The organism is Streptomyces sp. NPDC092370 (assembly GCF_044755265.1).
GTDB lineage: Bacteria > Actinomycetota > Actinomycetes > Streptomycetales > Streptomycetaceae > Streptomyces.
Genome location: NZ_JBIVQO010000001.1, coordinates 892,199 through 948,857 on the forward strand (window position 1 = coordinate 892,199; position 56,659 = coordinate 948,857).

At 70.7% G+C, this 56,659-nt stretch carries 46 protein-coding genes and 7 pseudogenes (2 of these 53 cut by a window edge); 18 read left to right on the forward strand and 35 right to left on the reverse strand.

Annotated elements, in window-relative coordinates; translation table 11 throughout:
- Positions 1-5: the final stretch of an MFS transporter gene (locus ACIQHQ_RS04005; RefSeq protein ID WP_402609821.1), read on the forward strand. Its footprint begins 1,213 nt before the window's first position; 5 of the gene's 1,218 nt are visible here — the last part of the coding sequence; its start codon lies beyond the left edge, outside the window; its stop codon occupies positions 3-5.
- 249 nt (positions 6-254) lie between these two features.
- Here the strand turns inward: ACIQHQ_RS04005 and ACIQHQ_RS04010 are convergent, their stop codons facing one another.
- The 4 genes and pseudogenes from ACIQHQ_RS04010 to ACIQHQ_RS04025 form a co-directional block, all read right to left on the reverse strand.
- Positions 255-2,009 (reverse strand): NAD+ synthase, encoded by a 1,755-nt coding sequence (locus ACIQHQ_RS04010; protein ID WP_402609823.1) that lies wholly within the window; start codon positions 2,007-2,009, stop codon positions 255-257.
- A 78-nt stretch (positions 2,010-2,087) separates the two neighbouring features.
- Positions 2,088-2,579: pseudogene (locus tag ACIQHQ_RS04015) on the reverse strand (serine protease); the annotation flags it as partial.
- 138 nt (positions 2,580-2,717) lie between these two features.
- Positions 2,718-3,338, reverse strand: coding sequence for a DUF305 domain-containing protein (locus ACIQHQ_RS04020; protein ID WP_402609825.1), 621 nt, complete (start codon positions 3,336-3,338; stop codon positions 2,718-2,720).
- Positions 3,335-4,003 carry a DUF3105 domain-containing protein gene (locus ACIQHQ_RS04025; RefSeq protein WP_402609827.1) on the reverse strand — a complete coding sequence of 223 codons (669 nt, stop codon included), beginning with the start codon at positions 4,001-4,003 and terminating at the stop codon, positions 3,335-3,337. The genes ACIQHQ_RS04020 and ACIQHQ_RS04025 overlap by 4 nt, the downstream gene beginning before the upstream one ends.
- A 198-nt stretch (positions 4,004-4,201) precedes the next feature.
- Between ACIQHQ_RS04025 and ACIQHQ_RS04030 the strand changes: the two are divergent.
- Positions 4,202-4,635, forward strand: a pseudogene (locus tag ACIQHQ_RS04030) (Rrf2 family transcriptional regulator); the annotation flags it as partial.
- 91 nt (positions 4,636-4,726) lie between these two features.
- On the opposite strand, the pseudogene ACIQHQ_RS04035 reads toward ACIQHQ_RS04030, so the two are convergent.
- A pseudogene (locus tag ACIQHQ_RS04035) lies at positions 4,727-5,094 on the reverse strand (hemin transporter); the annotation flags it as partial.
- A 283-nt stretch (positions 5,095-5,377) separates the two neighbouring features.
- Between ACIQHQ_RS04035 and glnA (ACIQHQ_RS04040) the strand changes: the two are divergent.
- Entirely contained in the window at positions 5,378-6,739 is a 1,362-nt protein-coding gene (glnA, locus tag ACIQHQ_RS04040) for a type I glutamate--ammonia ligase (RefSeq protein WP_033312643.1), read from the forward strand.
- Positions 6,740-7,008: 269 nt separating this feature from the next.
- On the opposite strand, the gene ACIQHQ_RS04045 is transcribed toward glnA (ACIQHQ_RS04040), so the two are convergent.
- Positions 7,009-7,893, reverse strand: coding sequence for a hypothetical protein (locus ACIQHQ_RS04045; protein ID WP_402609830.1), 885 nt, complete (start codon positions 7,891-7,893; stop codon positions 7,009-7,011).
- Positions 7,894-8,274: 381 nt separating this feature from the next.
- On the opposite strand from ACIQHQ_RS04045, the pseudogene ACIQHQ_RS04050 reads away from it, so the two are divergent.
- Together ACIQHQ_RS04050 and ACIQHQ_RS04055 are read left to right on the forward strand one after the other, a co-directional pair.
- A pseudogene (locus ACIQHQ_RS04050) lies at positions 8,275-8,763 on the forward strand (UTRA domain-containing protein); the annotation flags it as partial.
- Positions 8,760-9,005: pseudogene (locus ACIQHQ_RS04055) on the forward strand (YdcF family protein); the annotation flags it as partial. The pseudogenes ACIQHQ_RS04050 and ACIQHQ_RS04055, both read left to right, overlap by 4 nt.
- A 27-nt stretch (positions 9,006-9,032) precedes the next feature.
- Here the strand turns inward: ACIQHQ_RS04055 and ACIQHQ_RS04060 are convergent.
- The 3 genes from ACIQHQ_RS04060 to ACIQHQ_RS04070 form a co-directional block, all read right to left on the reverse strand.
- The gene (locus ACIQHQ_RS04060; protein WP_402609832.1) at positions 9,033-9,740 is read right to left on the reverse strand and encodes a hypothetical protein; all 708 of its coding nucleotides are present in this window, start codon (positions 9,738-9,740) and stop codon (positions 9,033-9,035) included.
- A gap of 156 nt (positions 9,741-9,896) precedes the next feature.
- Positions 9,897-10,523 carry a glyoxalase gene (locus ACIQHQ_RS04065; protein WP_402609834.1) on the reverse strand — a complete coding sequence of 209 codons (627 nt, stop codon included), beginning with the start codon at positions 10,521-10,523 and terminating at the stop codon, positions 9,897-9,899.
- A gap of 64 nt (positions 10,524-10,587) precedes the next feature.
- Positions 10,588-11,034: a VOC family protein gene (locus ACIQHQ_RS04070; RefSeq protein ID WP_402609836.1), complete on the reverse strand. Its 447-nt coding sequence runs from the start codon at positions 11,032-11,034 to the stop codon at positions 10,588-10,590.
- A 349-nt stretch (positions 11,035-11,383) separates the two neighbouring features.
- Between ACIQHQ_RS04070 and ACIQHQ_RS04075 the strand changes: the two genes are divergently transcribed.
- Positions 11,384-14,392, forward strand: coding sequence for a bifunctional [glutamine synthetase] adenylyltransferase/[glutamine synthetase]-adenylyl-L-tyrosine phosphorylase (locus ACIQHQ_RS04075; RefSeq protein ID WP_402609838.1), 3,009 nt, complete (start codon positions 11,384-11,386; stop codon positions 14,390-14,392).
- On the opposite strand, the gene ACIQHQ_RS04080 is transcribed toward ACIQHQ_RS04075, so the two are convergent.
- Complete coding sequence (locus ACIQHQ_RS04080) at positions 14,389-15,261, reverse strand: phosphatase PAP2 family protein (RefSeq protein ID WP_402609840.1); 873 nt, start codon at positions 15,259-15,261, stop codon at positions 14,389-14,391. The two genes, ACIQHQ_RS04075 and ACIQHQ_RS04080, sit on opposite strands and share 4 nt — an antisense overlap.
- Positions 15,262-15,354: 93 nt before the next feature.
- Positions 15,355-16,389: a LacI family DNA-binding transcriptional regulator gene (locus ACIQHQ_RS04085; protein ID WP_402609842.1), complete on the reverse strand. Its 1,035-nt coding sequence runs from the start codon at positions 16,387-16,389 to the stop codon at positions 15,355-15,357.
- 389 nt (positions 16,390-16,778) lie between these two features.
- Here ACIQHQ_RS04085 and ACIQHQ_RS04090 point away from each other — a divergent pair, with 389 nt between their 5' ends.
- The 8 genes from ACIQHQ_RS04090 (at position 16,779) to ACIQHQ_RS04125 (ending at position 31,161) form a co-directional block, all read left to right on the forward strand.
- Positions 16,779-18,047: an extracellular solute-binding protein gene (locus tag ACIQHQ_RS04090; RefSeq protein WP_402609844.1), complete on the forward strand. Its 1,269-nt coding sequence runs from the start codon at positions 16,779-16,781 to the stop codon at positions 18,045-18,047.
- A 119-nt stretch (positions 18,048-18,166) separates the two neighbouring features.
- Positions 18,167-19,171 carry a carbohydrate ABC transporter permease gene (locus ACIQHQ_RS04095; RefSeq protein ID WP_402609846.1) on the forward strand — a complete coding sequence of 335 codons (1,005 nt, stop codon included), beginning with the start codon at positions 18,167-18,169 and terminating at the stop codon, positions 19,169-19,171.
- 13 nt (positions 19,172-19,184) lie between these two features.
- A complete protein-coding gene (locus ACIQHQ_RS04100; protein ID WP_402609848.1) occupies positions 19,185-20,096 on the forward strand; it encodes a sugar ABC transporter permease in 912 nt (303 codons plus the stop codon).
- Between the two features lie 146 nt (positions 20,097-20,242).
- The gene (locus tag ACIQHQ_RS04105; protein ID WP_402609850.1) at positions 20,243-21,994 is read left to right on the forward strand and encodes a glycoside hydrolase family 13 protein; all 1,752 of its coding nucleotides are present in this window, start codon (positions 20,243-20,245) and stop codon (positions 21,992-21,994) included.
- A 120-nt stretch (positions 21,995-22,114) separates the two neighbouring features.
- Positions 22,115-23,485 (forward strand): alpha-amylase family protein, encoded by a 1,371-nt coding sequence (locus ACIQHQ_RS04110; protein ID WP_402609852.1) that lies wholly within the window; start codon positions 22,115-22,117, stop codon positions 23,483-23,485.
- 196 nt (positions 23,486-23,681) lie between these two features.
- Positions 23,682-29,075 (forward strand): pullulanase-type alpha-1,6-glucosidase, encoded by a 5,394-nt coding sequence (gene pulA, locus ACIQHQ_RS04115; protein WP_402609854.1) that lies wholly within the window; start codon positions 23,682-23,684, stop codon positions 29,073-29,075.
- A gap of 71 nt (positions 29,076-29,146) precedes the next feature.
- Positions 29,147-30,772, forward strand: a complete 1,626-nt coding sequence (locus ACIQHQ_RS04120; protein WP_402609856.1) for a SpoIIE family protein phosphatase — start codon at positions 29,147-29,149, stop codon at positions 30,770-30,772.
- Positions 30,773-30,804: 32 nt separating this feature from the next.
- Positions 30,805-31,161, forward strand: coding sequence for a 5-carboxymethyl-2-hydroxymuconate Delta-isomerase (locus ACIQHQ_RS04125; protein WP_402609858.1), 357 nt, complete (start codon positions 30,805-30,807; stop codon positions 31,159-31,161).
- 6 nt (positions 31,162-31,167) lie between these two features.
- On the opposite strand, the gene ACIQHQ_RS04130 is transcribed toward ACIQHQ_RS04125, so the two are convergent.
- The 3 genes from ACIQHQ_RS04130 to ACIQHQ_RS04140 all read right to left on the reverse strand — a co-directional run bounded on the left by ACIQHQ_RS04130 (position 31,168) and on the right by ACIQHQ_RS04140 (position 34,475).
- Entirely contained in the window at positions 31,168-31,884 is a 717-nt protein-coding gene (locus ACIQHQ_RS04130; RefSeq protein WP_402609860.1) for a TetR/AcrR family transcriptional regulator, read from the reverse strand.
- A 92-nt stretch (positions 31,885-31,976) separates the two neighbouring features.
- Positions 31,977-33,899 (reverse strand): hypothetical protein, encoded by a 1,923-nt coding sequence (locus ACIQHQ_RS04135; RefSeq protein WP_402609862.1) that lies wholly within the window; start codon positions 33,897-33,899, stop codon positions 31,977-31,979.
- Between the two features lie 48 nt (positions 33,900-33,947).
- Entirely contained in the window at positions 33,948-34,475 is a 528-nt protein-coding gene (locus ACIQHQ_RS04140; RefSeq protein ID WP_402609864.1) for a tetratricopeptide repeat protein, read from the reverse strand.
- A gap of 146 nt (positions 34,476-34,621) precedes the next feature.
- Between ACIQHQ_RS04140 and ACIQHQ_RS04145 the strand changes: the two genes are divergently transcribed.
- Positions 34,622-35,074, forward strand: a complete 453-nt coding sequence (locus ACIQHQ_RS04145; protein ID WP_402609866.1) for a hypothetical protein — start codon at positions 34,622-34,624, stop codon at positions 35,072-35,074.
- 77 nt (positions 35,075-35,151) lie between these two features.
- Here the strand turns inward: ACIQHQ_RS04145 and ACIQHQ_RS04150 are convergent, their stop codons facing one another.
- From ACIQHQ_RS04150 to ACIQHQ_RS04200, 11 genes and pseudogenes are all read right to left on the reverse strand, one after another.
- Positions 35,152-36,711 (reverse strand): DUF1996 domain-containing protein, encoded by a 1,560-nt coding sequence (locus ACIQHQ_RS04150; RefSeq protein ID WP_402609868.1) that lies wholly within the window; start codon positions 36,709-36,711, stop codon positions 35,152-35,154.
- Between the two features lie 202 nt (positions 36,712-36,913).
- Positions 36,914-37,567 carry a LuxR C-terminal-related transcriptional regulator gene (locus ACIQHQ_RS04155; RefSeq protein ID WP_390980459.1) on the reverse strand — a complete coding sequence of 218 codons (654 nt, stop codon included), beginning with the start codon at positions 37,565-37,567 and terminating at the stop codon, positions 36,914-36,916.
- Entirely contained in the window at positions 37,558-38,823 is a 1,266-nt protein-coding gene (locus ACIQHQ_RS04160) for a sensor histidine kinase (RefSeq protein ID WP_402609871.1), read from the reverse strand. Before ACIQHQ_RS04160 ends, ACIQHQ_RS04155 begins: the two co-directional genes overlap by 10 nt.
- 271 nt (positions 38,824-39,094) lie before the next feature.
- Complete coding sequence (locus ACIQHQ_RS04165; RefSeq protein ID WP_402609873.1) at positions 39,095-40,105, reverse strand: SDR family oxidoreductase; 1,011 nt, start codon at positions 40,103-40,105, stop codon at positions 39,095-39,097.
- A gap of 83 nt (positions 40,106-40,188) precedes the next feature.
- Complete coding sequence (locus tag ACIQHQ_RS04170) at positions 40,189-40,776, reverse strand: winged helix-turn-helix domain-containing protein (protein ID WP_402609875.1); 588 nt, start codon at positions 40,774-40,776, stop codon at positions 40,189-40,191.
- A 118-nt stretch (positions 40,777-40,894) separates the two neighbouring features.
- Complete coding sequence (locus ACIQHQ_RS04175) at positions 40,895-41,017, reverse strand: hypothetical protein (RefSeq protein ID WP_267960807.1); 123 nt, start codon at positions 41,015-41,017, stop codon at positions 40,895-40,897.
- Positions 41,018-41,106: 89 nt separating this feature from the next.
- Positions 41,107-41,220 (reverse strand): annotated as a pseudogene (locus ACIQHQ_RS04180) (hypothetical protein); the annotation flags it as partial.
- Positions 41,199-41,637 (reverse strand): annotated as a pseudogene (locus ACIQHQ_RS04185) (DUF6891 domain-containing protein). The pseudogenes ACIQHQ_RS04180 and ACIQHQ_RS04185, both read right to left, overlap by 22 nt.
- A 567-nt stretch (positions 41,638-42,204) precedes the next feature.
- Positions 42,205-43,236 (reverse strand): glutamine synthetase, encoded by a 1,032-nt coding sequence (gene glnII, locus ACIQHQ_RS04190; protein ID WP_402609877.1) that lies wholly within the window; start codon positions 43,234-43,236, stop codon positions 42,205-42,207.
- A gap of 353 nt (positions 43,237-43,589) precedes the next feature.
- Positions 43,590-44,264: a hypothetical protein gene (locus ACIQHQ_RS04195; protein ID WP_402609879.1), complete on the reverse strand. Its 675-nt coding sequence runs from the start codon at positions 44,262-44,264 to the stop codon at positions 43,590-43,592.
- 119 nt (positions 44,265-44,383) lie between these two features.
- Positions 44,384-44,743 (reverse strand): arsenate reductase family protein, encoded by a 360-nt coding sequence (locus ACIQHQ_RS04200; RefSeq protein ID WP_402609881.1) that lies wholly within the window; start codon positions 44,741-44,743, stop codon positions 44,384-44,386.
- A 228-nt stretch (positions 44,744-44,971) separates the two neighbouring features.
- On the opposite strand from ACIQHQ_RS04200, the gene ACIQHQ_RS04205 reads away from it, so the two are divergent.
- Positions 44,972-45,286 carry a hypothetical protein gene (locus tag ACIQHQ_RS04205; protein WP_402609883.1) on the forward strand — a complete coding sequence of 105 codons (315 nt, stop codon included), beginning with the start codon at positions 44,972-44,974 and terminating at the stop codon, positions 45,284-45,286.
- A 58-nt stretch (positions 45,287-45,344) separates the two neighbouring features.
- Here the strand turns inward: ACIQHQ_RS04205 and ACIQHQ_RS04210 are convergent, their stop codons facing one another.
- Positions 45,345-46,400: an aldo/keto reductase gene (locus tag ACIQHQ_RS04210; protein WP_402609885.1), complete on the reverse strand. Its 1,056-nt coding sequence runs from the start codon at positions 46,398-46,400 to the stop codon at positions 45,345-45,347.
- A gap of 104 nt (positions 46,401-46,504) precedes the next feature.
- Between ACIQHQ_RS04210 and ACIQHQ_RS04215 the strand changes: the two genes are divergently transcribed.
- Positions 46,505-47,161 carry a TetR/AcrR family transcriptional regulator C-terminal ligand-binding domain-containing protein gene (locus ACIQHQ_RS04215; RefSeq protein WP_402609887.1) on the forward strand — a complete coding sequence of 219 codons (657 nt, stop codon included), beginning with the start codon at positions 46,505-46,507 and terminating at the stop codon, positions 47,159-47,161.
- Positions 47,162-47,218: 57 nt separating this feature from the next.
- Here the strand turns inward: ACIQHQ_RS04215 and ACIQHQ_RS04220 are convergent, their stop codons facing one another.
- The 8 genes from ACIQHQ_RS04220 to glnA (ACIQHQ_RS04255) all read right to left on the reverse strand — a co-directional run bounded on the left by ACIQHQ_RS04220 (position 47,219) and on the right by glnA (ACIQHQ_RS04255) (position 55,325).
- A complete protein-coding gene (locus ACIQHQ_RS04220; protein ID WP_402609889.1) occupies positions 47,219-48,403 on the reverse strand; it encodes a winged helix DNA-binding domain-containing protein in 1,185 nt (394 codons plus the stop codon).
- A 73-nt stretch (positions 48,404-48,476) separates the two neighbouring features.
- Positions 48,477-50,099, reverse strand: coding sequence for an alpha/beta fold hydrolase (locus ACIQHQ_RS04225; RefSeq protein ID WP_402609891.1), 1,623 nt, complete (start codon positions 50,097-50,099; stop codon positions 48,477-48,479).
- 41 nt (positions 50,100-50,140) lie between these two features.
- A complete protein-coding gene (locus ACIQHQ_RS04230; protein ID WP_402609893.1) occupies positions 50,141-50,725 on the reverse strand; it encodes a hypothetical protein in 585 nt (194 codons plus the stop codon).
- Positions 50,726-50,732: 7 nt separating this feature from the next.
- Complete coding sequence (htpX, locus tag ACIQHQ_RS04235; protein WP_402609895.1) at positions 50,733-51,647, reverse strand: zinc metalloprotease HtpX; 915 nt, start codon at positions 51,645-51,647, stop codon at positions 50,733-50,735.
- 98 nt (positions 51,648-51,745) lie between these two features.
- The gene (locus tag ACIQHQ_RS04240) at positions 51,746-52,117 is read right to left on the reverse strand and encodes a signal peptidase I (protein ID WP_402609897.1); all 372 of its coding nucleotides are present in this window, start codon (positions 52,115-52,117) and stop codon (positions 51,746-51,748) included.
- On the reverse strand, positions 52,110-53,453 hold the full coding sequence (locus tag ACIQHQ_RS04245; RefSeq protein ID WP_402609899.1) for a hypothetical protein: 1,344 nt from the start codon (positions 53,451-53,453) through the stop codon (positions 52,110-52,112). Before ACIQHQ_RS04245 ends, ACIQHQ_RS04240 begins: the two co-directional genes overlap by 8 nt.
- A gap of 85 nt (positions 53,454-53,538) precedes the next feature.
- Positions 53,539-53,805, reverse strand: a complete 267-nt coding sequence (locus ACIQHQ_RS04250) for a hypothetical protein (RefSeq protein WP_402609901.1) — start codon at positions 53,803-53,805, stop codon at positions 53,539-53,541.
- Between the two features lie 110 nt (positions 53,806-53,915).
- Positions 53,916-55,325, reverse strand: a complete 1,410-nt coding sequence (glnA, locus tag ACIQHQ_RS04255) for a type I glutamate--ammonia ligase (protein ID WP_363120828.1) — start codon at positions 55,323-55,325, stop codon at positions 53,916-53,918.
- 210 nt (positions 55,326-55,535) lie between these two features.
- Here glnA (ACIQHQ_RS04255) and ACIQHQ_RS04260 point away from each other — a divergent pair, with 210 nt between their 5' ends.
- Positions 55,536-56,003, forward strand: coding sequence for an RDD family protein (locus ACIQHQ_RS04260; RefSeq protein ID WP_402609903.1), 468 nt, complete (start codon positions 55,536-55,538; stop codon positions 56,001-56,003).
- Between the two features lie 125 nt (positions 56,004-56,128).
- Here ACIQHQ_RS04260 and ACIQHQ_RS04265 read toward each other — a convergent pair whose 3' ends face one another.
- A protein-coding gene (locus ACIQHQ_RS04265; RefSeq protein WP_390980422.1) for a DUF4191 family protein crosses the window boundary here: on the reverse strand, positions 56,129-56,659 show its 3' portion. Its footprint extends 171 nt past the window's final position; only the last 531 of its 702 coding nucleotides appear in the window; the start codon falls outside the window, past its right edge — the gene reads right to left on this strand; its stop codon occupies positions 56,129-56,131.

Here is a 56,659-nt window from a genome sequence, read left to right on the forward strand (position 1 = left end):
GCTGACGGCTTTCGGCGTGCGGCGGCCCGGGGGACGAGATCCCGCGGGCCGCCGCCGTCCAGAGCCCGTCCGGGACGGTGCGACGCGTGGGGTCGGTCAGGGCTTCGAAGAGGCCGTCGGCCACGACCTCACCATGGGCACGTATTCACCTGCCCATCAAGTCCTTCCTTCCCAGCCCGTCGGAGCGACTCCCGGCCCAGCCCGTCGGAGCGACTCCCGGCCCGGCCCGTCGGAGCGACTCCCGGCCCGGCCCGTCAGAGCGACTCCCGCCACCCGTTCGTGATCGGCAGCCGCCTGTCCTTCCCGAACCCCTTCGCCGAGATCTTCGTACCCGGCGGGTACTGCCGCCGCTTGTACTCCGCCGTGTCGACCATGCGCAGCGTCTTCGCGACCAGCGCCGGGTCGTACCCGGCCGCCACGATCTCGTCCGCGCCCCGGTCCCGGTCGACGTACAGCTCAAGGATGGCGTCCAGCACCGGGTAGTCGGGCAGCGAGTCCGTGTCCACCTGGCCCGGGCGCAGCTCCGCGCTCGGGGGCTTGGTGATGGAGTTCTCCGGGATCGGCGGCGTCTGGCCGCGCTCCCGGGCGGCCCGGTTGCGCCACTCCGAGAGACGGAAGATCGACGTCTTGTAGACGTCCTTGATGGGGCCGTACGCCCCGACCGAGTCGCCGTAGAGCGTGGAGTAGCCGACCGCCAGTTCCGACTTGTTGCCCGGGGCGAGAACGATGTGGCCCTCCTGGTTGGAGAGCGCCATGAGCAGCGTGCCGCGCAGACGCGACTGGAGGTTCTCCTCCGCCAGGCCCGTCAGGCCCAGCGAGCCCATGTACGCGTCGAACATCGGCTCGATCGCGACCGTGCGGTAGTTCAGCCCCGTACGGCGGGCCAGTTCGGCCGCGTCGTCCTTGGAGTGGTCCGAGGAGTACTTCGACGGCATCGACACCCCGTACACGTTCTGCGGGCCCACCGCGTCGCACGCGATCGCTGCCACCAGCGACGAGTCGATACCGCCCGACAGGCCGATCAGGACCGACGTGAAGCCGTTCTTCGCGACGTACGCCCGCAGACCCACGACGAGCGCCGAGTAGACCTCCTCGTCGTCGTCCAGGCGGTCCGCGTAGCCGCCCGTGAGCTCGGGCTCGTAGGGGGCCAGCGGTTCCTCCGAGAGCACCACGCGGTCGATACGCAGGCCGTCGTCCACCACGCCCGTCGGGGCGTCGGCCGACGCCGCCGGCAGATCCAGGTCCAGGACCACACAGCCCTCGGCGAACTGCGGCGCCCGGGCCACGACCGCGCCGTCCTTGTCGACCACGATCGAGTCGCCGTCGAACACCAGCTCGTCCTGGCCGCCGATCATGGCCAGGTACGCCGTGGTGCAGCCGGCCTCCTGGGCCCGCTTGCGGACCAGCTCCAGGCGCGTGTCGTCCTTGTCGCGCTCGTAGGGGGAGGCGTTGATCGAGACCAGCAGGCCCGCCTGCGCCGAACGGGCGGCGGGGACGCGGCCGCCGTCCTGCCAGAGGTCCTCGCAGATGGCCAGGGCGACATCCACGCCGTGCACCCGCAGGACCGGCATGCTGTCGCCGGGCACGAAGTAGCGGAACTCGTCGAACACGCCGTAGTTGGGCAGGTGGTGCTTGGCGAAGTTCAGGACCACCTCACCGCCGTACAGCACCGCGCCCGCGTTCTGCGGCGCGCCGGCCGGCTGGCCGTACTTCGGCTGGGCGGTCGCGCTGCGGTCGAGGTAGCCGACGATCACCGGCAGCTCTCCGAAGCCCTCCTCGGCCAGGCGCGCGGCGAGAGTGCGCAGCGCCGCGCGTGAGGCCTCCACGAAGGACGACCTGAGCGCCAGGTCCTCGACGGGATACCCGGTCAGCACCATCTCCGGGAACGCCACGAGATGCGCTCCCTGCTCGGCGGAGTGCCGGGTCCAGCGGACGATCGACTCGGAGTTGCCGGCGAGGTCGCCCACGCGGGCGTCGATCTGGTTCAGGGCGAGACGTAGTTGAGGCACGCCGTCCAGTGTAATCGTCAGAGCGACACAATGGGGTGGTGTGGGTCACCCCACACCACCCCGGTCCCCTCGCGGAGGTCAGTGGCGCCGGTAGGACTCGACGTAGCCGGGGGCGGGCGAGCCCACGCCGGTGACGTCGTCGTAGCCCTTCACGGCCGCGAGGAAGCCGTCCTTGCCGAGACTGCGCACGGACGTGGCCAGACCGCCGGTGGCGTCGTAGCCGTTCACGAAGTCGACCCGGGCCACGGCGAGGCCGGAGCCCGTCGGGTCGTCGGTGACGTCGTGGTAGACCTCCGAGCCGGACTTCGCGTAGATCGCCGGGCTGGCGAAGCCGATCACCTTGCCGCCGCGGGCCTCCTGGGCCAGGGCCTGGATGGCCGCGATGGTCGGCGCGGCGAGCGAGGTCCCGCCGATGCGGTACTCGCTGTAGGCCTGCTTCCCGCCGTCGGGGAGGGTGTGCGTCTGCCCCACCAGGAAGCCGGTGTTGGGGTCGGCGATCGCCGCGATGTCCGGGACGACCCGGTTGCCGTCCGCGCTGTCGGCCTTCGCCGGCGCGTCCGGTACGACACCCATCACTCGACGGACGTCACTCTCGCGATGAACCGCTCATGCCAGAAAATGGTCCAGCCCAAGAAGCGCTCTACGGAGGCCGAGAAGAGCCAGGAAGCCGCGCTGAAGGGCGATTCGAGGCTTACGCGCAGGCTGCCTCTAGGACCGCGGCGCCGCGCCACGCTCCTTGAGCATGTCCGCCATCAGGGAGATCTCCGACTGCTGTGCCTCCACCATGCCCTGGGCGAGCCGCTTCTCCACCCCCACCGCGCACCGGTCCGCACAGCCCTCGGCCATGTGGACGCCCCCTTGGTGATGGTCCGTCATCAGCTGGAGGTAGAAGACCTCCGCCCGCTTCCCGCTGAGCTCGCCGAGCTTCTTCATCTCGGAGTTGGTCGCCATGCCCGGCATCAGCGCACCGTCCTCGCCGGAGGCCATGCCGCCCATGTCCATCCAGGTCATGGGCGGTTTTGAGGACACCTTGGGCAGACCCCACAGATCGAGCCAGCCGAGCATCATGCCGCGCTGGTTGGCCTGCGTCTGCGCGATGTCGTACGCGAGGCGCCGGACCTCCTCGTCGTCGGTGCGGTCGCGCACGATGTACGACATCTCCACGGCCTGCTGGTGGTGCACCGCCATGTCCCGCGCGAACCCGGCGTCCGCGGACTCGGCGGAGGGGGTCACACTGCCGCCGTCGTCCCCGGCGACCGCGTAGGTGATCGCGCCGGCCGCGACCAGCGCCGCCGCCGCGGCCCCGGCGATCAGTCCGAGGTGCCTCACTTGGAGAGCCCGTTCGTGCAGGCGGCCCCCGGCTCGGGGGTCTGCTCGCCCTGGACGAACTTCTCGAAGAACGCGTCCACGTCCGGGTCGTTCGCGCCCGTCACCGTGCGCTGGTGGCCCCACGCCGAGAGCATGATCGGGTCCTTCTGGTCGTCCACCGGGCTCATCAGCGTGTACGGCGTCTTCTTCACCTTCGCCGCGAGCGCGTCGACGTCGGCCTTCTTCGCGGCGGCGTTGTACGTCACCCACACCGCGCCGTGCTCCAGCGAGTGCACGGCGTTGGTGTTGTTCAGCCGCTCGGTGTAGACGTCGCCGTTGCAGTTCATCCAGACCGGGTTGTGGTCACCGCCGACCGGCGGCTCGGAGGCGTACTTCACGGCCTTGGTGACGTGGTTGCGGGCCAGCTTCCCCTCCCAGGACTTCACGCCGTCCTTGCCCGTCACGAACCTGCCCTTGCCCGAGGAGTCACTCGCCACGGCACCACTGCCCTTGTCGTCGTCCTGGGACCGCACGAGCACGACGCCGCCGACGACGAGACCGGCGACGACCACCACGCCGGCAGCGATGGTGAGGATCCGGTTGCGGCGCTCACGGGACTGCTCGGCGCGCCGCATCTCCTCTATGCGCGCCTTGCGGTCCGTGCCGGTCTTGTTGGCGGAGCCCATGAGGTGTCCTTCGGGGGAAAGTGACGGTCGGGTCGGCTGATCGTAGTGGGGGAGACGGGGCGCCTCGTAGAGCGGCCGCGGGAATGGGCCGAATCGATACGGCACCGACAGCCGCACGACAGGTTCACCGACCCCGGCGCCCCGCACTCCCGCCGGATCATCTGAACCGCGGAATCGTTCGTCACCTACGCCGCCTGCGTGCGGCTGCTGCGCTCCACCGACCTCGCCCTGCGGGTCCTGATGCGGCTCGCCCTCGCGGGCGGGTCCCGCCCGACGACCCGGGAGGTCACGGGCGGCATGGACGTGCCCTGCGCCCATCTCGCGAAGGTCGTCGCCGAGCTCCAGCACATGCATCTGCTCGCGGCCCGCCGCGGGCGCGGCGGCGGCCTCACCCTCACCGAGCAGGGGCGTACCGCCTCGGTCGGTGCGGTCGTCCGCGCCTTCGAGGGCAGCGGCGACGTCGTCGACTGCGAGGGCCCCACCCCCTGTCCCCTCAAAAACGCCGCCTGCCGGCTGCGCACCGCCCTGCGCCGGGCCGAGGAGGCGTTCTTCACCTCACCGGACCGGTCACGGCGGAGGACATCGTGGCGGAACCGACCGGGGTTCTGCTGCTAAGGATCTCGCGGGAGCCCTCGGGCTCTGTCCGACGCCGGGGGCCTGTCCGACCCTCGGGGCTTGCCCGGCCCTCAGGGTCCGTCCGGCAGATCCCCGCTGCGCCTGCCCCGCGGGCCACGGGTCCGGCCCGAACACCTCGTGGTGGATGTCGGCCGGTGCCACGCCCTTGCCGATCGGCTGGGCCCGTACCGCCTGCATGAAGCGCAGTGGCCCGCACGGGTACGCGCCGCGTGCCCGGCGCGACCGGGACGCCGGTGAGGTCGACCAGGCCGGAGCGGGTGCCCGCCGGGGCGTCCTGCTCGTACCAGAAGGGGACGGACGCGTCGGGCAAGCTCGGCGGCGTAGGCCTCGTGGCCGGTGCGCAGGGCGTGGGTGGCGGGCGAGCGGTCGCCGTGCACGACGGTGACCGGAGCGGGCTGCCCCGAGCCGGCGAGGTGGGCCGGCATCGCGGCCCCGGGGGTCCCGCCGATGCCGGCGAGGCCGGCAGCAGGGGCACGCCAATTAAAGTTGCCTACGAGACGCACATGAAGTGGACGCGCAGCGAGAGGAACCGGCCGTTACGGATGTCGGCGCGAGCAGGCACTATGGGCGCAAGAGCAGTTCACCTGCCGTAGGCGAGGCGTTCGGCCCCGGGCCGCCCGGGCGATCATGGTCCGCAACGCGTTCGAAATGGTGGTGTGGTGGGATGCTCAGGTGCCCGACCGCCTCCCGTGGTACGGAAGACAGGCGGCCTGACCAGCAAGGATGGGGAAGCGGAAGATGGACAAGCAGCAGGAGTTCGTGCTCCGGACGTTGGAGGAGCGCGACATCCGGTTCGTACGCCTGTGGTTCACGGACGTGCTGGGCTTCCTCAAGTCCGTCGCCGTGGCCCCGGCCGAACTGGAACAGGCCTTCGACGAGGGCATCGGCTTCGACGGCTCCGCGATCGAGGGCTTCGCCCGGGTCTACGAGTCCGACATGATCGCCAAGCCGGACCCGTCGACCTTCCAGATCCTGCCCTGGCGTGCGGAGGCCCCGGGCACGGCCCGCATGTTCTGCGACATCCTCATGCCGGACGGCTCCCCGTCCTTCGCCGACCCGCGCTACGTGCTCAAGCGGGCCCTCGCCCGCACCTCCGACCTGGGCTTCACGTTCTACACCCACCCGGAGATCGAGTTCTTCCTGCTGAAGGACCGGCCGCTGGACGGCAGCCGCCCGACGCCCGCCGACAACTCCGGCTACTTCGACCACACCCCCACCAACGTCGGCATGGACTTCCGCCGTCAGGCGATCACCATGCTGGAGTCGATGGGCATCTCGGTGGAGTTCTCCCACCACGAGGGCGCGCCGGGCCAGCAGGAGATCGACCTGCGCTACGCCGACGCGCTCTCCACCGCCGACAACGTCATGACGTTCCGCCTCGTCATGAAGCAGGTGGCACTGGAGCAGGGCGTGCACGCCACGTTCATGCCGAAGCCGTTCTCCGAGCACCCCGGCAGCGGCATGCACACGCACCTGTCGCTCTTCGAGGGCGACCGCAACGCCTTCTACGAGTCGGGCTCGGAGTACCAGCTCTCCAAGGTGGGCCGCTCCTTCATCGCGGGCCTGCTGCGGCACGCGGCGGAGATCTCCGCGGTCACCAACCAGTGGGTCAACTCCTACAAGCGCATCTGGGGCGGCGCGGAGCGCACGGCGGGCGCGGGCGGCGAGGCCCCGTCGTACATCTGCTGGGGCCACAACAACCGCTCGGCGCTCGTCCGCGTCCCGATGTACAAGCCCGGCAAGACCGGCTCGGCGCGCGTGGAGGTCCGCTCCCTCGACTCCGGCGCGAACCCGTACCTGGCCTACGCCCTGCTGCTGGCCGCCGGCCTCAAGGGCATCGAGGAGGGCTACGAACTCCCGCCGGGCGCCGAGGACGACGTCTGGGCCCTCTCCGACGCGGAGCGCCGCGCGATGGGCATCGAGCCGCTCCCCCAGAACCTGGGCGAGGCCCTGACCCTCATGGAACGCAGCGACCTGGTCGCCGAGACCCTCGGCGAGCACGTCTTCGACTTCTTCCTGCGCAACAAGCGGCAGGAGTGGGAGGAGTACCGGTCCGAGGTCACGGCGTTCGAGCTGCGGAAGAACCTGCCGGCGCTGTAAGGGCAGGTCAGGGCGGAATCTGCGGTGGATTCGACTAATGGGGCTGACGGCCCATGACCGTCGGCCCCCTTGTCGCTTCACCACCCATGGGCCGTCTCTGGGCCGTCTGGCTCCGCCTGGTCGTACCTGAGGTGAACAACAGCGAGGGCGAAACCTGCGTCAGGGATGAGTGAGACGGCGCAGGGCCTCCTCTCTGTGCCGCACATAGCCTGAACCGGTTCGGGAGCCGGCACCTGCATCGCCCTCGCTCCCACGGCTCCCCGGGTCAGCTACGGTTGAGGCGCTCCCGTTTGGGCGGGGTCAGTAGCCGCCCCTGGCGGTGCCTGGCCAGGGGCAGCAACCATTGCCTGCAGCACCGTCACGAGTACTTCGGCGCGTTGGTCGCCGTTCAACTCGGAGTCCGCAATCAGGCGTTCTGCTGCGAGGTAGCGCGACAACTCCAAGGGTTGATCAAAGTAGCGTTGCAGGTGGGCGGCTGATGCTTCTTGAGATCGGATGAAAGTCCGTCCAACAAATCCAGCCAAGGCTGCTGACACAGTTCCGAGTGTCGCCGCCGCGATGCTCGCGGCAGTGCTTTCCGCTCGAATCGCCATTACTGTGAAAGTGACCAGCAGTCCGAACCCCAGAAGCATGGCAAATTGCGCGTTTCGGAAGGATTTCCTAGCCTGCTTCAAGGCGATTCCATGGTATTGACTCAGACGTGCGTGGGTCACCGACCACAGGTTAGCGAGTGCGAGTGAGGATCTGGCGCGCTCCTGGACAGTGATGTCTTCCGAAGTTACCTCGGTCCTCGCCAGCGAAGCTTCCAATTGCTGTTCTGCCGCTTGTACCCGTACCTGGTCACGCGAATCTGATTTGATGCCTGCCGTCCTGGTTAGACGGAATGCAAAGATGTGAAGGCAAATTCCAAGCAAGATCCAAAGGCCTCCCTGGAAATCTGACCAAGTTGGAGGAAAGCCGGGTCCTCCATCGTCAATGTGAGGTCCGGCTTTACTGAAGGCTGCACTTCCGAATAACCACAAAAGGAAAATGGCCGCGATCTCGCCGCCTGTGATTCCTGTGCCAGTGCTTTCAGTCTGCGTCTGCGGTGTGTTCGGCGGCGACTCAGTCACCTCGTCTGAGGGTGCCGACTGCGACGGAATGTCGGTTGACACGTTTGCCTACTCCCTGCGTACTCAGTGAGTGCGAGCCCTGCGAGCGTAGCGGATTTGGTAGTGCCTGGTGATTCCTTCGCTCGAAGTCAGCGGGATGGAGGAGGATAACCGCCCTTGAGCCTGTCAGGCGGCGCGCCAAGTTTGGTGAGCTACGAGACGAACTGGCGGCACTCGAACTGCATGTTCTGTCGTGGAGGTTCCTCAGCTTCCAAGACCTGCGGCACGACCTGGGCCAGCTGGCCCAGGTCGACTGAGGCGGGCTCACCTTGGGGCAGACAATGAAACAGCGCCTTTGTACAGGCCGTCCACGGCCTTCCGGGCCCGCGGGTCGCTCCTCGGCATCAGGTGCGTGTAGACCCTGAGCGTGAACCCCGGATCGTTGGGTCCGAGGTAGCTGCTCAGCGCCTTCACGTTCTCGCCGGCGTCCAGGAGAACAGACGCATAGAAATGCCTGAGCGCCTGCATACCGTGTTCGCGAGCAGCCTGGTGACGCTCTCCCGGCTTCGGCGCGGGGATGACCCCAGCAGCCGCGAGAGCAGGTACTACCGCCCGGAACACGTCGAGGGCACGCGCATCGTCGACCCGACTCCGGGCCCGGCCGGCAGGGGCGGGGGGTTCCGCGTGCTGTACGCGGGGTACGAGATCGACCACATGCGAGAGACGCTGTTCGCCCGAGTCCCCACCAATGACGAAGTCCAGCTCCTGCAGCTCGCCCCCGGTGAGTGGGTCGTAGAGCTGCACCGAACGACGTTCACGGCTGACGGCACGGTGGTCGAATTCGCGCTGGGCGTGCACGCGGCCACGCGCTTCTCATGGACGTACGACTTCAAGGTGCCCGACTCGGCAGTGGAAGGCGGAGGCAAGAAGTGATCTCGCAGCAGTCATGGGCGGATGCGCGACGACTCTGGGACTTCCAGCAGATGGGTCACGAGGTACGCCCGTGCTCGGTCGCCATCGGCCTGGGGAGCCATGACCTCGGGGTCGCCGACACCACGGCGGCCCTGTACCGGGACGGCATGGCTCCCCTGATCGTCTTTACGGGAGCGACCAGCCGAACCACCCGTGACCGGATGCCGCGCGGCGAAGCAGAGCACTACCGGGAGCCTAAGGTGAGACCTGTCATCGCTGGTAGTGCTGGTCTACCAGGCATCCATTTCTTTCAGCCGCCGTTCCTCCTGCTCGTATGTGCGTGAACTCGCAATACCCGAAACGAGACTTTGGACGATTATGGTGTTGGCTTCGCGAAGCGCCTTAATTCCGTTCCTGAAGAACACGGCCGAGATAGGCAGGCCCATCAGTGCCCAAGGAGACCAGTATATCGAGAGAAGGATCCACAGACTGAGTGAATACACGCCGATATTGACTCGGAACTCCGCCTCTGAGTCGAAACGATCGTGCTCCATATACACGTCCAAGTGGTTCGCAATAAGACGCATCCTAACGTCGGGGAACTCGGCTATAACGGCAAGCATTAGATTGTCTATATTGCTTCGCTGGTCGTCGTCATGATCAAGCCTTTCTAGGTAAGTGCGCAGCGCGTGATAGGACTCCAAAGTGATGATTGTGTGGCGAGCGTCCGGCTCTTTCCCGTAGTTGATCCTCGCTGCCAGCCGCGTCGAAATCTTGAGAACGTCGCCCATCAGGTAGATAACGACTGTGATAAGAGATGCAACCACTGGCCGTCCGGCCACCTCTCCGAGCACGTAAAGCCGTTCTATGAACCCATGCGCTTTGTCTCGCGCTGGCACCCACTGTCCGAAGACTATCCAGGCCTGGAACGCGCAGATAGTGCCAACGGCGAATGGGGTTCTGAAATGGCGCAACCCTGGCAGCAGACTCGTAAGCATGACGTGATGATGCACCGTCAGCATGTTCCCGTACACCTTCTCGCTGCCGCGTCAGCCGGGGCCGGTGGTCACGGACCGTCGGCCCCTCTCCGCTTCGCGCGCCCGGCGCGCCCGGGTCCCCTTCGCCGGGGCCGGCGGGCGTCCCCCCCGGCGCGCTCACACCGACGCGTTCTCCGACGCCGTCGTCCAGGCGAAGCCGTCCGGGTCGGTGAACGGTTCTGCGTCGCTGCCGATGGTGAGGCGGTGCGAGCCCGTGCCGTCGGGGGAGACACCGGCCACCTTGGCGAGGCCGCGGCGCTTGTACAGGGCCAGCTTGACCGGGCCCGTACCGGTGTCGAACTCGACGTACTTGCCGCCGAAGCTCTTCGCCACGGCCAGGCCGTGCTCCACGTAGAACTGCTTGCTGGCCTTCACGTCCTCCACGCCGAGCAGCAGGACGACCTCGTCGACCTGCCGGGTCGCCGGGCCGGTGTTCTTCTTCGACGACGTCGCGATCTGCCAGATCGTCCCGTCGGGGGCCTGCACGACGCCCCCGTAGCCCCACAGCGACTTGGCGGCGGGCTTCAGCGTCGTCGCGCCGGCCTGCACGGCCGCCTCGGCGAGGGCGTCCACATCGGCCGGCTGGGCGACCACGAGCGACAGCGTGAACCCGCGGAAGCCGGAGGTCGGTGCCTGCGACGCCCGCAGGCGCAGCCGGTCGTCCAGGCCGAAGGCGGTGGAGTAGAAACGGCCAGCGGCGGCGGGGTCGGCCACCTCGAGGGTGACGGATGCGATGGAAGTCATGACCACGACGCTAATCGCGCTCCGGCACCCGTGCTTCTCGATTCCTGACCGGGTTCCCGGGCCCTCAGGCCTGCTGCCGCTTCAGATCCGCCAGCAGCTGGTGCAGCGGCTCCGTGGCCCTGCGCCGGTACTCCTGCACCGCCCACCCGTTGCCGTCCGGGTCCTGGAAGTGCATGAACGTGGCGCCGTCGTCCGGGGAGTACTGGACGGGTTCCGAGACGTCGAGACCGCGCGCGACCAGCTCCGCGTGGGCCGCCTTGATGTCGGCCACGCACAGTTGCAGCCCCTGGTAGGAGCCCGGGGCCGGGGTGGGGCCGGGAGTCATCTGCCAGATCGACTCGCCCAGGGCGATCGAACAGCCGGAACCCGGAGGGGTCAGCTGCACGATCCGCATCCCGGGCATGACCTCCTGGTCGATGTCCACGTGGAAGCCGACCTTGTCCCGGTAGAAGTCCCGGGCGCGGTCGATGTCGGTCACGGGCAGCGGGATGACTTCGAGAGTGATGTCCATGGCGTGACTCCTTCGTCCGGCCTCATGAGAAGCCGCCTCGTCCGGCTGGAGCCGGCTGAACGGCTCCCCTCACCGAAGCCGAAAACGGCGCACCGCGCCACCGAGTGGACGGCCGCACGACCCGCGCCGTACCGGAAATGGCCCTCGCGTACCCGCTGTGGCCGGAAACCGCCGTACCGTCGCTCACACGCCGCGGCCGGTCCCCCGTAGCCGCGCCCCGCCCCGGTCGCCGCGCGCGCCCGTCCGCCTGCCGAACTCACCGGCGCTTCCCCCGGCCCGTGCGGTTAGGCTCAAAGCCGTACGACCTTGATCCGATGGACGTCCGAGGAACAGTGCGAGGGAGGTCCGGATGACGGCGGCGCCGGGGCGCAGGAGCAGTACCTTCACACGACTGCTGCGGCACGGCTTCACCGACGCCTCCGCCGCCGAGCGGCTCCTGGACAGCCCCGAGCTCGCGGCCCTGCGCGACGACCCGGTGCTGCTGGAGGCGCTGGGCGCCACCGCCGACCCCGATCTCGCGCTGCTCGGCCTCGTCCGGCTGCTGGAGGCCCAGCAGAGCCCCGGCGCCCGCCGGGAACTGCTCGACACCCTGATCGCGGCCAAGCCCCTGCGCGACCGCCTCCTCGGCGTGCTCGGTGCCTCCACCGCCCTCGCCGACCACCTCGCCCGGCACCCGGACGACTGGCAGGCGCTCGTCATGTACGAGGCGTACGACCTGCACCCCGGGGTGGAGGAGTTCGAAGCCGGTCTCGCCGAAGCCACCGACCCGGTCTCCCTGCGCGTCGCCTACCGGCGCTGCCTGCTGTCCATCGCGGCCCGGGACGTCTGCGGCACCACCGGCGTCGCCGAGTCCGCCGCCGAGCTCGCCGACCTCGCCACCGCCACCCTGCGCGCCGCCCTCGGAATCGCCGAGGCGGCCGCGCCCGAGGACGCCGCCCTGTGCCGGCTCGCGGTCATCGCGATGGGCAAGTGCGGCGGCCACGAGCTGAACTACGTCTCGGACGTGGACGTCATCTTCGTCGGGGAGGCCACCGAGGGCACTGATGAGACCAAGGCCGTGCGCGCCGCCACCCGGCTCGCCTCGCACATGATGCGGGTCTGCTCCGAGACCACCGTCGAGGGCTCCATCTGGCCCGTCGACGCCAACCTCCGGCCCGAGGGCCGCAACGGCCCCCTCGTGCGGACCCTGTCCAGTCACCTCGCCTACTACCAGCGCTGGGCCAAGACCTGGGAGTTCCAGGCGCTCCTCAAGGCCCGTCCGGTGGCCGGCGACCTCGACCTCGGCGCGGAGTACGTCGCCGCCGTCCAGCCCTTGGTGTGGAAGGCCGCCGAGCGCGAGAACTTCGTGCCCGACGTGCAGAAGATGCGCCGCCGGGTCGTGGAGAACATCCCCGTCGCCGAGGTGGACCGCCAGCTGAAACTGGGCCCCGGTGGCCTCAGGGACGTCGAGTTCGCCGTGCAGCTGCTCCAGCTGGTGCACGGCCGGGCCGACACCTCCCTGCGCAGTGGTACGACCCTGGACGCCCTCGAGGCCCTCGCGGCGGGCGGCTACGTCGGCCGTTCCGACGCGGCCCAGCTCGACGAGGCCTATCGCTTCCTGCGTTCCATGGAGCACCGCATCCAGCTGTTCCGGCTGCGCCGCACCCACCTCGTCCCGGAGGACGAGGCCGAGCTGCGCCGCATCGGACGCTCCCTCGGGCTGCGCAAGGACCCGGTGGCCGACCTGCACCGCGAGTGGCGGCGGCACGCGGGCGTCGTGCGCCGGCTGCACGAGAAGCTCTTCTACCGGCCGCTGCTCGACGCGGTCGCCCAACTCGCCACCGGCGAGGCCCGGCTGAGCACCGAGGCGGCCCGGGAACGCATGGTCGCTCTCGGCTACGCCGACCCGGCCTCCGCCCTGCGGCACCTGGAGGCCCTCGCCTCCGGCGTCACCCGCAAAGCCGCCATCCAGCGCACCCTGCTGCCCGTGCTGCTCGGCTGGTTCGCCGACTCGGCCGACCCGGACGCGGGCCTGCTCAACTTCCGCAAGGTCTCCGACGCCCTCGGCAAGACACCCTGGTACCTGCGGCTGCTCCGCGACGAGGGCGCCGCCGCGCAGAACCTCGCCCGCGTGCTGTCCGCCGGCCGCCTCGCGCCCGACCTGCTGATGCGCGCCCCGGAGGCGGTCGCCCTGCTCGGCGACGGGGACGGCGGCGGCCTGGAACCCCGTCCGCGCGCCCATCTGGAGCAGGAGATACTCGCCGCGGTGCGACGCGCCGACGGCGGCGCCCAGGCGGTCACCGCGGCCAGGGGTGTGCGCCGCCGCGAGCTGTTCCGTACGGCCGCCGCCGACATCGTCGGCTCCTACGGCACCGAGGAGCAGGCCGCCGAGGCCGACCAGGGCGCCCTGGTGGACCGGGTCGGCGGCGCGGTGTCGGACCTGACCGCCGCGACGCTGGCCGGCACGCTCCGCGCGGTCGTGCACGACGGCTGGAAGGACGGCCTGCCCATCCGCTTCGCCATCATCGGCATGGGCCGGTTCGGCGGTCACGAGCTGGGCTACGGCTCCGACGCGGACGTGCTGTTCGTGCACGAGCCGTGCGACGGCGTCGACGAGCGGGAGGCCTCCCAGGCGGCCAACAAGGTCGTCTCCGAGATGCGCAGACTGCTCCAGATCCCCAGCGCCGACCCGCCCCTGCTGATCGACGCCGACCTGCGCCCGGAGGGCAAGTCCGGCCCGATGGTCCGCACCCTCAAGTCGTACGAGGCGTACTACCGCCGGTGGGCCCTGACGTGGGAGTCGCACGCGCTGCTGCGGGCGGAGCCCGTCGCCGGCGACGAGGAGCTGGGGCGCCGCTTCATCGAGCTGATCGACCCGCTGCGCTACCCGGCGGACGGGCTCGCCGACGAGGCCGTACGTGAGATCCGGCGGCTGAAGGCCCGTATGGAGTCCGAGCGGCTGCCGCGCGGCGCCGACCCCAAGCTGCACGCCAAGCTCGGGCCGGGCGGCCTGTCCGACGTGGAGTGGACCGTGCAGCTCATGCAGTTGCGGCACGGCTCGGCGGAGCCTGGCCTGCGCACCACGCGCACCCGGGAGGCCCTGGCCGCCGCCCGCGAGGCCGGGCTCATGACGGGCGAGGACGCGGCGATCCTCGACGAGGCCTGGGTCCTCGCGACGCGGGTCCGCAACGCGGTGATGCTGGTGCGCGGCCGGGCCGGGGACACCTTTCCGACGGAGCCGAGGGAACTGGCCGCCGTGGGCAGGTACCTGGGGTACGGCCCGGGCCACGCGGGTGACATGCTCGACGCGTACCGGCGGACGGCACGCCGGGCGCGCGGTGTCGTGGAGGAACTGTTCTACGGCATCGCCGAACGCTAGGGAGTGTCCGACAGCTCGGCCGCGGGCCGGGTCCCGCCCGGCCTGGGCGTCGGCACCACCTTCGGCAGCACGTAGGGCTGCCTGCCGTACCAGAGCGTCGCCACCCCGAACCCGAAGGCCAGGCACAGCAAGCCACCGACCGCGTCCAGCCAGAAGTGGTTGGCCGTGGCCACGATGACCACCAGGGTCAGCGCCGGGTACAGCAGGCCGAGCACCCGCAGCCAGGGGACGCTCGCCAGTGCGAAGATCGTCAGCCCGCACCACACGGACCAGCCGATGTGCATCGACGGCATCGCGGCGTACTGGTTGGACATGTGCTTCAGGTCGCCGGACGCCATCGAACCCCAGGTCTGGTGGACCATGACCGTGTCGATGAAGCCGCCGCCGTTCATCAGCCGCGGGGGCGCAAGCGGATACAGGTAGTAGCCGACCAGGGCGACGGCCGTCGTCGCGAACAGCGACAGGCGGGTTGCCGCGTAACGGCCGGGATGGCGACGGTACAGCCACACCAGGACGCCCAGGGTGACGATGAAGTGGAGTGTCGCGTAGTAGTAGTTCATCCCGACGATGAGCCAATGCGCCGAGTTCACGGCGTGGTTGACCGACTCCTCGACGGCGATGCCCAGTTGCCGCTCGACCTGCCAGATCCAGTCGGCGTTGCGCAGCGCCTCGGCCTTCTGCTCGGGCACGGCGTTGCGGATGAGCGAGTACGTCCAGTAACTCACCGCGATCAGCAGGATCTCGAACCAGAACCGGGGCCGGCGGGGGGTGCGCAGCCGGCGCAGCGGACCATGCCCCGTACCGGCCGCAACGGGGTCCGGGAGGGCCGCTTCCCGGCCCTCCGGCTTCGTTACGGTCGTTTCACTCATAGGCGCAAAGTCTGCCAGAAAGGGACTTCTCCACCGATCATCCCGCGGCCCGGGCCGGGCCGCATGTCCTACGGCGACATCAGGCCACAGGTCTCAGGAGCGACCGCGTTCCCCGGGCGCCGAGGCGGTCGAACCGCGCACCACCAGTTCCGGCATGAACACGAACTCGCTGTGGGGCGCGGGTGTCCCGCCGATCTCCTCCAGCAGCGTGCGCACGGCCGCCTGCCCCATCGCCGGGACCGGCTTGCGGATGGTGGTGAGGGGCGGGTCGGTGAAGGCGATCAGCGGGGAGTCGTCGAAGCCGACCACGGAGATGTCCTTCGGTACGTCCAGACCGAGCTGCCGGGCTGCCCGGATCGCGCCCAGCGCCATCATGTCGCTGGCGCACACCACGGCCGTGCAGTTGCGCCCGATCAATGCCGTGGCCGCCGCCTGGCCGCCCTCCAGCGTGTACAGCGAGTGCTGGACCAGTTCCGTCTCGACGGTCTCGGCACCGAGGCCCAACTGGTCCTGCATGCAGCGCACGAACCCCTCGATCTTGCGCTGCACCGGCACGAACCGCTTGGGCCCGAGGGCCAGGCCGATCCGCGTGTGCCCCAGGGACACCAGGTGCGTGACCGCGAGGCTCATCGCCGCACGGTCGTCGGGGGAGATGAACGGCGCCTGCACCTTCGGCGAGAAACCGTCGACCAGCACGTAGGGCACGCCCTGGGCCCGCAGCCGGTCGTAGCGCTGCATGTCGGCGGTGGTGTCCGCGTGCAGTCCCGAGACGTAGATGATGCCGGCGACCCCGCGGTCCACGAGCATCTCGGTCAGCTCGTCCTCGGTCGAGCCGCCCGGGGTCTGGGTGGCCAGCACCGGCGTGTAGCCCTGCCGCGTCAGCGCCTGGCCGATGACCTGTGCCAGGGCCGGGAAGATCGGGTTCTCCAGCTCCGGGGTGATCAGTCCGACCAGCCCCTCGCTGCGCTGGCGCAGGCGCACCGGGCGTTCGTAGCCCAGCACGTCGAGAGCGGCCAGCACGGACTGGCGGGTGGTGGCGGCGACGCCCGGCTTCCCGTTGAGGACGCGGCTGACGGTCGCTTCGCTCACCCCCGCCTGCACAGCGATGTCGGCAAGCCGTGTGGTCACAGCACTGGACTGTAGCGGCCGGGGATCTCCTTGCACACCGACGGGACGCCGGGTGCGCGCCGTCGCACGGCTCGCTGCGGGTTGCTGGGTCATTGCGATCCCTCGAAGTCGTGGTCGGCGTCCGATCCGCAACGGATGATTCCCCCGGCGGATACGTATGGCAAGTGCTTGCAGAGTCTTGCACAGCTGTCCGACTCCCCGCCGAACAGCCGTAAGTCCCGGCGTCAGGCAGCCGGGGGGAGGTCACGGCGGGATAACCATCCGCACCTCTTGCAACTTTTTGCTGCAAGGTCTTTCGCAATGCGTTGCAGCGCGGCTAATCTCACCGACGCCCGGCGGCCAACGGCGCAGTCGGCAGCACGAACGGGCTTCACCCTCAAGGAGAACTCATGCGGCGTGGCATAGCGGCCACCGCGCTGGTGGCGTCCCTCGCCCTGGCGGCGACGGCCTGCGGCGGAAGCGACAGCGGCGACGAGGCCGGCGGCCCGGTCACCATCACCTGGTGGGACACCTCCAACGCGACCAATGAGGCGCCGACCTACAAGGCCCTCGTCAAGGAGTTCGAGGCCGCCAACAAGGGCATCAAGGTCAAGTACGTCAACGTCCCCTTCGACCAGGCGCAGAACAAGTTCGACACCGCCGCCGGTTCCAAGGGTGCTCCCGACGTGCTGCGCTCCGAGGTCGGCTGGACCCCCGCCTTCGCCAAGAAGGGCTTCTTCCTGCCGCTGGACGGCACCGAGGCCCTCGCCGAGCAGGACAAGTTCAAGCCCAACCTGATCAAGCAGGCCCAGTACGAGGGCAAGACCTACGGCGCGCCGTTCACCACGGACACCCTCGCCCTGGTCTACAACAAGGCCCTGTTCGAGAAGGCCGGCGTCGAGGCACCCAAGACCTGGGACGACCTGAAGAAGGCCGCCGCCACGATCAAGGGCAAGACCGGCGTCGACGGTTACTGGGGCTCGACCCAGTCCTACTACGCCCATTCCTTCCTCTACGGCGAGGGCGCCGACACCGTCGACGTCGACGCCAAGAAGATCACGGTCACCTCGCCCGAGGCCAAGAAGGCCTACGGCACCTGGCAGAGCCTGTTCAAGGGCAAGGGCCTGCACAAGGCCGACACCACCGCCGACGCCTACGCCCACATCCAGGAGGCGTTCGTCAGCGGCAAGGTCGCCTCGATCATCCAGGGCCCGTGGGAGATCACGAACTTCTACAAGGGCTCGGCCTTCAAGGACAAGAACAACCTCGGCATCGCCACCGTCCCGGCCGGCTCCACCGGCAAGGCGGGCGCCCCGACCGGCGGACACAACCTCTCGGTGTACGCGGGCTCGGACAAGGGCCACCAGGAGGCCTCGCTGAAGTTCGTGAAGTTCATGACCTCGGCGAAGGCCCAGGAGGCCATCGCGCTCAAGAACAACACGCTGCCGACGCGCGACGACGCCTACACCGCCGAGGTCAAGGCCGACCCGGGCATCGCCGGTTACCAGGGCGTGCTCACCGCCGCCCAGCCGCGTCCGGAGCTCCCCGAGTACAGCTCGCTGTGGACGCCGCTGGACGACGAGCTGCTCGCGATCGCCGGTGGCAAGAAGTCCCTGGACCAGGGGCTGAGCAGCGCCGAGACCGCCATCGCCAAGCTGCTCCCGGACTACAGCAAGTAGGCCGTGCGGCCGCCGGATCCTCCGCGACACAGAGGGGGGAAGGATCCGGCGGCCACCGTCCTGCGTGCCGTACCCCTGATCTCCAGCTGATCTCCAGTTCGCGAAGAAGGTTGTCGAACATGACAGTCGCCATCGACCGAGCGACCGGCAAGCGGAGCGGTGACCGCGGTCCCCGGTCCGGGCTGGGCCGGCGCCTCAAGCACAGCTATCAGAAGCACTGGTACGCCTACGCGATGATCGCGCCCGTGGCCGTCGTGCTCGGCGTCCTCGTGCTGTATCCCCTGGCCTACGGCTTCTACCTGACGCTGACCGACGCCACCAGCCTCAACACGGCCCGGACGATCGGCGTCAACGAGATCGAGGCCACCTACAAGTACATCGGCTTCGACAACTACGCCGACATCCTGTGGGGGGAGACCGCCTACGAGCGTTTCTGGTCCCACTTCATCTGGACGATCGTGTGGACGGCCCTGTGTGTCGCCCTGCACTACTCCATCGGGCTGGGCCTCGCCCTGCTGCTCAACCAGAAGCTGCGCGGACGCACCTTCTACCGGCTGATGCTCATCCTGCCGTGGGCCGTGCCGACCTTCGTCACCGTTTTCGGCTGGCGCTTCATGCTCGCCGACTCCGGCATCATCAACTCCGCCCTGGAGACGCTGCACCTGCCGAGTCCGGCGTGGCTGGAGGACACCTTCTGGCAGCGCTTCGCCGCGATCATGGTCAACACCTGGTGCGGCGTGCCGCTCATGATGGTCTCCCTGCTCGGCGGCCTGCAGTCCATCGACTCCTCCCTGTACGAGGCCGCCGAGATGGACGGCGCCAGCCACTGGCAGCAGTTCCGCTACGTCACCCTGCCCGGCCTCAGGTCGGTCAGCTCCACCGTGGTGCTGCTCGGCGTGATCTGGACGTTCAACCAGTTCGCCATCATCTTCCTGCTGTTCGGCAACACCGCCCCGGACGCGCAGATCCTCGTCACCTGGGCCTACCAGCTCGGCTTCGGACAGCAACCGCGCGACTTCGCGCAGTCTGCCGCATACGGCATCCTGCTGCTCGGCATCCTGATCGTCTTCACCTCCTTCTACCGCCGCTGGCTGAACCGCGATGAGCAGCAGCTCGCGATCTGAGGCAGGAGTCCCCATGAGCACCACGACCGTCCAGCAGTCCGCGGGGGAGGCCCCGGCGCCCGCCGTCGCCCCCGGACTCGCCCGCGTGCGCCGGCGCGGCGAGCGCAGCGTGGCCGGGAGCCTGCTGTCCCACGGCCTGCTGATCCTCGCGAGCCTGATCGCGCTCTTCCCGATCGCCTGGCTGATCTTCCTGTCCCTCGGCCCGGACAAGGACGACTACCTGCACCCTGGCCGCATCTGGTCGAAGATGACCCTGGACAACTACACCTTCGTGCTCCAGGAGACCAATTTCTTCCACTGGCTCCAGAGCACGCTGATCGTGTCGCTGGGAACCACGGTCATCGGAGTGGTCATCGCCGCCACGACCGGGTACGCGGTGTCCCGCATGCGCTTCCCGGGCTACAAGAAGTTCATGTGGGTGCTCCTGTGCACGCAGATGTTCCCGATCGCCGTACTGATCGTGCCGATGTACCAGATCCTGTCGGATCTCCAGCTCGTCGACACCTACCTGGGTCTGGTCCTGGTCTACTGCTCGACCGCGGTGCCCTACTGCGCCTGGCTGCTGAAGGGCTACTTCGACACCATCCCGTTCGAGATCGACGAGGCCGGCCGCGTCGACGGCCTCTCGCCCTTCGGCACGTTCTTCCGGCTGATCCTGCCCCTCGCCCGGCCGGGCCTGGCGGTGGCCGCCTTCTACAGCTTCATCACCGCCTTCGGTGAGGTCGCCTTCGCCACCGTGTTCATGCTGGACGACGAGAGGTACACGTTCGCCGTCGGCCTGCAGAGCTTCGTCAGCGAGCACGACGCCCAGCGCAATCTGATGGCCGCCACCGCGGTCCTGATCGCGATACCCGTCTCCGCGTTCTTCTACCTCGTGCAGAAGAACCTGGTGACCGGGCTCACCGCCGGTGGCACGAAGGGGTGAGCGCGCGCCCCTCGGGGCACCGCCGAACCGCACTTCACAAGCCCGGGGCGGCCGCGGCGCCCATCCGACCCCGCTGTGCCGCGGCCGCCTCGTCACCCCACCCCACGCCTTCCATGACCGACCTCCTGTTACGCATCAAGGACGACATGAGCCAGCACTCAGCCGCACCTGCCCCCACCCCCACGTCCGCAGTGGCCGTCGCCAAGTGCCGCGACTGGTGGCGGGACGCGGTGATCTACCAGGTGTACCCGCGCAGCTTCGCCGACAGCAACGGCGACGGCATGGGCGACCTGGAGGGTGTCCGCACCCGTCTGCCGTACCTGCGCGACCTCGGCGTGGACGCCGTGTGGCTCAGCCCCTTCTACGCCTCGCCACAGGCCGACGCCGGCTACGACGTCGCCGACTACCGCGCTGTCGACCCCATGTTCGGCAACCTCCTGGACGCCGACGCACTGATCCGCGACGCCCACCGGCTGAGCCTCAGGATCATCGTCGACCTGGTCCCGAACCACTCCTCCGACCAGCACGAGTGGTTCAAGCGGGCCGTCGCCGAGGGCCCCGGCTCCCCCCTGCGGGAGCGCTACCACTTCCGCCCCGGCAAGGGGAAGAACGGCGAACTGCCGCCCAACGACTGGGAGTCGATCTTCGGCGGCCCGGCCTGGACCCGTGTCACCGAGCCCGACGGCACGCCCGGCGAGTGGTACCTGCACCTCTTCGCCCCGGAGCAGCCCGACTTCAACTGGAATCACCCGGCCGTCGGCGACGAGTTCCGCTCCATCCTGCGGTTCTGGCTCGACATGGGCGTCGACGGCTTCCGGATCGACGTCGCCCACGGCCTGGTGAAGGCGGAAGGGCTGCCCGACCTCGGATCCCACGATCAGGTGAAGCTGCTGGGGAACGAGGTCATGCCGTTCTTCGACCAGGACGGTGTGCACGAGATCTACCGGCAGTGGCGGCTGATCCTCGACGAGTACGCGGAAAGGGAGGGGCCTGAAGGGCCTTCGTCAGAAGGGCGGCAGCCGGAGAGGGGCGGGCGGATCTTCGTCGCGGAGGCGTGGACGCCGACCATCGAGCGGACCGCGAACTACGTCCGCCCGGACGAGCTGCACCAGGCCTTCAACTTCCAGTACCTGAGCACCCACTGGGACGCCGCACAAATGCGCGAGGTCATCGACCGCACCCTGGAGGCCATGCGCCCGGTCGGCGCCCCCGCCACCTGGGTGCTGTCCAACCACGACGTGACCCGGCACGCCACCCGCTTCGCCAACCCGCCCGGCCTCGGCACCCAGATCCGCCTGGCCGGCGACCGCGAACTGGGGCTGCGCAGGGCCCGGGCGGCGAGCCTGCTGATGCTGGCGCTGCCCGGCTCGGCCTACGTCTACCAGGGCGAGGAACTCGGCCTGCCCGACGTCGTCGACCTGCCGGACGAGGTGCGCCAGGACCCGGCGTACTTCCGGGGCGCGGGTCAGGACGGTTTCCGTGACGGCTGCCGGGTGCCGATCCCGTGGACCCGGACGGGTTCGTCGTACGGCTTCGGCGCCGGGGGCAGCTGGCTGCCGCAGCCGGAGGGCTGGGGCGAGCTGAGTGTCGAGGCGCAGACCGGGGAGCCCGGTTCGACCCTGGAGCTGTACCGCGCCGCCCTCGCGGTGCGCCGTGAGCAGGCCGACCTCGGGGCGGGTACGTCCGTGGAGTGGCTGCGGGCGCCCGAGGGCGTGCTGGCCTTCCGGCGCGGGGAGTTCGTATGCGTCGCGAACACCACCGGCGAGTCGGTGGCGATGCCGGCGTACGGCCGGGTGCTGGTGGCCAGCGGCGAGATCGTCGAGGTCGACGACGAGGCCAAGGTGCCGGCCGACACCACGGTGTGGTGGACCACAGCGACCGCGGGGGACCGCGCCTGATTTTTCCTTTGAATTTCGTACGGCCCGCTGCCCTTTCGGGCGGCGGGCCCTTACCATCTGCGTCACCGCAAGGTTTCTGAACCTTGCAGCAAGAACCTTCAACGAAGAAGGAAACCCCACATGGCACGCAGATACCTCGCCGCCGCCGCGCTCACCGCGGCTGCGGTTGTCATGAACCCGACTGGTGCACAGGCCTCCCCACCCGGCACCAAGGACGTCACCGCCGTCCTCTTCGAGTGGAAATTCGCCTCGGTCGCCCGCGAGTGCACCACCACCCTCGGCCCCGCCGGATACGGCTACGTGCAGGTCTCCCCACCTGCCGAGCACATACAGGGGCCGCAGTGGTGGACCTCGTACCAGCCGGTCAGCTACAGGATCGCCGGCCGGCTCGGCGACCGCACGGCCTTCCGGAACATGGTGAACACCTGTCACGCGGCCGGTGTGAAGGTCGTCGTGGACACCGTCGTCAATCACATGGCGGCGGGCAGCGGCACCGGCACCGGCGGCTCGTCGTACAGCAAGTACACCTACCCCGGCCTCTACTCCGCGCCCGACTTCGACGACTGCACGAGTCGGATCGACACCTACCAGGACCGCTGGAACGTCCAGCACTGCGAGCTGGTCGGCCTCTCCGACCTCGACACGGGTGAGGCCTACGTCCGCGGCGCGATCGCCGGGTACATGAACGACCTGCTCTCCCTCGGCGTCGACGGCTTCCGCGTCGACGCGGCCAAGCACATGGACGCGGCCGACCTCGCCGCCATCAAGTCCCGGCTGAGCAATCCGTCGGTGTACTGGAAGCAGGAGGTCATCCACGGCGCCGGCGAGGCCGTCCAGCCCACCGAGTACACCGGCAACGGCGACGTCCAGGAGTTCCGCTACGCCTACGACCTCAAGCGGGTCTTCAACAACGAGAACCTCGCCTACCTGAAGAACTACGGCGAGGGCTGGGGCTACCTGAGCAGCGGCGTCTCCGGCGTCTTCGTCGACAACCACGACACCGAGCGCAACGGCTCCACGCTCAGCTACAAGGACAACGCCACGTACACCCTGGCCAACGTCTTCATGCTGGCCTGGCCCTACGGCGCCCCGGACATCAACTCCGGCTACGAGTTCACCGACCACGACGCCGGCCCGCCGAACGGCGGCCAGGTGAACGCCTGCTGGCAGGACGGCTGGAAGTGCCAGCACAACTGGCCGGAGATCAAGTCCATGGTGGGCTTCCGCAACGCCACCCGGGGCCAGGCGGTCACCAACTGGTGGGACAACGGCGGCGACGCCATCGCCTTCGGCCGGGGCGCCAAGGGCTTCGTGGCCGTCAACCACGAGTCGGGCTCCCTGACCCGGACCTACCAGACCTCCCTGCCGGCGGGGACGTACTGCAACGTGCAGAACAACACGCCGGTGACGGTGAACTCCGGCGGCCAGTTCACGGCAACCCTGGGCGCGAACACGGCCCTGGCGATCCACGTCGGCAAGTCCGGCTGCTGACGCGGACGGACACCCGTTCCCGGTGCGAGCGGCCCCTGCGGCACATCCCGTGGCGCTGGGGCCCTCGCTCCGGACCCACTCCGGTGGTTGAAAGTTCTTTCCAATGGTTTCAAGACTCTTGCTGTAAGGGTTTCGGCGGCGATACGGTCGCGCGGGGTCGGACCCGAGAGAGCCGCAACGCAAGGAGTCCACGTCAGTGATACCGAGATGGCGTGCGCCCTCAAGGCGCCGAACCGCCCGTGCCGGACGGGTCGCCGCGGTCATGGCGGCCGCGCTGACCGCGGCACTCGTCCAGCCGCTCGCCGCCGGGGCGGCCACCCCGCCGGCGCCTCCGTCCGACGCCCGGCTGGCCGCCGAGCCCGCCCGGCACGACGCCACCCGTGAGCAGTTCTACTTCGTCCTGCCGGACCGTTTCGCGGGCGGCGACCCGCGCAACGACAAGGGCGGCCTGACCGGTTCGCGCCTGTCGACCGGCTACGACCCCACCGACAAGGGCTTCTACCAAGGCGGCGACCTCAAGGGCCTGACCAAGCGGCTCGACTACATCAAGGGCCTGGGCACCACCGCCCTCTGGATGTCCCCGATCTTCAAGAACCAGCCCGTACAGGGCACCGGGGCGAACGCGTCGGCGGGTTACCACGGTTACTGGATCACCGACTTCACTCAGGTCGACCCGCACTTCGGCACCAACAAGGACCTCGAGACCCTCATCGACAAGGCCCACGCCAAGGGCATGAAGGTCTTCTTCGACGTCATCACCAACCACACGGCCGACGTCGTCGACTACAAGGAGAAGTCCTACGACTACCTCTCCAAGGGCGCCTTCCCGTACCTGACGAAGGACGGCGTGCCCTTCGACGACGCCGACTACGCGGACGGGCGGCGCGGCTTCCCCGCGGTCGACCGGGACTCCTTCCCGCGCACACCGGTGGTCACCGAGAAGAACAAGGTGCCGTCGTGGCTCAACGACCCGACGATGTACCACAACCGCGGCGACTCCACCTTCGCCGGTGAGAGCTCCGCCCACGGCGACTTCTCCGGCCTCGACGACCTGTGGACCGAGCGGCCCGAGGTCGTCCACGGCATGGAGAAGATCTACCAGCGCTGGGTGCGGGACTTCGACGTCGACGGCTTCCGGATCGACACCGTGAAGCACGTCAACATGGAGTTCTGGACGCAGTGGGCCACCGCCCTCGACGCCTACGCGGCCCGGCAGGGCCGGGACGACTTCTTCATGTTCGGCGAGGTGTACTCGGCCGACACGTCCGTCACCTCCCCGTACGTCACCCGGGGCCGGCTCGACGCCACGCTCGACTTCCCCTTCCAGGAAGCGGCCCGCCAGTACGCCTCACAGGGCGGCAGCGCACAGAAGCTCGCGGGTGTCTTCGGTGACGACTACAAGTACACGACCGGCAAGGCCAACGCGTACGAGCAGGTCACCTTCCTCGGCAACCACGACATGGGCCGGATCGGGTTCTTCCTCAACCAGGACAACCCCGAGGCCACCGACGCCGAACTGCTCGAGAAGGACAAGCTCGCCAACGAGCTGATGTTCCTCAGCCGCGGCAACCCCGTCGTCTACTACGGCGACGAGCAGGGCTTCACCGGCCCGGGCGGCGACAAGGACGCCCGGCAGAGCATGTTCGCCTCGCGCACCGCCGACTACCTCGACGACGACCGGATCGGCACCGACCGCACCCACGCCGAGGACGCCTACGACACGAGCGCACCGCTCTACCGGCACATCAGCGCCCTCGCGGCCCTCCGCAAGGCCCACCCGGCCCTCACCGACGGTGTCCAGCAACAGCGGTACGCGGCCGACGGCCCGGGCGTCTACGCCTTCTCCCGAACCGACGCCAAGACCGGCACCGAGTACGTCGTCGCCTTCAACAACGCCGGCGAGAAGAAGACCGCGACCTTCCCGACCGGCTCGGCCGGCATGACCTTCAGGGGCATCCACGGCACCGACGCCGCCCCGAAGAGCGACGGCGACAAGAAGCTCACCGTCACCGTCCCGGCCGGCTCGGCGATCGTGCTCAAGGCGGCAGGCCGGCTCGCTCCGCCCGCCACCGAGCCCACCCTCACCCTCAAGGCCCCGGCGCCCGGCGCCACCGGCACGGTCGAGGTCACCGCGGACGTCGACGGCGGGCGGCTCAACCGGGTCGTCTTCGCCGCGCAGACCGGCAACGGCACGTGGCGGGTCCTCGGCTCCGCCGACCACGCCCCCTACAAGGTCACCCACACCATCGGCAAGGACGTGCCGCCCGGCACCGCCCTGCGCTACAAGGCCGTCGTCGTGGACTCGGCCGGCCGCACCGCGAGCACCCTGGCCGCCTCCACCACCGGCACCCCGCCCGCCGCGGAGCCGCCCACCGCGTCCTCCCGCGACTACGCGATCGTCCACTACAAGCGCGCCGACGGGGACTACGCCGACTGGGGCCTGTACGCCTGGGGCGACCTCGCCGAGGGCGAGGCCACCGAGTGGCCGAAGAGCCACCCCTTCACCGGCCGGGACGCCTACGGCGCCTTCGCCTGGGTCAAGCTCAAGCCCGGCGCCTCGAACGTCGGCTTCCTCGTCATCGACAAGGACGGCACCAAGGACGTCTCCACCGACCGCACGATCGACGTCACCAAGACCGGCGAGGTCTGGATCGAACAGGGCAAGGACACCGTCACCACCGAGCGCCCCGAGTACCCGGCGCCCGACAAGAGCAAGGCCGTCCTGCACTACCACCGGGCCGACGGGAACTACGACGGCTGGGGCCTGCACGTCTGGACCGGCGCAGCCGACCCCACCGACTGGTCGAACCCCCTCAAGCCGGTCAAGACTGATACCTATGGCGCAGTCTTCGAGGTACCGCTCACCGACGGAGCCACCAGCCTCAGCTACATCCTGCACAAGGGCGACGAGAAGGACCTGCCCTCCGACCAGTCGCTCGACCTCAAGGCGAACGGCCACGAGGTGTGGCTGGTGAACGGCCAGGAGAAGTACCTGCTCCCGCAGCCCGTCGGCAGCGCGGCCGCTCTCGACCCGAGCACCTCCAAGGCCGTCTGGATCGACCGGAACACCCTCGCCTGGAACGGCTCGGACGCCGCCGCCTCCACCCAGCTGCTCTACGCCCGCGACGGCTCCATCGCGGTGAAGGACGGCGCCCTGACCGGTGACGCGAAGTGGCTGCGCCTGTCGAAGAGCGAGCTGACCGACGCCCAGAAGGCGAAGTTCCCGCACCTGAAGGCGTACGACGCCTGGACCGTCGACCCGCGCGACCGCGACCGGGTCCGTGAGGCCCTGCGCGGTCAGGTCGTCGCCACCCAGCACGCCGTGAACGGGGCCGTGCTCGCGGCGACCGGCGTTCAGATCGCCGGTGTCCTCGACGACCTGTACGACGCGACGAAGGCCGACCTGGGGCCGACGTTTTCCAAGGGGCGTCCCACGCTGTCCGTGTGGGCGCCCACCGCGCAGCGGGTGTCCCTGGAGATCGGTGGCTCCACCGTCTTGATGCGGCGCGACGCGACCACCGGCGTCTGGTCCGTCACCGGCCCGAAGTCCTGGAAGGGCAAGCCCTACCGGTACGTCGTGACGGTGTGGGCGCCCGGCGCCCGCGAGGTCGTCACCAACAAGGTCACCGACCCCTATTCCCTCGCCCTCACCGCCGACTCGAAGCGGAGCCTCGTCGTCGACCTGGACGACAAGGCGCTCAAGCCCTCCGGCTGGTCGGCGTACACCAAACCCGGCGCCGTGCCGCTGCGGGACGCCCAGATCCAGGAGCTGCACATCCGCGACTTCTCCGTCGAGGACCGGACGGCGAAGCACCCGGGCACCTATCTCGCCTTCGCCGACAAGGCGAGCGACGGCTCGAAGCACCTGCGCGAGCTGGCGAAGGCCGGTACCTCGTACGTGCATCTGCTGCCCGCGTTCGACATCGCCACCATCCCGGAGAAGAAGGCCGACCAGGCCACGACCGACTGCGACCTGGCCTCCTTCCCCGCCGACTCCGACCGGCAGCAGGAGTGCGTCGGCAAGATCGCCGCGAAGGACGCCTACAACTGGGGCTACGACCCGTACCACTACACGGTCCCCGAGGGCTCCTACGCCACCGACCCGGACGGCACGGCCCGCACGGTCGAGTTCCGCAGGATGGTGAAGGCACTCAACGACGACGGGCTGCGGGTCGTCATGGACGTCGTCTACAACCACACGGCCGCCAGCGGCCAGGACAAGACGAGCGTTCTCGACCGGATCGTCCCCGGCTACTACCAGCGGCTCCTCGCCGACGGCTCGGTCGCGAACAGCACCTGCTGCGCCAACACCGCCCCCGAGAACGCCATGATGGGCAAGCTGGTCGTGGACTCGATCGTCACGTGGGCCAAGGAGTACAAGGTCGACGGCTTCCGCTTCGACCTCATGGGCCACCACCCGAAGGCCAACATCCTGGCCGTCAGGAAGGCCCTCGACGCGCTCACCCTCGCCGAGGACGGCGTCGACGGCAAGAAGATCATCCTGTACGGCGAAGGCTGGAACTTCGGCGAGGTGGCCGACGACGCCCGGTTCACGCAGGCCACGCAGAAGAACATGGCCGGGACGGGGATCGCCACCTTCTCCGACCGTGCCCGTGACGCGGTGCGCGGCGGCGGCCCCTTCGACGAGGACCCCGGCGTCCAGGGCTTCGCGTCCGGCCTGTACACCGACCCCAACTCCTCGAAGAACAACGGCACTCCCGCCGAGCAGAAGGCCCGCCTGCTGCACTACCAGGACCTCATCAAGGTCGGGCTCTCCGGCAACCTCGCCCGGTACCGCTTCACCGACACCGCGGGCAAGGAGGTCAAGGGCTCCGAGGTCGACTACAACGGCGCCCCCGCCGGCTACGCCGACGCCCCCGGCGACGCCCTCGCCTACGCCGACGCCCACGACAACGAGTCCCTGTTCGACGCGCTCGCCTTCAAGCTGCCCGTTTCGGCGAGCGCGGCCGACCGGGCCCGGATGCAGGTCCTCGCCATGGCGACGGCCACCCTCTCGCAGGGCCCGGCCCTCTCCCAGGCGGGCACCGACCTGCTGCGCTCCAAGTCCCTGGACCGCAACTCCTACGACAGCGGCGACTGGTTCAACGCCGTCCACTGGAGGTGCGAGGACGGCAACGGCTTCGGCCGCGGACTGCCCATGGCGGCCGACAACAAAGACAAGTGGCCGTACGCCAAGCCTCTGCTGAGCACGGTCAAGGTGGGCTGCGAGCAGATCGAGGGCACCTCGGCGGCGTACCGCGACCTGCTGCGGATCCGGAGCACCGAGAAGGACTTCTCCCTCGGCACCGCCGAGCAGGTGCAGTCCCGGCTCTCCTTCCCGCTGTCCGGCAAGGACGAGACACCCGGGGTGATCACCATGCGGCTCGGTGACCTCGTCGTCGTCTTCAACGCCACGCCGCAGCGGCAGGAACAGCGGGTCGCCGCTCTCGCCGGGACCGGCTACCGGCTGCACCCGGTGCAGGCGGCGGGGGCGGACTCTACCGTCAAGTCCTCGTCCTACGCGGCCGAATCGGGCACGTTCGCCGTTCCGGGGCGCACGGTCGCCGTCTTCACCCGGACCACCGGATAGCGCACTACGTTGGGTGGGGCGGGCCGTGACCCACGGTCCGCCCCACCCACACGCCCCGAGGGGCCGCCGACATGGACGCCAGCGGCAGGCAGCACAGCCCCGGCACCACCGTGCTGGTCGTCGACGACATCGCGGCCAGCCGGTACGCCATGGGCGCGGTGCTGCAACGGGCCGGCCACCGGGTCGTGCCCGTCGCCAGCGGCGGCGAGGCGCTCGTCGAACTCGACGTACGACTGCGCGAGGGCACCCTGCCCGATGTGGCCCTCGTCGACGTGGGCCTGCCCGACATGAGCGGCTTCGAACTGTGCCGCCGGGTCCGGGCCCGACCGCCCACGGCCGCACTGCCCGTCGTCCACTTCTCCGCCGCGGCGACCGCGCCCGGCGACCGGTGCCGGGGACTCGACGCCGGCGGCGACGCGTATCTCACCGTGCCCGCCGAGCCGCTGGAGATCCAGGCCGTCGTCCGGGCCGCCGTACGCGGAGCCCGCCGCAGCACGGGCGCCGAGACCGTCGTCCAGCGGCTGACGCTGCTGGCCGAGGCCATCATCGCCGTGCAGACGGCCCGCTGTCCTCGGGAACTGGCCGGCGCGGCCGCCGAAGGCACCGCGGCCCTCACCGACTCGCCCGCCGTGGTGTACGTCATCGACCCCGACGGCGAGTCCCACCGCGGCACCGCCCGGGGCCGCCCGGCCGCGGGGGGCGGCGATGCCCACCAGGCGGCGGCACGGCTGGTCACCCGGCTCGCGGAGGGCCGCTCCGGCGTGCACACCAGTGTCGTGCCCGCGCCGCTGTGGCCGGCCGGGATCTTCCGGCCGGGCGTCGAGGAGGACGCCCGCCTGACCGTGGCGAGTGCCCAGAACGGCCGGACCACGGTGTGCCTCGCCACGCCCGTGCGGCGGACGGCGATCAGCGACCCCGCGGACGACGGACTGCGCGCCCGCCTCGCCCAGGCCACCGCGCTCGCCGCCGAACCGCTGCTGATGTACCGGGTGGAGCGGCATGTCGCCCTCACCCTCCAGCACAGTTTCCTGCCCCGGCCGCACAAGCTGCCGCACCTGCCGGGCGTCGACATCGTCGTCCGCTACGTGCCCGCCTCCGAGCAGACCGAGATCGGCGGCGACTTCTACGCCGCCCTGAGCACCCACGACGGGGTGCTCACCGCGGTCGGGGACGTCGTCGGGCATTCGCTGGACGCGGCCACCGTCATGGTCGAGATCCGTCACGCCCTGCGCGCCTACTGCGTCGACGAAAGCGACCCGGTCGTGCTGGCCGCCCGCCTCGACCGGATGCTCCAGCGGTACCACCCCGATGTCACGGCCACCGTGTGCCTGGCCCTGGTCGACCCCGGCAGCGGGCGGGTCCGGATCGCCAACGCCGGCCACATCCCGCCGCTGATCCTGCGCGACGGCGGCGTCGCCCGGTACGCCGACGCCTGCGGTCCGCTGCTCGGGCTGGGCCTGGAGCGGCCCCCGGCGACCGAGTGCCGTCTGCACCGCACCGACCGCCTGCTCATGGTCACCGACGGCCTCATCGAGACCCGCGGCGTCCCCCTCACGACCTCCATGGACCAGCTCCGCACGGCCGCCGCCGACGCCCCGGCCGGTCTCGACCCCCTCTGCGACGTGCTGCTGGGCTGCTTCGGCCGCGACCGCGAGGACGACATCGCGATGCTGGCCCTGCGGTTGGGGCCTGTCTAAGGTGAGCCCACTGGCCTAGAACAGGAGTACTGATGCCGCAGATCACCGTCGACTATTCCGCCGACCTCGCGGACGGCTTCGACCGGCGCGGATTCGCCCAAGCGCTGCACGAGGCGACGGTCGACATCGCGGCAGCCAAGCCGCCGGCCTGCAAGAGCCGGTTCCGCCCGACCGAGGACATCGTCGTCGGCCCCGAAACCGAGGGGCACGCCCATGTGCACATCCACATCGCGCTGCTCGCCGGACGCACCGACGAGACGAAGGCCCGGCTCACCCGGGCGGCGCTGGAGTTGCTGCGGACGTACCTGAAGCAGCCCGAGGGGCTCGCGCTGCACGCCTCCGCCGAGGTCCGTGACCTGGATCCCTCATACACGAAGTTCGAGAGCTGAGCCCGCTCAGCTCGCCAGTGTCATGAGCCGGCCGGCCAGGTGCGCGAACGGCCCGTCGGCCGGCTCGTCCTTCATGATGCCGCGCAGCAGCGTGGCCATCTCCTCGTCGTAGGCGGCACTGACGGCGGCGAGGGCGGCGAAGTCGTTGACGAGCTGGGGCTCCAGCTCCTCGCGCGGGATGCGCCGGCCGTCGAGCCAGATCAGCGCCGTCGACTCGGCGAGCGAGATCCAGGACCGCACGACCAGTTCGAGGCGCGCGGGCGGGTCGGTCACACCCAGGTGCGAAAGGATCTGGACATACGCGGCCTGCCGCACGGAGTCGACGAGCGCGTTGGTCGTCGAGATGGTGCTCATCGAGCAGGCTCCGCCTGCGGAGACCGCCGGGCCGCCGCGCATCAGGGCGGAGAAGCCGGGCCCGTGCTCGTCCACGAAGTCGAAGTAGCGGCGCATCACCCGCAGCAGCCGCGCCCCCAGCGGACCCTCGTGCGGCTCCACGAAACGGGCCGCCAGATCGTCCGAGGCCCGCTGCAACGCCGCTTCGTACAGGCTGAGTTTGCCGGGGAAGTAGTGGTACACCAACGGGCGTGAGATGCCCGCGGCCGACGCTATCTCGTCGATGGAGACCTCGTCGGGCGAGCGGCGGCTGAACAGTTCGAGGGCGACGCCGATCAACTGCTGCCGCCGCTCCTCGACTCCCATTCTGCGGCGAACCCCGATAGTCATACGAACACCTTACCGATCGATTCCGGCCTCGAACGGGCTGGATCGATCGCGGAACTCCACCCGAGACCCCCGGCGGGCGCCGGAAGCGCCCGTCAGCGCAGTCCGCCGAGCGAACGCCCGTCCTTCAGGGTCCCCGTGAGCTGGGCCTGCGCCCCCTGCTCGGCCGGCACGGTCAGCAGACTGCTCCGCGCCGACCCCTCCACTGCGCCCGTCGCCCGGATCGACGCGGTCTCGCGGCCGCCGGCGGCGAGCAGGTACCAGTCGCCGCCCCTCGACTTCCACAGCACCCCGGCCAGCACATGCGGGTCACGGGCCCCGCACGCCGGCACGTTCTCGGCCTTCGCCGCCACCGCCCCGTGCGTCCCGCCCGGCGTGTGGAACTGCGCCAGCACCCGTGCCCCGCCGCCCCGCCAGGTCTCGGCCCGGGTGCACACCCACGCCGCCGAACCGCTCGCGTCGGGCAGCGGCTGCTCGTTGAACGCCCAGGCGTTGACGCTCCGCGCCCCGGCCGAGCGCACCGTGCCCAGCGAGCAGGCGAACGGCTGCCAGGTGCGCAGCGCCGCGGTGCCGGACACCTCACCCGGGGAGCCCGGCCGTCCGACGGTGAGCCGCGCCGGGACCAGTTCGCCGAGGTCGGTCAGCAGCCGGGTCCTGGAACCGTCGGTCACTTCCAGCACGTTCCACGAGGTGCAGGGTCCGGACCGCAGGGCCGGACTGGCCAGCGGCGCGGTCACTCCGTCGGTGAGCGTGAGGTCCATCGCGCCGGACCTCGGTTGCATCAGGTCCCGCTCGCGGGCCTTCTTCACCCAAGGTGCCGTCAGATAGCGGACGTTGCCGTCGGACCGGCCCAGGACCAGCGCGCCCGCCTCGGCCCGGTCGGCCCCGTCGACCCGGGCGAAGTCGAGGGCGGCGCCCTGCGTGCCCTCCTTCGGCTCGGCGTAGCGGGTGATGCGCAGACCGTCGTAGAGGATCACCACGCGCGCCGCGTCGACCGTCCCCGCGTACAGCAACTGGGGCGGTCCGGCCGGGCCGCCGGAGAGGGTGCCGGGTGTCACCGACACCTGGACCGTCTCGCCGGGGCGGGCCCACACGGCCAGGGCGCGGCGCAGCAGGGCCTTGTCGCCGGTGCGGTCGCCGCGGGCCGGCCACACGGAGAAGTCGGTGCGCGCCGAATGGCGCCACACGCCGGACGGGACCCGGGTCAGCTTCGCCGGGTCCAGGGCGGCCTGCGCGGCCGGGTTGCGCGCGTACGGGGGTGCCGCGGCGCCCTCGGGGCCCCAGCCCTCGCCGGGCAGACCGAGCAGCGCCCCGCACACCAGCAGCGCGGCGCCGGCGGTCAGCGCGGCCTGCAGATGCTGACGGCGGCGCATCAGGTCGGTGGGCCGGGCCTGGAGCGAGCAGGGGTCGAACTCGGGGGAATCGAGCAGCCCGTGCTGGGCGGGAATCCCGTCGGCCTCCAGCACCGCGCCCTCCGGGTCGGCGACGCCCGCGGCGGCGAGGACCTCGCAGACCCCGTCGTCCGTGAGCCGCTCCAGACCACGCAGGGCGTACGCGGCCCGGGCCGGGCCCGACAGGGTGGCCAGCCGCTGGTCCAGGGCGAGTTCGTCGGCGCCGCCGGAGCGCGGGAACAGCTTCAGGCCCCACACGTGCGGCAGCAGCGGCGGCAGCTGGGACCTCTTGGGCCACGCCCTCGCCTTCAGCGGCACCCCCGCCTCCAGTGCCGTGCGCAGCACCTGGAGGCGGATCAGGGCGTAGCCCGGGTCGCTGTCCCGGCCCGTGGACTGGGCCGGGATCACCGGGGCCGGGGTGCGGTTGCGGGGGAGTGCCCGCTGGGTGAGGGCATGCGCGGTCAGGACGCGGCGGCTGCGGCCCAGCCGGGCCGGCAGCACCAGGTAGGCCAGCCGGACGAGCCGCGGGTAGTGCTCGACAAGTGCGGCCTCGGCCTGCTCGACGTCGACGACCGGGCCGGCGGCGTAGGGGGGTGCGGGGCGCTGGGCGACATCCTGTGACTGCACGTTCAGCAGAACGAGCGAATCGTTGGATGGTCACCTGGCTGCGGAGCGTCACGCCCCCGGGTGCTCCCCGGGCTCCACGAGCAGCCGGGCATAGTTCGCCATGGACCGCTGGTAGCGCGGCAGATGCGGGGCCAGAGCGCCCAGGGCCAGCGCCAGTGCCTCCCTGTCACGGCCCAGACTCGACAGGCACAGGGCCAGACAGGCGCGTACGGGGTCGTCCAGCTCGTCGGACGGCGCGACCAGTTCGGGCGTCAGCAGGGCGACGCCCTCCTCGGCCCGGCCGATGTTCCGCAGGGAGCTGGCCAGCTGGATCTTCGTCCGGCGGGTCTTGTGGCTGCTGACGTCGGCGAGGCCGTTGTCCAGCGCCTTCCGGTAGAGAGGGACCGCCTTGTCGGAGCGGCCGGTGGAGTCCCAGGCGCAGGCCTGCTCGAACAGGCCGAGCGGGCTCCCCTCGGGCAGCTCGGCGACGAGGGCGTCGACATCGGCGCGGAAGCGTGCCCCGCCCTCCTCCGTCTCGGCGTAGTCGTCGATACGGTCCCACAGGGCGGCCATACGATCTTCCCAGTCCTGATCCACCCGGACACCTTCGCACAGGAGCGCACTGGGGGGCAGCGCGATTTGAGCATGCCGGGCCCCGCAGCCGTATCGAAGGCGAGAGCCTCGTGCCGGGGCTCCGTGCGGCATGCGTCCGGACCGTGCCGTGACAAGGACCGGAGGAACAGATGAGGGTGACCCGACCGATGCTCGCGCTGAGCGGCGCGGTGGCGATACTGGCGCTGACCGGCTGCGGCGGATCCGGCGACAAGGACGAGGCGGCCGTTCCCGAGGCGGTGAGCGGCAGCCTGGAGCACATCGCGGCCGAAGCCGACTGCAAGCCGAACATGCAGACCGACGCGGACACCATCCGCCAGGCGCTGTGCAAGAAGGGCAAGGAGAAGTACGTCCTGGCCACCTTCGCCACCGACCGGGGCCAGCGCGAGTGGCTGAACAGCGCCAAGGACTACGGCGGCTACTACCTCGTCGGCCGCAAGTGGGTCGCCGTCGGCCAGCAGAAGACGGTCACGGCGTTGCAGGGAACCCTCGGCGGGACCATGGAGGAGGGCTCCGAGCACATGAACCCCGGCGGCAGCCACAACAGCAGCGGTCACGACGGCGGCAGCGGCCACAACCGCTGAGCACGCCGGCCGGAACAGCGGAAGGCCGGCGGTGGGAATTCCCACCGCCGGCCTTCCGCGTCACCGGATGAGGACTACTACTGGCAGTCCTCGCCGTTGTTGATGCACTGGACCATCTCGTTCATCACGTTCTCGTCGAAGAAGTTGATGAAGTCGTTGTGGTCGGTGATCGCCTTGTGCAGCTGCTCCGGGAAGGAGTCCACCGCGAAGGCGCCCTGCAGCTGCCCGTTGTTGATCTGCGGTGCCGGAATGTCGTAGACCAGCCGGACCTGGAGCTGGGGGATGGCCTTGAAGCCGTTCGAGCAGCTGCCGTCCGCCTCCACGAAGTCCACGTGGGTGCGGTGGTTGGCGCTGTCGATGTTCTGGCCGTCCCAGCAGCTCTGGAAGTTGGACGTGCGCACCACGGAGCTGCCCTCGGGGCAGATCGGGTACTTGTCCGTCACCTGCCGGTCCTCGAAGCCGGTGCAGCTCCACGAGGTGTTGGCGTTGTTCAGGCCGTTGGTGAAGGACTTGGCGTCACCGGTGATGATGCGCAGGGCCTTCGGCATGGCGACGACGTCGCTGGTGCGGTTGCCGACGAACTTCAGCTGGGCCTCGGCCGGCTCGACGATCTTGCCGACGTTGCCGTCCTGGCCACCGCCCGGCTGGCCCTGGTCGATGTCCTGCGAACCGTCCTGGAGGCGGATGACCGGCCAGAAGTACGACGACTTGTCGCCCTGGTTCTGGCAGGACGTGTCGGCGTTCGCCAGGTCCTCGTCGCTCGCGAAGGCGTTGTTGCTCTGGTTGCCGACGTAGTCGTGCTGGTGCTTGGCACCGTTGGAGACGCCGGGCGCCACGATCACGTTGTCCGAGTTGCGGTTCTCGTTCTCGTTGGTGCCGCAGTTCGTGGTGAAGGTGCCCGTGGAACCGCCGTCGCCGTTCGCGGCGAGACCGTTCGGCAGGTTGCGGGAGTTGGGCTGGACGTTCTCGATGTTGATGAAGTCGTCCGCCACCGGGCCGTTGCCCGCCTGCCCGCCGTTGCCGCCCTGGCCCTGACCGCCGTTGTCCTGGCCGCCGTTGTCCTGGCCCTGGTCCTGACCGCCGTCGTTCTGACCGCCGTCGTTCTGGCCGCCGTCGTTCTGGCCGTCGTTGTTCTGACCGCCCCCGGCCTGGCCGTCGTTGGTGTTGGCGTCGGCCGCCATGCCCTTGCACTCGGCGAGCTGCTCGAGGTTGCCCGGGGCCTGTCCGCCCACCCGCCGGATGTTGATGCCGATCCGGTCGATGACCGCGACCCGCTTCGACTTCAGTGGGCCGAGGATGGCGTTGTTGACGAAGCCCGCGTCACCGGCCTGGGCCTGACGCGTGGAGGCGAGACGGGTGTAGGCCTCGCTGATCTGCTTGTCGAGGTTGGCCAGCTCCTTGTCCACCCCCTCGCGAGCGCCGTCCGGCACATCGGTCAGCTTCTGTCCCACGTCCGGGCACTGGATCGTGGCGATCTGCGCGCCCGCGGACTTCGTCTGGTTCGCCGAGTTCTCCTCGTGCGCCGAGGCGTAGAAGTTTGCCCAGATCAGCCCGCCCCCACCGAGCGCTAGGGCCGCCGATGCGGCAATGGCCTTGGTGGCCAGCGGCGTACGGCGTTTTCTTGTGTTGCGTCCCATGGAACTCCTCTGACTTCCTTTTTCGGGGGCATCGAGGCGCCCGACAGGAGTGAAGCGGCTCCCTTCCATACGCAGCCCGTCCCACGGGTGTTCAGGGGTCCCGGAAATTGATGCGAGATTCGTGAGGACTCCGTGTTCTCAACATCCCCTGGAGCACCGGGAGTTGCCGACCACCCACAGGCGGTGAAGAGCCGGTCCGATTTCACCGGCCGTGGTCGAGATACGCGAGAACCGCCAGCACGCGGCGGTTGTCGTCGTCCGAGACCTCCAGGCCCAGTTTGGCGAAGATGTTGGCGGTGTGCTTGGCGATCGCCCGTTCCGTGACGACCAGCTTCCCCGCGATCGCCGCGTTGGACCGGCCCTGCGCCATCAGCTCCAGCACCTCGCGCTCCCGGGGCGTCAGCCGCGCCAGCGGCCGGTCGTCGCCCGAACGGCGGCTCAGCAGCTGCTGGATGACCTGCGGGTCCATCGCCGTGCCGCCGGCGGCGACCCGCCGTACGGCGTCCACGAACTGCTCGGCGTCGAACACCCGGTCCTTCAGCAGATAACCGACCCCACCGCTGCCGTCGGCGAGCAGCTCACGCGCGTACAACTGCTCCACGTGCTGGGAGAGCACCAGCACCGGCAGCCCGGGCCGCTTCCGGCGGGCGTCGAGCGCGCACTGCAGGCCCTCGTCGGTGTGCGTGGGCGGCAGGCGTACGTCGACCACGGCGACGTCCGGCTCCAGCTCGGCCAGCGCGGCGGCCAGTTCGGGCCCGGTCTCGACGGCCGCCGCGATCTCGAAGCCGTGCGCCTGCAGCAGCCGGACGAGTCCGTCGCGCAGCAGGAAGAGGTCTTCGGCCAGGACTACGCGCAAGGAATCTCCATGGTGACCATGGTGGGGCCGCCCGCGGGGCTGCTGACGGCCAGGACGCCGTCGAATGTACCCAGTCGCCGCTCGACCCCGGCCAGCCCCGAACCGGCCCCGATCACCGCACCGCCCTTGCCGTTGTCCGTGACGATCGCCCGCAGTATGCCGTCCGCCCGGTGCAGGTCGACCCAGATCCGGTCGGCGCCCGAGTGCTTCACGGCGTTGGTGAGCACCTCGCTCACGGCGAAGTACGCGGCCGACTCCACGGGAGCCTCCATCCGCCCGGGCAGATCCACGCTCACCTCGGTGGGCACCGGCAGCCGCAGCGCCAGAGCCCGCACGGCATCGCCCAGGCCGCGTTCGGCGAGCACCGGCGGGTGGATGCCCCGCACCAGCTCGCGCAGCTCGGTCAGGGCCTCCACCGAGGACTTGCGGACCTGCGTGATCAGCTCCTTCGCCTGGGCCGGGTCCTTGTCGAGGAGCGCCTCGATGGTGCCCAGGTCCATGCCGACGGCGACCAGCCGGGCCTGGGCCCCGTCGTGCAGGTCCCGCTCGATGCGCCGCAGTTCGGCGGCGGAGGAGTCGACGGCGTCGCGCCGCGTCTCGGTCAATACCCGTACCCGCTCTGCCAGTTCCCCCTGGTTGCCGCCGAGCACCGCCCGGGTGAGCCGGAAGTGGACGTGCAGCAGGCGCGGGGTGAGGAAGTGCGCGAGGAACAGCAGGACCAGGCCCAGGGCCGCCGCTTGGAACGCGGACGTCTGGTCGTGGACCCGCACGAAGCCGTACCAGTACCCGTCTGCCCCGTCCAACACCCGCCACAGCCCGGCCGCGATCGCGAACCCCTCCAGCGGATAGAAGAGCAACACCGCCGGCAGCAGCGCCGTGACGAACCCGGCGGTCATGTCGACCGGCAGCCACCGCAGGTCCCGCCAGGTCGCCGGGTCGCGCAGCATCCCGAAGGTGCGCGCCCAGGGGGTGGCGCCCTCGGGCAGCGGCCGGTACGCCGGAGGGATCCGCACCCCGCCCCACTCCGCCGCGAGCACCCGCCGCGAGTTCGCGAACGCCCGCACTCCCGTCAGCACGTACGGCGTGGTGACGATCCCGACCCCGATCGGAATGAGCGCGATCGAGACCAGGGACAGGCAGAAGCACAGCACCGCCCCCGGCAGCGAGACGAGGGCCAGCGTGAGCCCCCGCACCGCGGCGAGCCCGATGCCCCGCCGTGTCGTCCGCCCGTCGCCGTTCTTGGTGTCCGTGGTCATGGCGTCAGTCTCGCCGAGCGGGCGTGCGCGGTCACGGGGCCGGAACACCCGGCCGGGGGTGGTGCTACGTACACCCCGACCGGGCGGGCGGTGGCTCATGCTCCCCGTGCCGGCCGCGAGGAGTTACGTATACCCCGGCTCGGTGGGCGGTGGCTCATGCTCCCCGTGCCGGCCGCGAGGAGTTACGTGCACCGCGGCCCGGTGGGCGGTGGCTCATGCTCCCCGTGTCGGCCGCGAGGAGTTACGTGCACCGCGGCCCGGCGGGCGCGGCTCACGCTCCCGTGCCGGCCGCGAGGACCTTCGCCTCCACCTCCGGGTCGAGGCCCGAGCGAGGCCGGTCCGGGCGCTGGGGTGCCACGCCCCCGGCGTCCCGGAGCCAGCGCCAGGTGTCCGCCACGGTCTCCTCGACGGGCCGGCAGACCAGCCCGGCCCCGACCGCCCGGGAGACGTCCGCACGGTGCAGGGCGTCGTGCAGGTCGCTGCCCGGCGGCACCCACACCGGCAGCTCGGTCCACGGCTCGATGCCCGCCTCGAGGATCACCCCGGGCTCGGTCCAGCGGAGTTCGGCGGCGCCGCCGGTGACCCGCGCGCAGGTGTCGAGCAGCGTGCCCATGGTGGCGTGCCCCTGCGGACTGACCAGGTTGTACGGCCCGCTCAGCTTCCGCTCGGCCGCGTGCAGGATCCACCCGGCCAGGTCGCGGACGTCCACGTACTGCAAGGGCAGGTCGCGCGGGCCCGGCGCCAGTACGGGGCCGCCGCGCGCCGTCCGGCCCAGCCACCAGGGCAGCCGGCCGATGTTCTCGTACGGGCCGAGGATCAGCCCGGACCGCACGAGTAGCGAACGGTCCGCCCCGAAGGCGTCCAGCACGGCGAGCTCGCCGCCCCGCTTGTCCTGCGGGTAGGCGGTCTGCTCCGCGTCGGCCGACGCGCCCTCCACCAGGGGCGCGTCCTCGTCGTATCCGGCGGGCGGCGCCCACGCGTACACCGAGCAGCTCGACACGTACACGTACCGGCCGGCGCGGCCCCGCAGCAGCCGCGCCGTGTCCCGCACCGCGCGGGGCGCCGCCGACCAGGTGTCGACGACGACGTCCCACTCGCCCGGGTCGTCGGCGAGGACGGCCAGGCCGCCGGGCGCGGTGCGGTCGCCGCGCAGCGACCGCACGCCCGGCGGCGCTTCGTGCCGCCCCCGGTGGAAGACGGTCACCTCCCAGCCACGCCCCAGCGCCGCCTCCACGACGGCCCGCCCCACGAACTCCGTACCACCCAGCATCAGAAGCCTCATGACGGTGACTCTGCCCCGTCGGGCGGGGGGCCGGAACGGGGATCTGCCGTCAGCAGACGCGACGGGCCAGGCGGAGCCGGGCCTCAGTGAGCCGTCGGCGGCACGTACTTGTATCCCACGCGGCGCACGGTGCGGATCGTGTCGCGGTGCTCGGCACCCAGCTTGCGGCGCAGGCGGGCCACATGGACGTCGACCGTACGGCCGTCACCCACGTGCCCGTAGCCCCACACCGTGCCGACCAGCTGGTCGCGGGTGTGCACCCGGCCCGGGTGCGCCACCAGATGGGCCAGCAGCTCGAACTCCAGGTACGTGAGGTCGAGCGGCCGCCCGGCCACCTGAGCGATGCGCTGCACCGTGTCGACGCGGATCAGCGGCTCGCCGCCCGGCTGCGCACCGGACTCCGGTCCGGTGGCCTGCGGCAGATCGGGCACCGCCACCGGGAACGGCGGCTGCTGGTCGGCGGGGACGAGCACCAGGTAGCCGATCATCGGCGGCTGCCCCGGCAGCACGGGCAGGGTGTGCTGCGGCGCCGGCAGCCAGGTGGCACCCGGCGGCAGCAGATCCGCGACGGTCACCACCTCCTCCCGGTCGACGGCACGCAGCCGGTGCCGGGGGCTCGGAGTCACGGAGGGGGTGAAGGTGGTGGTGGACAGAGAACGAGTGGTCGCCATGAGAGGTCAGCTCTTTCGCGCGAGGAGTTCGTCGGGGAGGTCGACGGCCGCGATTCGTGGTCGGGCTCGCCGAGGGACGTACGCGGTTCGCGCTGGCCGAAGGCCGGGGTGTACGGCTTTAGAGGGCCGGCGCGTTCATCGCGCGGCAACACACCCGGTCGAAGTCGTGGTCCTGGCGGGACGGCCAGAAGGGCTCGAGGTCATGGCGACCCGTCGCGGTGTGCTTCTGGTAGCCGGCCATGGGCCCATTGAAGCAGAGGCGATCCATTGCCGGGAGTCTCCTCTCACTGCTTGGACATCCGCGGGGCGGACCACCGGACCGCCCGCACCTCATCCCACCAGGCCCTCGCGGCAATTCAGTGATGTGACGTCGACGGCCTTGCCCGGGGCGCCGTCCCACCGCGTGGACAGCCCGGCCGACGTCAGCGCCGCCACGACCTCGTGTCCGACGGCCGTGTGGTGGTCTTCTCGGAGTCGTCGAACCCGCCGTAGTACAGCGACAGGCCGTGTCCCTCCGCCGCGGCGCGGGTGCCCTGGCGGTGGAAGAAGACGAAGCCGGGCCCCGTCGCCCCGTCCGTCCGCTTCCGCGCCGACCTCCGCCATGCCGCAGCCCCGGCGGCAGGTGGAGGTCTCCCGCGCGACGATGCCGGCGTCCTCCAGGGCCGCGAAGACCCCGCTCCAGCCGGTCCGGGCCGGTCGGCCCGGACCACGTCTCCTGCTCGTCGACCGGATCCGGCCGCAGCCGATCGACAGCACGCGGGCCTGCGCAGGAGACAGGGGGGACGCGTCCTCCCGGCCCGTCATCAGGTACACCGTCCCGCGGAGTACCGCCTCGATGCCCAGGCAGCCGTCCCGGAGCATGTCCCGCTGTGCCGGTGCTGATGGTGCTTGCGGTCCTGTCCGTCGGCAGCTCCGGCCAACACTTCGGCCGTGCCTTCCAGCGTGGACGGACGTACCGCTCGGCCCGCGCGGCGACCTCGGGCACGGGCGCGGGAGGCTCCTCGGGCAGGCCGGACTCCTCGCGCTCGGAGGCGACTTCGGTGTCCCAGCCGTCCTGCTGCCACGCCCGGCGCGCCCTCACCCCGGCGACGAGGGCGGGGCCGCTCACCCAGGCCCCCACGGGTGGGGGACGAACCCGGTGCGGTGCTGGAGGGCATACGCACCGCCCTCGTCACGGGCCGCCCGGAGGAAGCCCCTCGGCCGGGCCGGTATCCACCGGACCACGAGGAAGCGGTCGCCGGCACCGCCGATCCGCTCCACCAGCTCCCCAACTCCGCGCGAGAGCCGCGTGTGACCGCCCGCTCTCCGTCAGCACCGTGACCGCGAGGCCCCCGTCGATCTCCCCACCCTGGCACGCCCCACTGACCACGCGAGGGGGCGCCCACCGGGAACGGTGGGCGCCCCCTCGGGAGCCGTGGAGCGCGGCGGTCAGACCTGGCCGGCCTTCTCCAGCGCCGAGCAGCACGTGTCGACGATCAGGCGGGTCACCACGTACGGGTCGACGTTGGCGTTCGGGCGGCGGTCCTCGATGTAGCCCTTGCCGTCCTTCTCGACCTGCCACGGGATGCGGACCGAGGCGCCGCGGTTGGAGACACCGTAGGAGTACTCGTTCCACGGGGCGGTCTCGTGCAGACCGGTCAGGCGGTCGTCGATGCCGGCGCCGTAGTTCTTGACGTGGTCGAGGGGCTTGGAGCCCTCGCCGAGCGACTCGCACGCGGTGATGATCGCGTCGTAGCCCTCGCGCATCGCCTTGGTGGAGAAGTTGGTGTGCGCGCCGGCACCGTTCCAGTCGCCCTTGACCGGCTTGGGGTCGAGGGTGGCGGCGATGTCGAAGTCCTCGGCGGTGCGGTAGAGCAGCCAGCGGGCCACCCACAGCTGGTCGGAGACCTCCAGCGGGGACAGCGGGCCGACCTGGAACTCCCACTGGCCGGGCATCACCTCGGCGTTGATGCCGGACAGGCCGAGGCCCGCCTTCAGGCAGTTGTCGAGGTGGGCCTCGACGACGTCACGGCCGAAGATCTCGTCCGCGCCGACACCGCAGTAGTAGCCGCCCTGCGGGGCCGGGAAGCCGCCCTTGGGGAAGCCGAGCGGGTAGCCGTCCTTGAAGAAGGTGTACTCCTGCTCGATGCCGAAGACCGGCTCCTGCGCCGCGAACCTCTCCGCCACCTCGGTCAGCGCCGCACGGGTGTTGCTGGGGTGCGGGGTGAGGTCGATGTTCAGGACCTCGCACAGCACCAGGATGTCGTCGCCCCCGCGGATCGGGTCGGGGCAGGTGAAGACCGGCTTGAGCACACAGTCCGAGGAATGGCCCTCGGCCTGGTTGGTGGAGGACCCGTCGAAGCCCCAGATCGGCAGCGCGTCGAGACCGGCGGGGGAACCCGCGATGATCTTGGTCTTGGAACGCAGTTTGGCCGTCGGCTCGGTGCCGTCGATCCAGATGTACTCAGCCTTGAAGGTCACGGGCCACATCCTTCGGGGGTGTGTCTGGGCGCGTATCGCGGGTGCTGCGGCGCTGCGGCACCGATGCGCCGCGTCTGCTGCCCGGCAGCCTGGCAACAGGCGATTTCCCGGCCATTGCCCGAATGTGAACCCCGTGTTACCTGGTCCCGCTGTGCCGCACCTCACGCTCGGAGGGCGTGGTGCGGGGGGCGCCGGTCCCCGGCTCCCCTCCGTCGAGCCGGTGACCGCCGCCGCACGGCCCCGACGCGCCGGTCCTGCCACCCCTGGCCGGGGGCGGCAGGACCGGTGACACGTACGAGGAGGGCGGCCGAGGGGGTGGCCGCCGCCTCATCCGTTCAGTCGGTGGTACGGCCTCACCCCACCTTCTCGATCAGGGCCCGGCGGATCAGGAACTTGCCGGGCTCACGGACCTGTTCGAAGGCCGCGTTGTTGAGCAGCGCACAGCTGCCGGAGACCGAAGTGACCTCCACCGTCGTGGACTTGTTGTTGTCCAGGTTGGTGACCTTCAGCTTCGTGCCCGCCGGGAACTGGTTGCTGGACGCGGCAGCCGCACCGCCCTCGCCGGAGAGCGTGACGGTCGAGCCGTTGCACACCTGCTGTCCGGAGGCCGCGGCACCGCCGGCGTTCCCCGCGGGGGCGGAGGCGGCGGGCTGCGACGGCTGGGCCGACGCCGCGGGAGGCTGCGCGGGCTGCGACGGCTGTGCGGTCTGGGAGTCCTGAGCCGACTCCCCGACGGCGCACCCCGACGCCTCCTGCTTCCGCTTGATCTCCGCGACGACCGCCTCGCGGTTGGCGATCCGCGCCTCGGACTGTGCGTCGGGCCTGGCCCGCTGGTCCGCGATGAACTTCTGGTTGTTGCCGAGGGCGGTGGCGAGGCCCAGGCAGACCGTCGACTCCGACGCCGACTTGGGGGTCGGCGCGGCGTTCGACGTGCTCGCCATGACGAAGGCCCCGCCTCCCGCCACCGTCGCCGCGCTCACCAGCAGCGCGATCTTCTTCTTCGTGCCGAGTGTTCTCCTGCGCGACATGCGCGCCTCCTGAAGAGGTAGGGGAGCGTACGCCGCTATGTACGAGATACCGAACGGGGTTACTCAGCGGTTTCAGGAGTCATCCAAGTGACCTGCGCCACAGGAGGCCTGGCGACCGGTCAGCGTGACAGGGCGTCACGCACGGCCTCGTCGCTGCGGCCGACCACCGCCGTGCCGTCGTCGGCGGTGATGATCGGGCGCTGGATCAGCCTCGGGTACTCGGCGAGTGCCGTGATCCAGCGGTCGCGCGAACCGGCGTCCCGCGGCCACGCCTTGAGCCCGAGCTCCTTGGCGTCCGCCTCCTGGGTACGGGTGATGTCCCAGGGTTCGAGCCCGAGGCGCTCCAGCACGCCACGGATCTCGTCCTCGCTCGGCACGTCCTCCAGGTAGCGGCGGACGGTGTAGTCGGCGCCCTCGGCGTCGAGCAGCGTCAGGGCGCTGCGGCACTTCGAACACGCGGGATTGATCCAGATCTCCATGTGCACACGGTACGCGCCGACCATCTTGTTCGATTTTCTGACGCCCCTCCCGTCCCTCGTGGAGCTACCGTGACAGGTCGCCAATTCCCGTGCTCACCTGGGCATTTACCAGTCCCTACGGACTGCCCGTTGTCAGTGCCGGGCGGTAAACTGTAAGCAGTGTTCGAGGGTGGCGCCGGGGATGCCGACGTCTTCGGTGAGCCGCCCGACCGCGACAGGAGGATGCCTGTGCCCGCTGCCGCCCTGACGTCGAAGCCGTTGCCCACCCAGTCCACCGCGAAGCGTCCCGTCCTGCTCGACCTGCCCTACGTGCCCGTGGAGAAGCGGCCGCTGCCGCCGGGCCGGCCCCGCGAGTGGTACGTGTCGCACAACCGCCGTCTCAAGGCGATGCGCCTCGCCATCGCCCTGCTCGACTCGGGCGTCTACATGCCGAACCAGGCCCGTGACGAGACGATCCGCGACACGGCGGAACTGATCGGCGTCCACCCGCCGTCGGCCACGACGTGTCACATGGTGCGGGCGTTCATGCGCTACTCCCGCTGACCCGTCCGCTCCGGTCCGAGCGCCGGGTGCCCCGGGCGGCGGGGTGCCCGGTGCTCGCTCACGCCGCCCGGCCGGGTGCCGCGAACACCGGTGGGTTCAGACGGGCGAAGCCCTCCTGCCGCTCGTAGGGGAAGTAGGGGTAGGGCGCCGGGCGGTGGCTCACCGCGTCGAGCTTCGCCACCTGCTCGGGGGTGAGGCTCCAGCCGAGGGCGCCGAGGTTCTCACGCAACTGCCGCTCGTCCCGGGCACCGATGAGGACGGAGGACACGGTCGGCCGCCGGAGCAGCCAGTTCAGGGCGATCTGGGGCACCCCCTTGCCCGTCTCCTGCGCGATCTCGTCCAGTGCGTCGACGACGTCGTAGAGGTGTTCGTCGGAGACGGGCGGGCCGTCGTCGGCGGTGCGGTGCAGCCGGCTGCCGGGCGGGAGCGGTGTGCCGCGGCGGACCTTGCCGGTCAGGCGCCCCCAGCCGAGCGGGCTCCAGACGATCGCGCCGAGGCCCTGGTCGAGGGCGAGCGGCATCAGCTCCCACTCGTAGTCGCGGCCGATGAGGGAGTAGTACACCTGGTGGGCCACATGACGCGGGTGGCCGTGCCGCTCCGCGGTCGCGAGGGACTTCATCACCTGCCAGCCGGAGAAGTTGGAGACGCCGGTGTAGCGCACCTTGCCCGACCGGACCAGTGAGTCGAGCGCGGCCAGTACCTCCTCGACCGGCGTCCCGGCGTCGAAGGCGTGGAGCTGGAAGAGGTCGAGATGGTCCGTGCCGAGCCTGCGCAGGGCGTCCTCGCAGGCGCGGATCAGCCGGGAGCGGGAGGAACCGGCGTCGCCCGGCCCGTCGCCCATGGGCAGGCTCGTCTTGGTGGAGACGATCACCTGGTCCCGGCGGCCCTTGATCGCCTCCCCGAGCACCTCCTCGGATGCGCCGGCGGAATAGACGTCGGCGGTGTCGAACATCGTGACCCCCGCGTCCAGGCAGATGTCCACCAGCCGGCGCGCCTCCTGCGCGTCTGTCGTGCCCCATGCGCCGAAGAGCGGGCCCCGCCCGCCGAAGGTGCCGGCTCCGAAGCTCAGCGCGGGGACCATGAGTCCGGACGCGCCCAGTCGCCTGTATTCCATTCCGGGCCCCTTTCAGGAGTGAATTCCGCTTTAACGGGCCTGTAGTTCCGTTAACGGTCACTAAGGTAGCAGGGTGGAGCTGCTAACGGAACGGGAGTACCGTTATGGATGACGGAGGGGAGCCGGGAACCATCCGGCCCGGCGGGCGCACGGCACGGGTGCGCGAGGCGGTGCTGCGGGCGGCCGAGGACGCCCTGACCGAGCACGGCCTCACCGGCCTCGACCTGGCCGACGTCGCGCGCCGCGCCGAAGTGGGGAAGACGACCGTCTACCGCCGCTGGGGAACCGTGCCGGGTCTGGTGGCGGACCTCTTGGAGGACATGGCCGAACAGTCCGCGCCGCGCACCGAGACCGGGTCACTGCTCGGCGATCTGACGGCCAACGCCCGGCTCGTGCAGCGGACCTTGACGGACCCTCGGCAGGGGCCGCTGTTCAAGGCACTGATCGCTGCCGCCACGGGGGACGGGAAGACGGCCGCGGCCCTGCACCGCTTCTACGACATCCGCGTCCGGGAGTGGGCCCCCTGCGTCCGGCAGGCCGTCGACCGGGGCGAGGCGCCCGAGGGCACCGACCCGCACGAGGTGATCCGCGCGGTCTCCGCCCCGCTCTACTACCACCTGCTGATCAGCGGCGGCCGGCTCGACGAGGCCCTGGCCGACCGGGCCGCCGAGGCGGCGGCGACGGCGGCGGCAGCGGGAGTGTACGTACGGGAGGCGGGCCGATCCCGGCCACGGGAGACGGACACGTCCCGGCGCGCGTGAGGGGCGACGCCCGTCCCGGGTGCCGGCCGGCCGAGCGGCGCCCGGACGTGCCGCCCCTCAGCCCGCCGCCAGCTCCCTCTCCAGCGGTGTGCGGAAACGCGGCGTGATCCTGGTCGCCCCCACCCACCCGCCGAGCCGCTCCGCCTCCGACTCGATCGCGGCGAGGGCCTCCCGGCCGATGCCCTCCTCGTCGAGGATCCGCCAGGTGATCTCCCCGTCGGGGCGCTGCGCCCAGCCGCCGACCACCCGCCCGTTCCACCACACCGTCGGCCCGACGTTGCCGCTGCGGTCGAACAACCGGGGCCGCAGCTTAGGCGCGAGATACCAGTCGCGCTGCTGCCACCCCATCGCGGTGGGGTCGAGAGCGGGCAGCAGCGCGGCCCAGGATTCGTCGGGCGAGGGCACGGGGTCCGCGTCCCCTCCGGCCACGTACCCGGTGCCCTCGTCCAGCGCCACGGGCTCCGCCCCGATCGCGGCCAGAGCCCTGCGGACCTCCGTCACGCGCCACCCCGTCCACCACTTCAGATCGGCCTCGGTCGCCGGACCGCACGCGGCGAGCCACCGTCCCAGCAACTCCGCCTGCGCCCCGGCCGTGTCCAGCTCGGGATGCTCGGGCGCCACGGCCCAGCGGAACCGGCTGGACGTCCAGGAGCCGAGCGGCCGGCCGCGCACCACCTTCCCCTCCACACCCAGCACCTTCAGCAGCCGGGTCGAGACGGAGTGCATCCCCTCGTAGCTCTTCCCGGCCGCGTACACGAACTGCTCCCGCAGGCGCGGCTCGTCCTCGGCGAGTTCCCCGGCGGTCGCCTGCCCGCGCCGGGCGAGCGCGGCCAGCGTCGACTCCTCCACGTCCTTCAGCCATGCCGCGTCCGGCGCCCCGGCCGCCGCCATGTGCGCGAGCAGCGCCGCCCGTTCGCGGGTGGCGACCGCCAGACCCGTCGATGCGTGCACGACGGCGGCCAGCTCGGTGGGGAACACGAACACCGTGTGACGCATGCCGTGCATCCGCACCAGGGAACGGTCTTCGTACAGGGCCCGCCCGGTCTCCTCCACGGTCCCGGCGGAGTCCGCGAGCCGGCCGCCCACCGCGAGGTACACCGTCGCCGGGTCCGTGCCGTGCAGTGCGACCAGGGAACCGGCGACCTCCTCGGGCGTCCCGGCCCGGGCCCGCCCGGCCAGCCGCTGGCGCAGCGCGAGCCGGGCCCGCCGCTCCGCCACGCCGATGTACCGCTGCGTACCCATGACGGCCTCCACTCGTCACACCCGGATCCTCTGCATCATCGCGGACGCCACTGACAAGCACCCCTCCCACGCCTCAGGCGTACCGTTGCAGCAGCCCCGCCACGTACGCCTTCAGCCGCCCGCCCAGCACCTCCGGTGTCAGGTCGATCCGGCCAAGCTCCCGCCAGGGGCCCGCCAGCTTCGCCGCGTCGGGGACGTAGGCCAGGGCGTCGAGCAGCCGCCAGTACAGATGCTCCGGGCCGTCGGCCAGGCGCCTGCCGCCCTGTGCCGCGTAGCGCTCGCGGAAGCCGAGGCCGTACTCCGGCCCGTGCAGCAGCGCCAGCGCTGTTGAGCAGTGGGCGACATCGAGGTCGGCGGGTCCCCAGGAGGTCTCCACCCAGTCGACGACACCGCTGATCCGCAGACCGGCCCCCGAGCCCGTGAACAGGACGTTCCCCGGGTGGAAGTCCCGGTGCAGGAAGCAGCCGTCGTACGGCGGGGGATCGCGGCGAATGACGTCCACGGCCCGCTCCCAGCCCGGGGGGACCGCGGCCGGTGACGTCCACGCCTGGTAGGTCCGTGGACGCTCCCGGGGGACGACCCGGTGGATCCGGGCCAGCTGGGCGGCCAGCAGGTCAACCCGCGTGCCGAGTTCCTCCTCGTCGACCCTAACCCGCCCCGGCAGTACGGACATCAGCAGGGACGGATGGTCGCAGTGCTCGCCGGTCGCGTCCACGCCGATCAGCTCGGCGGCCGGTACGCCCCGCTGTTCCGCGAGCAGCGTGAGGATTTCCGCCTCGCGGGCCAGCAGCCCGGGCGCGTGCCGCCGGAAGAAGGGCTTCACAAAGGTCCGCAGCACCAGCCCGGTGCCGTCGTCGAGGGTGAGCCGCCGCATCTGGGCACTCCAGCCCCCGCTCAGGAAGGACGACTTGTCGAGCGTACGGCCCTCCGGGAGCTGCTTGGACACCCATGCGCGGGTCGCCGTCCAGCCCTGCTCGCCGAGCCCGGTCAGGACGGCGGTGACGAACTCCCGCCGGTCGTCGGGATGGTCACGGAACCACAGGCCCAACCGGTGCTCCGCCTCAGGGAGTTCCCGGTGGGTGAACTGCGCGCGCCGAGCCAGCGCCTCCGAGCAGGCCTCCGTCACGGCGGGCGGGATGACCTCGTCCGTGCCCGGCACCACGAGCACCGCCCGTCCCTCGAACGCCCGCAGAACGTCGAGCGCGGGCGCCGCACGCCAGCTCCCGGGCGTGCGGATGATCTCGCTGAACCGCCCGTCCCCCTCACCGAACGGCACGTCCCACGCCTCGGCCGCGTACACCGCCGGCGCGCACAGCCCCAGGGCCGCCACCCGGTGCCCGTAGTGCCGGACGAGATCGGCCACCGTCTGGCCGCTCATGCTGAAGCCGACCAGGACCAGCGGCCCGTCCCCGCGCGCGTGCGCGTCGATGACGGAAACGGCCTGTTCGAAGCGCCGGCGCAGGCTCAGCTCCCGCAGCAGGCCGGTGCTCTCCCCGTGTCCCGAGAAGTCGAAGGCGAGAGCATGGCAGCCGTGTGCGGCGAACTCCGTCAGCAGCGGCACCAGCCGCTCCTTGCTGCCGCGGCCGGCGCCGTGCAGCAGGACGACCGTGGGCCGGGCCCGCTCACCGGCGCCGGTGGACAGACCGCTGAGTCGTTCGCCGCCGATGGTGTGGGTGAAAGGGATCAGCTCACTCATACGGCCATTCACTCACCCGGCCCACGGCCCGCGAGGGGTGTTCACAGTCCCGGCGCTCCCCACACCGGGAACCAGCGGCTCAGGTCCTGCTCGATACGCAGATCGCCGGCCAGCGCGGACCGCACCTGGAGTTCGAGTGCGTTGTCGCGCCTCCGCGTGCCGTCCGGCAGGGGCGCGAACGGATAGAACGTGCCGCGCTTGTAGAGGTAGACCAGCGCGAGCCGCCGGCCGGAGAGGTCCTCGAACCCGGCCAGGGAGCACAGCAGCTGAGGGCCGAATCCGTTGACCTCCAGCTGGCTGTTCACGGCGTGCAGATCGTTCACCAGCGCGGGGAGCCGGTCCGGGGCGCGGCGCGAGACCAGCCAGGAGTAGCCGTAGTCGTCCTGCCGCAGTTCCACCGGCGGGCCGTCACGGTCGGTGTCGGCGTCCAGCAGCGCCCGCACCTCGTGGTGGGACTGCTCGAACGCCGCACCCTCGACTGTGGCGAAACAGACCGCGCCCTGCCCGGTCGGCCTGAAACCCGCGGCGGCCTCCAGCGAGACGGCCGCCGAGGGCAGCGCGAAGAGCCGGTCGAGATCCGCCACGACCGGTTTCGTCCGGCCGAGCAGGATGTCCAGCAGCCCCATGCTCCGTTCACACTCCTCCCGGTGCCGCCTCGCCGAGTTCGACGGAGATCCGGCCCAGCTGGCCGAGCCGCTCCTCCAGGCTCGGGTGGGTCGAGAAGAGCCGCGCGATGCCGGGCTCGCGGCCCAGCGCCGGCGTGAAGTAGAAGGCGTTGAAGGCCTGGGCGGTGCGCAGGTCCCTGGTGGGGATGCGGGCGATGTCGCCGGAGACCTTGGTGAGCGCGGAGGCCAGCGCCGAGGGCCTGCCGGTGAGCTGGGCGGCCGCCCGGTCAGCGGCCAGTTCCCGGTACCGGGACAGGGCGCGGATCAGCAGGAAGCTGATCGCGTACACGGCCGCCGACACACCCATCACCGCGGCGAAGACGGCAGCGGTGTTCTGGTCCCTCCTGCCCGAGCCGAACAACTGCGAGTAGAAGGCGAACCGCACGATCAGCCCAGCGAGCACACCGAGGAACGACGCGACGGTGATCACGGCGACGTCCTTGTGCGCCACGTGCGACAACTCGTGCGCGAGCACGCCCTCCAGCTCGGCCGGCTCCAGCCGCCGCAGCAGCCCGGTCGTCACGCAGACCACCGCGTGGTCCGGGTTCCGCCCGGTCGCGAACGCGTTCGGCATGTCCATACCCGACACGGCCACCACCGGCTTCGGCATGTCGGCCAGGGCACACAGCCGGTCGATCACGGCGTGCAGTTCGGGATACTCCTCCCGCTCCACGACCCGCCCGCGCATGGCGTACAGCGCGATCCGGTCCGAGAACCAGTACTGCGCGCCGAGCAGCGCCGCCGCGATCACCACGACCAGCACCCACGACTTCAGCAGCACGATCAACGCGGCGACGAACCCCACGTACAACAGCCCGAGCAGGAACAGCGTGACCCCCATCCGGGTGGTCAACCGCCGGTCGCTCCGGAAGCGGCTGTGCATCTGCATCACCCCGCAGCTCACGCACTCGTCCCACAGCCAGTGTGCACCCGGCCCTCCCCATGAAGCGGTCGCGATCGGCCCCCGGGCCGGCAAAGCCGTCAGCCGCCCCGGGCCACCGCGTACCCCGGCACGGACGGCCACCGCACCGTCAGCACGACCGACTCCTCCTCCGCGACCCACGAGTGATCGACGCCGCGCCCCCACACGACGTAGTCGCCCTGCCGCTCCAGCAGCACACTGCGACCGGGAAGTTCGACGCGGAAACGCCCGCTGACGAGCACCAGCAGCGCGGTGCGTTCCTCCCCCCGCACCCACTCCGCCCGCCCGTCCCCCCGAGGATGAACCCCCCACTTGATCTCCACGGCCTCACTGTGCCGCGGACCCCCGGCGTCCTTGAAATGCCCGAGGAGCCATCCCCGGTCCAGCGCGGCGTCCTCGCCGGCGTTGCCCACGTACACGCTGTCACTCACACCGGCGGACGCTAGCAGCCCGCCCGGAATCGGCCGGAAGCCGCACGACCCAGCCGCGCGCCTGCGCCAACCGGTGCGCGGCGATCCGAACATGCCGGGGCCGCTCCGCCGAGAGGCGCTCGGTCAGCCATGCCTCGGGCAGCAGGGCCGCGGACGGCAACAGGGCAGCCGTTGCCTCGCGTACGACGCCCGGGGCGGGGTCGTCGAGAAGCGGCCGCAGCTCCTCCACGACCGTCACGTCCAGCGTGCGCAGGCCCGCCACCGCCCGGGCCCGTACCGCCGGCACGCGGTGGGTGAGCAGCGGCCGCAGCAACCCGGCGTCGCCTCGCTCCCCGCACTCCGCCAGGCCGATGACCGCGCCGGGCGGCAGCGCCAAGTCTCCCGCCGCCGCGCATCGCTGCCGGTACCAGGGCAGGGGATCCGTCCCGTGCTGCCGTACGACATACCGCGCACAGGCCCGCACCAGGGCCGACCGGTCGGCCAGGAACTCCAGGGCCCGCCCGGGACGCCCGGCCCGCCGCAGGGCCGTGACCCCGGCGGACCGGGCCCGCGGATTGCGGGCGGCGAGCAGCGGTTCGAGTACGTCGTCGACGTCGACGTCGCCGTCCTCGCGCACGGCGGCCAGGGCCGCCTCGGCGCACAGGCTCTGGATGACGGCGTCGTCGTCCCGGGCGGCGGTACGGGCGAGCCGGGCGGGGGAGAGCAGCGACTCCTCGGCGGCCATCCGGTACGCGAATCGTCGTACGGCGCGTTCCGGGTGGACGAACAGCAAGGAGAGCGCTCCGTGCGGCGCCCGGCGGAGCATCGCGCCGAGCAGGTCCACGCCGTACACTCCCCGCTCGCGGCGGCCGACGCGCAGGATCAGGGGTGCGAGCGCGACGCAGGTGCGTACGTCCAGACACGCCCGCAGCAGTTCCCGGGCCCTCTCACACACCGGTGCGGCCCAGTCCGCGGCGCGCACGACCATCAGCGGCAGCAGAGCGGGGCGGTCCGCGACCCGGGCGAGCGCCGCTTCACGGATCCGGCCGTCCGGGTGGCAGAGCGCCACGGCGAGCCGGGCCTCGATCGAGGGCGCGGAGACGGTCTCCGGTTGCCACCGGGACGACCGGAACAGCCAGATCACGCTCCCCGGCCGGGCAGGCGATGTCGCCCGGTCCAGCCCGTCCACCCATGCCTTGTCCGGCAGACTCCCGCTCTTGTACCGGCCCCACGCCCGCACGCCCGCGTCCAGCCCGGTCCAGGCGGCCGGATCGGCGACATCGATCACCTCACCGAGAGGCACCCCCCGGGCCAGCCGCGCGGCGGCCGCTTCTCCGCTTTGGATGTCCTCGTTCACGCCCGCCCCCCGCTCCACCCGCCGGTTCGGGGATCGTAGGGCACGCGGACCGCGGCGGGCGCGCGATGTGCCGCCGGACACCCCTCTAGTACGGCGCCCTGAAGTCGAGGTACCCCAGCAGCAGGATCACCGCCGCAACGCAGCCGAGCACCACGGCGGTCGAGATCCAGGAGGAACGGTGGCGGGACGAGACGTGCTCCGGGTCGGGGCGGAACGGCACGGGCCCGGGCGGGTTTTCCTTCCAGCGCGCGGCGAGCATACGGGCCCTGGCGGAGGGCTCCTTGTGCTCGGCGCCGTCCGCCCATGTGAGGTCGAACTCGCGCTCCTGGTCGTCCTGTTCGCGTTCGGGCATTCCCACTCCACCCCCGTGTGGTCCTGCCCCAAGAATAGAACATACGCCCGCGCCCCCGCTGTCGGAAACGACAGCGGGGGCGCGGGCGTCATGCCTCGATCAGGCGTCGATCACACGTCGAAGTACAGCTCGAACTCGTGCGGGTGCGGACGCAGCTGCAGCGGCGCGATCTCGTTCGCGCGCTTGAAGTCGATCCACGTCTCGATCAGGTCCGGGGTGAACACGTCGCCCTGGAGCAGGAACTCGTGGTCGGCCTCCAGGCGGTCCAGGACCGCGCCGAGGGAGGTCGGGACCTGCGCGACGTTCGCGTGCTCCTCGGGAGCCAGCTCGTACAGGTCCTTGTCGATCGGCTCGGCCGGCTCGATCTTGTTCTTGATGCCGTCCAGGCCCGCCAGCAGCAGCGCCGAGAAGGCCAGGTACGGGTTGCCGGAGGCGTCGGGTGCGCGGAACTCCACGCGCTTGGCCTTCGGGTTCGAGCCCGTGATCGGGATACGCATCGCGGCGGAGCGGTTGCGCTGCGAGTACACCAGGTTCACCGGCGCCTCGAAGCCCGGCACCAGGCGGTGGTACGAGTTCACGGTCGGGTTGGTGAAGGCCAGCAGCGACGGGGCGTGCTTGAGGATGCCGCCGATGTAGTAGCGGGCGGTGTCCGACAGGCCCGCGTAACCGGCCTCGTCGTAGAAGAGCGGCTGGCCGCCGGTCCACAGCGACTGGTGGACGTGCATGCCCGAACCGTTGTCACCGAAGATCGGCTTCGGCATGAAGGTCGCGGTCTTGCCGTTGCGCCAGGCGACGTTCTTCACGATGTACTTGAAGAGCTGGAGGTCGTCGGCCGCGGCGAGCAGCGTGTTGAACTTGTAGTTGATCTCGGCCTGGCCGGCGGTGCCCACCTCGTGGTGCTGGCGCTCGACCTGCAGGCCGGCCCTGTTCAGCTCCAGGGAGATCTCGGCGCGCAGGTCGGCGAAGTGGTCGACCGGCGGGACCGGGAAGTAGCCGCCCTTGTAGCGGACCTTGTAACCACGGTTGTCCTCCAGGGCGCCGGTGTTCCAGGCGCCGGCCTCGGAGTCGATGTGGTAGAAGGACTCGTTCGCGCTGGTCGCGAAGCGGACGGAGTCGAAGACGTAGAACTCGGCCTCGGGACCGAAGTACGCGGTGTCGGCGATACCGGTCGACGCGAGGTAGGCCTCGGCCTTCTTCGCCACGTTGCGCGGGTCACGGGAGTACTGCTCGCCCGTGATCGGGTCGTGGATGAAGAAGTTGATGTTCAGCGTCTTGTCACGGCGGAACGGGTCGACCCGGGCGGTCGAGAGGTCCGCGCGCAGCGCCATGTCGGACTCGTGAATGGCCTGGAAACCCCGGATCGAGGAGCCGTCGAAGGCCAGCTCCTCGTCGGCGTCGAACGCCTCCGCAGGCACCGTGAAGTGCTGCATCACGCCCGGGAGGTCGCAGAAGCGGACGTCGATGAACTTGACGTCCTCGTCCGCGATGAACTTCTTGGCCTCGTCGGCGTTCTGGAACATCCAGCTCCTCCTACTCCCGACCGTCCCGCCGGGGTGGTAGTTCGTTCGTGCGGCCAGTGCGGGTGGCACACGCTGACCTCGACCCTAGGGACGGGTGATTTCTCTGGCGTGACTCATTTGTTTCGCACAAGTTAACCGGCCCCCTCTCCACCGTAGCCCGGACACACCCCGCCGTGCCCTGGTCATTTACGGGCGCAGTACCGTGGACGGGTGGACAACAGGCAAGCACTCGGATCGTGGCTTTCCGGGCCCCGCGCGGCCGCGGAAGAGGCCGGTGTCGACTTCGGATACCGGGGCGAACAGCTCGGTCTGCCCGAGGAAGGGTCCGGTTCGATCGCCCGCCCGGGCCGCCGGCTGGGCGCCCTCGCCGTCGACTGGGGCCTGTGCCTCCTGATCGCATACGGTCTCATCACCCAGAGCTACAACGAGGCGGCCCAGATCTGGGCGCCGCTCATCATGTTCGCGCTGATGGTCCTCACGCTCGGCACGGTCGGCTTCACCCCGGGCAAGCGCCTCCTCGGCCTGCGGGTGCTGGCCCTGGACACCGGCCGGGTCAGCCCGTGGCGCGCCGCACTGCGCACGGTCCTGCTCTTCCTCGCGATCCCGGCCCTGATCTGGGACCGCGACGGCCGCGGGCTGCACGACCGGATGGCGGGCACGGTCGAGGTCCGCATCTGACAGCGACCGCGGGCACGGTCGAGGTCCGCATCTGAGACCGACCGCGGACCGACCGCGACAGGAAACGAGAACGAGGGGCGCCCGGATCGATCCGGGCGCCCCTCGTCCATGTCGTGTGCGGGCTGTCAGCGCGCCTTCGGCCCGCCCTTCGGCAGCCGCATGCCCTTCGGCATCGGGCCCTTCGGCAGCGGCATGTTGCTCATCAGGTCACCGAGGGCGCGCAGCCGGTCGTTGGTGGCCGTCACCTGCGGGCCGGTCAGCACGCGCGGGAGCTTCAGCATGGTGGTCCGCAGCTTCTTCAGCTCGACCTGACCCTCGCCCGTGCCCACGAGCAGGTCGTGCACCGGGACGTCCGCGACGATGCGGTTCATCTTCCGCTTCTCGGCGGCCAGCAGGGTCTTCACCCGGTTCGGGTTGCCCTCGGCGACCAGGACGATGCCGGCCTTGCCGACCGCGCGGTGCACCACGTCCTGGTTGCGGTTCATCGCCACCGCGGGGGTCGTCGTCCAGCCACGGCCGATGTTGTCCAGCACCGCCGCGGCGGCACCGGGCTGTCCCTCCATCTGCCCGAAGGCGGCCCGCTCGGCCCGGCGCCCGAACACGATCGCCGACGCGAGGAAGGCGAGCAGGAGGCCCAGGATGCCGAGATAGATGGG

What these genes read in the sequence shown, in the direction of transcription:
- ACIQHQ_RS04025 (WP_402609827.1), bottom strand. Translation starts at nt 4,003, where the DNA reads ATGGGCTCCGCCAACAAGACCGGCACGGACCGCAAGGCGCGCATAGAG.
- glnA (WP_033312643.1), top strand. Translation starts at nt 5,378, where the DNA reads ATGGACAAGCAGCAGGAGTTCGTGCTCCGGACGTTGGAGGAGCGCGAC.
- ACIQHQ_RS04060 (WP_402609832.1), bottom strand. Translation starts at nt 9,740, where the DNA reads ATGCTTACGAGTCTGCTGCCAGGGTTGCGCCATTTCAGAACCCCATTC.
- ACIQHQ_RS04065 (WP_402609834.1), bottom strand. Translation starts at nt 10,523, where the DNA reads ATGACTTCCATCGCATCCGTCACCCTCGAGGTGGCCGACCCCGCCGCC.
- ACIQHQ_RS04070 (WP_402609836.1), bottom strand. Translation starts at nt 11,034, where the DNA reads ATGGACATCACTCTCGAAGTCATCCCGCTGCCCGTGACCGACATCGAC.
- ACIQHQ_RS04075 (WP_402609838.1), top strand. Translation starts at nt 11,384, where the DNA reads ATGACGGCGGCGCCGGGGCGCAGGAGCAGTACCTTCACACGACTGCTG.
- ACIQHQ_RS04080 (WP_402609840.1), bottom strand. Translation starts at nt 15,261, where the DNA reads ATGAGTGAAACGACCGTAACGAAGCCGGAGGGCCGGGAAGCGGCCCTC.
- ACIQHQ_RS04090 (WP_402609844.1), top strand. Translation starts at nt 16,779, where the DNA reads ATGCGGCGTGGCATAGCGGCCACCGCGCTGGTGGCGTCCCTCGCCCTG.
- ACIQHQ_RS04095 (WP_402609846.1), top strand. Translation starts at nt 18,167, where the DNA reads ATGACAGTCGCCATCGACCGAGCGACCGGCAAGCGGAGCGGTGACCGC.
- ACIQHQ_RS04100 (WP_402609848.1), top strand. Translation starts at nt 19,185, where the DNA reads ATGAGCACCACGACCGTCCAGCAGTCCGCGGGGGAGGCCCCGGCGCCC.
- ACIQHQ_RS04105 (WP_402609850.1), top strand. Translation starts at nt 20,243, where the DNA reads ATGAGCCAGCACTCAGCCGCACCTGCCCCCACCCCCACGTCCGCAGTG.
- ACIQHQ_RS04110 (WP_402609852.1), top strand. Translation starts at nt 22,115, where the DNA reads ATGGCACGCAGATACCTCGCCGCCGCCGCGCTCACCGCGGCTGCGGTT.
- ACIQHQ_RS04120 (WP_402609856.1), top strand. Translation starts at nt 29,147, where the DNA reads ATGGACGCCAGCGGCAGGCAGCACAGCCCCGGCACCACCGTGCTGGTC.
- ACIQHQ_RS04125 (WP_402609858.1), top strand. Translation starts at nt 30,805, where the DNA reads ATGCCGCAGATCACCGTCGACTATTCCGCCGACCTCGCGGACGGCTTC.
- ACIQHQ_RS04130 (WP_402609860.1), bottom strand. Translation starts at nt 31,884, where the DNA reads ATGACTATCGGGGTTCGCCGCAGAATGGGAGTCGAGGAGCGGCGGCAG.
- ACIQHQ_RS04145 (WP_402609866.1), top strand. Translation starts at nt 34,622, where the DNA reads ATGAGGGTGACCCGACCGATGCTCGCGCTGAGCGGCGCGGTGGCGATA.
- ACIQHQ_RS04150 (WP_402609868.1), bottom strand. Translation starts at nt 36,711, where the DNA reads ATGGGACGCAACACAAGAAAACGCCGTACGCCGCTGGCCACCAAGGCC.
- ACIQHQ_RS04160 (WP_402609871.1), bottom strand. Translation starts at nt 38,823, where the DNA reads ATGACCACGGACACCAAGAACGGCGACGGGCGGACGACACGGCGGGGC.
- ACIQHQ_RS04165 (WP_402609873.1), bottom strand. Translation starts at nt 40,105, where the DNA reads ATGAGGCTTCTGATGCTGGGTGGTACGGAGTTCGTGGGGCGGGCCGTC.
- ACIQHQ_RS04170 (WP_402609875.1), bottom strand. Translation starts at nt 40,776, where the DNA reads ATGGCGACCACTCGTTCTCTGTCCACCACCACCTTCACCCCCTCCGTG.
- ACIQHQ_RS04175 (WP_267960807.1), bottom strand. Translation starts at nt 41,017, where the DNA reads ATGGCCGGCTACCAGAAGCACACCGCGACGGGTCGCCATGACCTCGAG.
- ACIQHQ_RS04195 (WP_402609879.1), bottom strand. Translation starts at nt 44,264, where the DNA reads ATGTCGCGCAGGAGAACACTCGGCACGAAGAAGAAGATCGCGCTGCTG.
- ACIQHQ_RS04200 (WP_402609881.1), bottom strand. Translation starts at nt 44,743, where the DNA reads ATGGAGATCTGGATCAATCCCGCGTGTTCGAAGTGCCGCAGCGCCCTG.
- ACIQHQ_RS04210 (WP_402609885.1), bottom strand. Translation starts at nt 46,400, where the DNA reads ATGGAATACAGGCGACTGGGCGCGTCCGGACTCATGGTCCCCGCGCTG.
- ACIQHQ_RS04215 (WP_402609887.1), top strand. Translation starts at nt 46,505, where the DNA reads ATGGATGACGGAGGGGAGCCGGGAACCATCCGGCCCGGCGGGCGCACG.
- ACIQHQ_RS04220 (WP_402609889.1), bottom strand. Translation starts at nt 48,403, where the DNA reads ATGGGTACGCAGCGGTACATCGGCGTGGCGGAGCGGCGGGCCCGGCTC.
- ACIQHQ_RS04225 (WP_402609891.1), bottom strand. Translation starts at nt 50,099, where the DNA reads ATGAGTGAGCTGATCCCTTTCACCCACACCATCGGCGGCGAACGACTC.
- ACIQHQ_RS04230 (WP_402609893.1), bottom strand. Translation starts at nt 50,725, where the DNA reads ATGGGGCTGCTGGACATCCTGCTCGGCCGGACGAAACCGGTCGTGGCG.
- htpX (WP_402609895.1), bottom strand. Translation starts at nt 51,647, where the DNA reads ATGCACAGCCGCTTCCGGAGCGACCGGCGGTTGACCACCCGGATGGGG.
- ACIQHQ_RS04250 (WP_402609901.1), bottom strand. Translation starts at nt 53,805, where the DNA reads ATGCCCGAACGCGAACAGGACGACCAGGAGCGCGAGTTCGACCTCACA.
- glnA (WP_363120828.1), bottom strand. Translation starts at nt 55,325, where the DNA reads ATGTTCCAGAACGCCGACGAGGCCAAGAAGTTCATCGCGGACGAGGAC.